Genomic DNA, 55,814 nt, shown 5'->3' on the forward strand with positions numbered 1-55,814 from the left:
GCGGTCAGCTCCAGCTCCAGGTACGACGGGTAGTCGTGGTCCGGCGCCGGGAACGCCTCGCCGGCCACGCCGTTCCACTCCTGCGCCACGTGCACGTGGCAGCTCTGTGGCGTGTAGCAGTGGTGCTGGAGCAGCCGCCAGCGCAGCGCGGACGCGGGCAGCGTGCCCTGCTGCGCGTCGGTGGCACGGCCGGTGAACGTGATCGTCTCGCCGACCGCGAAGGTGGGTGAGCCGGACGGGGTGTCGATCACCGGCTCCGGCGGCGTGTTGCCGCTGGAGATCGCCAGCGTGACGGTGTCGTGCGCGTCGAGCGAGTCGGAGACGGTCAGCCGCGCCGTGTACGGACCGCCGTCCGGGTACGTGTACGACGCGGTCGGCGTGGTCGCGTCCACCGTACCGTCGTCGGTGAAGTCCCAGGCGTAGCGGAGCAGCCCGGCGTCGGACGGGTCCGGGTCGGACGAGCCGGTCGCGTCGAAGGTCACGGTCAGCGGTGCGGCGCCGGAGGTGGGCGACGCGAACGCGACCGCGGACGGCGGCTGGTTGCCCTCGAAGTAGCGGATCCGGCGCACCGTGCCGGCCGCGTCCGCGTAGTACAGGTCGCCGCCCGGGCCGATCGCCAGGTCCACCGGGTTCGCCGCGGGCGCCACGAACGTGCGGCGGCTCGCCGGGTCGGGCGCCCCGCCCGGGGTGGCCGGCAGCATCGCCCAGACGCAGTCGCGGGTGTAGTCGGAGAAGAACAGCGCGCCCCGGTACGCGGCCGGGTAGTCACCGCCGGTGGCCGGGTAGAACGCGGCGCCGGAGACGGACGAGCCGCCGGTCGGGCAGGTCTCGCCGGAGACCACCGCGGCGTCGTGGTGGTAGGCGTAGAACGGCGCGGTCTGCCCGCCCGAGGTGTACAGGCTCTCGCACATGGTCAGGTTCGCGCCGTCGTAGCCGCCCTGCCGCGCCGCGCCCTCGAAGCAGGGCCAGCCGAAGTTGACCGGCCCGGTCCCGGGGTCGGTCACCCGGTTGATCTCCTCCCAGGCGTTCCAGCCGACGTCGCCGAGCCAGACCTCGTTGGTGCCCGGCCGGATCGCGAACCGGTACGGGTTGCGCAGGCCGTACGCGACGATCCGGCGCGCGTTCGGGTCCGGGCTGGCGGCCAGCGCGTTGCCGCCCGCGCCGGCGCCGGTCGCCGGGTCCAGGCGCACCAGCGTGCCGTCCAGGCCGGTCGGGTCCGCGAGCGTGCGCACGTCCTGGGAGCGCAGCGCGCCGCCCTCCGCGCCCGGCGGCGCCATCGTGCCGCCCGGCGCGTCCGCGCACGGGTTGGCCGGGCTGCCGAGCTGCCCGTAGTCGACCACGCCGTAGTTGGCGCCGTCGCCGGCGCTGGCGTAGAGCATGCCGTCCGCGCCGAAGTGCAGGTCGCCGGTGGAGTGGCTCGGGTACTGCTGACACCAGTCCTGGATCAGCACGGTCTCCGCGCCGGACGCGTCCAGCCGGGACAGGCGGCTGGTGACCACGCATCGCCCGCCGGCGTTGCCGCCCACGCCGGCGCAGCTGTCGTTCCAGTACGGCGCGGTCCGGCCGGGCGGCGCGTCGTAGGCGTAGAGCACGTAGACGTGCGGCACCGCCGGGAAGTCCGGGTGCAGCGCGAGACCGAGCAGCCCGCGGTCGTGCAGGTTGTGCACGTTGGCCCGGAGGTCGGCGAACACGGCCGGCGTCGGGTCGGCGAGGCTGTCGAACACCTTGATCCGCCCGGCCTTCTCCGCCACGAACACCCGGCCGTCCGGCGCGAACTCGATGTTCATCGGCTGGTCCAGCCCGGTGAACACGGTCTGCTCCCGGAACCCGGTGGGCACGGCCGCGGCGGCGGCGGGCAGCGCGCGCCCCTCGGCGGGCGGCGCGTGGTGGTCGTGCACCGCGATCGGGCCGGCCGCCGTGACCGCCGCCAGGACGACGGACAGGATTCGGCGCGCCGACCGCATGGTCCCTCCCCGGTTGCGTCTCAGGGCCGCCAATCTAACGGCCCGGCGTACCCTCCGGGACACCCGCGCGACTTCCGACTGTTGCCGGATAGTGGCGCCAAGTTCGTCGAATCCGAGCCAACCGACGAATTACCGAAGTCCGGGCGCAGCGCGTCGAAACAGGCCGACAATCGGTGAGATCGGGCCAAGGTCGCACACCGGTACGGATCGACGGGCCCCGCTGGTCATAGGCTGAACCCATGATCTCTCGGGCGGATGTGGACGCGGCGGCGGCGCGGATCGGCGGACGGGTGCGGCACACCCCGGTGCTGCCGGTGGCGGACTCCGGCGCGGCCGTCTTCAAGCTGGAGTACCTGCAGCACACCGGCACGTTCAAGGCGCGCGGAGCGCTGAACCGGATCCTGGCCGCGGCCGAGTCCGGCGAGCTGTCCGACGCCGGCGTGGTCGCCGCCTCGGGCGGGAACGCGGGCATCGCGGTGGCGTACGCGGCCGCGCAGCTCGGCGTGCCGGCCGAGATCTACGTGCCGGTGATCTCCTCGCCCGCGAAGGTGCGGCGGCTGCACGAGTTGGGCGCGGTGGTGGTGCAGACCGGCAACGAGTTCGCGGAGGCGTACGAGGCGGCGCAGAAGCGGGTCACCGACACCGGCGCCACGTTCTGCCACCCGTACGACCACCCGGAGATGGCCGCGGGCGCGGGCACGCTCGCGGTGGAGCTGTGGGAGCAGACCGGCGGCGTGGACACGGTGCTGGTCGCGGTCGGCGGCGGCGGGCTGCTGGCCGGCGTGGCGGCCGCGCTGGAGGGCCGGGCGCGGGTGATCGGGGTGGAGCCGACCGGCGCGCGGTCGCTGCACGACGCGCTCGCCGCCGGGCGGCCGGTGGACGTGCCGGTCTCCGGCGTGGCCGCGGACGCGCTCGGCGCCCGCCGGGTGGGTGACATCGCGTTCGAGGTGGCGCGGCGCACCGGCGTACGGTCGCTGATCGTCGAGGACGACGACCTGACCTCGGCCCGGCGGCACCTGTGGGACCACTACCGCATCACGGTCGAGCACAGCGCCGCGGCCGCGATGGCCGCGCTCACCGCCGGCGCCTACACGCCGTCCGACGGCGAGCGGGTGGCGGTGGTGCTCTGCGGCGCCAACACCGACCCGGCCACGCTGGCGTGATCGGCCGTGGACCTCGAGTTCAGCGGTGAGCTGTGGTTCTGGCGGGGTCCGGCGCCGTGGCACTTCGTGACCGTGCCGGAGGACGCCTGCGCCGTGCTGCGCGAGGTCGCTCCCGTGGTCTCGTACGGCTGGGGCATGATCCCCGCCACGGTCCACATCGGAGGAACATCCTGGGACACCGCGCTGTGGCCCAAGGACGGCCGCTACCTCGTGCCGATCCGCACGGCCACGCGGCGGGCCGAGGGCCTGGAGATCGGCGACCCGGTGGCGCTGCGCCTGGAGGTCGCTTGCGAGCCACCCTTACGCTGAGGCGATGGACGGGCTCTCCGTGTTCCTGCTCTGGCTGGCCGCGCTCACCCCGCCGGTGGCGCTCGCGATCGCGGGCAACCGGCTCACCCGCCGCACGCCGACGGAGCACGCCGTCGCCGGGTACTGGTCGGCCGGTCTCGCGCTGACCGTGCTGGCCGGCCCCGCCGTGCTGGCCGCGGCCGGCCCGATCGCCGCGGTCGGCAGCACCGTCCCGGCCGCGTTCGGCGAGGCGCTGTGGCTGGTCGTGGTGGCCGCGATCACCGGCGCCGCGCTCACCTTCATCAGCACGCTCACGCTCGGCGCCGAGCTGCTGTTCCTGCTGCACCGGCCGCCGGCGGACGTCCCGGCGCCCCCGCCCGCGCCCGAGCCGCCCGCCCCGGTCACCCGCCGCCCCGCGAACGCGGCCTGACCTCAGGCCGGGAGCGCCACCCCGTCCGGGATTCCCTCACCGCCCGGAGCCCCAGCGGCCCCCGCCCCGTCCGGAATGCCCACGACCACCGTCCACACCAGATTGTTCTCCATGACCGGAGATCCTGCCGGGCGCCGTGGCCGTGGTCCTGAGCGTGCCTACTCAGCTCGTCTAGGCTCGCGACCGTGGTCACCGAGACGTTTCGCCGCACCGTGATCGGCAACTGGGGCGACGAGGGCGCCCGCTGGCTGGACACGCTTCCGACCCGCGTCGAGGCGGTGGCGGCGCGGTGGGAGCTGGGCGTCGGCCCGCCGTACCCGCTGCGGTTCAACTGGGTCGCGCCGGTCCGCCGTGCCGGCGGCGAGGCCGCGGTGCTCAAGCTCGGCCTCCCCTCGGCCGGGCACATCAGCGCGGAGCGGGCCGCGCTGACCCGGTTCGCCGGCCGCGGCGCGGTGCGGCTGCTCGCTCACGACGACGCGGACGGTGCGCTGCTGCTGGAGCGCGTCGTGCCCGGCACGAGCCTGCGCACGCTGGTCCCGCACGACGACGAGGCCGCGACGGCGCGCTTCGTCGACGTGGCCCGCCGCCTGCACCGCCCGCTGGCGGTGCCGGATGCCGCGCTGGAGCCGGTCGAGGCGCACGCGGACGACCTCGCCGCGCACCTGGCCCGGCACCCGGACGACCGGCTGGTGGCCACCGCGCTCGGCGTGCACCGGGAGCTGTGCGCGAGCGCCACCGCGCGCGTGGTGCTGCACGGCGACCTGCACCACGACAACATCCTGACCGGTACGCGCGAGCCGTGGCTGGCGATCGACCCGCACGGCCGCACCGGCGATCCGGCGAGCGAGGCGGGCGCGTTCCTCTACAACCCCGATCCGTGGGTCCGCGACGACGCGCTGACCCGGCTCGCCCCGGCCCGGGTCGAGCAGATCGCGGATGGGCTGACGCTGCCGTACGATCGCGTCCTGGCCTGGGGTTTCGTGCTGTGCGTGCTGTCCTGGGTGTGGCACGTGGAGGAACGCCCCGACTATCGCGGCCGGGAACTGGACGTGGCCCGGCTGCTCCGGCCGAAGCTGCCCTGAGCGCACCACCCGGCGAGACCCGGGATTCTCCGTGGCATCGTTCGGCCCTGACGGCCGCGAGACTCGGCCGGCGCGGGCACGACCGCGAGTCGATCTCCCGGCACTACCGGCCTCGTCCAGGCGTACCGGTGGGTGTTGCGATTCCCGCGGTGGCCCATGCTTTTCGGATGCGATTCCCAACCATAATGCAATTGCAGGTAAGTGCTGCACCGCGGCTTTGATGCGTTACGATTCGCCGTAAGACGGATCGTCGGCTTCCGATCTGATACCCGACGATCAGTCACCTTACAAGATCCCTGTCGGGCGGTGAGCCGCACCATGACGAAGAGCGCACGTACCAACGATCAATCCGCGCAGGGAAACCTCGAGGCGACCACGGACATCTCGGTCCGGGACCTGCTCGCGGTCAAGGTGTCCGTCACGGGCACCGGACACCACGCCATGCGGCCGATCGGCCGGTTCATCACGATGCTCACCGCGCTGCTGCCGACCACGATGTTCCTGCTGGTCTGCACGGTCGCGGGCGTGGACGGCACGATCACGCTGCTGTGCTGCGCGGGCTCCGGCACGGCGACCGCGGCCGCCGGCTGGCTGATCTCCCGCCGCGCGCACCGGGACCGGCCGCGGCGCGCACGGCCACGATCCGGGTCCTAGCGGCCGGCCGCGACGCGGAGGAACGCACGCCAGCGCGCGTGGTCGAATGACAGCACCGGACCGTCCGGATTCTTCGAGTCGCGGACCAGAATCCGCGTGTCGTTTTTCGCGACCTCGACGCACTCACCCTGCGCGCTGCGCGTGCTCTTTCGCCATGTGAGATCGGCGGGAACCCGAATAGTCATGCGCCCTCCCGGGTGATTGCCGGAAGTCCCCGACCGGACCCACCCACAGGGCCACTTCCGAACGGCCGGAGCATACGCCCGGAACTCGCCGTCATTCCAGGTGACGGCGCACAACAATTCGTGTTGTAATCAGGCGAACACGGAGTGCGACTTCAGCCGTTTCAGTGCCGCGTCGATTACCACCGGGAGCATTTCCCGGGAGGTGGCCCGCTTCTCCAGGGAACGGAACCGGTCCGCGAAGCGCACGATGGACTCCACGTCCTCCCGGATGATCATCTCATCCTGCGGCGACTCGATGTAGACCAGGCCGTCGTCGAGCTCGTCGTCGAATTCGAGGATCACGAACGGCGAGCGGATCGCACCGTACAGCCCGGCCGCGAACGGCAGGACCTGGATCGAGACGTGCGGGCGCGCACCCAGCTCACGCAGGTGCTCCAGCTGCGCGGCGAGCACGCCGTCCGCGCCGGACTCGGCGCCGGCGCGACGATAGAGCGCCGACTCGTCCAGAATGAAGAACGCGTCCGGGGAATCGTCGCGGCGCAGCAGTTCCGCCCGTTCCAATCGCGCCTCCACCCGTCGCTCGACCACCTCCGCGGGAAGCTCGGTGTCCGGCAGGAAACGCAACGCCGAATACGCGTACTCACGGGTCTGGAGAAGACCGGGAATGAGCTGCGGCTGGAAATTCCGGATAACGCCGGCACTCTCCTCGTGCTCGACGAATTCGGCCATTCCGGGGGACAGCACGTCACGATATCGCGCACTCAGCTCGGAACCGCTGCGCGCCGCGGCCGACAGCTCGTTCAGCGTGTCGATGCGCGCCGGATCCGTGACGCCGTAGTGGTTCAGCAGCGCCTGCAGGTCGGTGAACGATACGCTGACCTTTCCGGCCTCGATGCGCATCAGTTTCGCACTCGACCAGCGTAATGCGTCGGCGACCTCTTTCTGCGTCATGTCGCGGGCGACGCGAAGTCTGCGGAGCGCGGTGCGGAGACGACGGCGGCTGACCGCGGCGCTCTGGTTCCGGGGCATCATTTTCCCCTTTCGGCACTTCCGCTACTCGGGTCACGGCATGCGTCCTCGAGCGCCACCGGCACCGGCCGGTCATCCAACGAACGAGCACACGACGAATTGTCACATCACAATACGTAAACCGGCTACCCGCGGATCGGCCGACGTGGACGGCCGGACGGCACGCCGAGGTCCGGCTCCGCGCGGCGCGGCACCTCGCACGCCACCGGCCCGATCTCGGCGACGCCGAAGATCAGGAAGCGGATCAGTGCGCCACCGGGTCGCCCTCGGTCCAGTTGACGTAGACGTGCGGCCCGGTGCCCGGTGTGATCGCGCACCGCCGGCGGCACGGCCGCGACCGTGTTCGCCACCACCGCCCCTTCCCGGTCGGCGCCCCGGTATCTCTCCCCACACCCGTCAGATCCTGCGAAAAATCGGCGGAGTCGCGGACCGCGACCTCCAGGATCGGCACGGGCTCGCCGGCCGGGAGGCCTTGATCAACCGCTGGCTGCGCGACCGCGGCGGCCGTCAAGAACGCGTCAAGAAACCGCGCCGGCGCGTATGCACCGCGTCAGGGATCGCCGGATCGGCCGCGACCAGGCGTTCCATCGGTTACGCGACCGGCGCGCCCGCCGGTCGGACGTACCCGATGGTGAAGGAGTCGCACGATGCCTGACGTGGCGTTCGTGCTCGCGACGGTGGCGCTGTTCGGCGCGCTGACCCTGCTGCTGCGGGCGGTGGAGCGGCTGTGACCGCCGTGAACCTCGCCGGCCTGGTGCTCGCGCTCGGGCTGGCCGGCTACCTGCTCGTCGCGCTGTTGTTCCCCGAGAAGTTCTGAGGAGAGCCGCCGTGACCCTCATCGTCTCGCTGGTGCTCGCGGTCGTCGCGGTCTACCGGCCGTTCGGCGACCACCTGTTCCGCGTCGTGTCCGGGCGCACCCACTCCCGGGTGGAGCGCGGCGTCTACCGGCTCGCCGGCGTCGACCCGGACGCGGAGCAGAGCTGGGGCGCCTACGCCCGCAGCGTGCTGGCGTTCTCCGCGGTGTCGATCGTCGTCCTCTACGGCCTGCTGCGCCTGCAACGGCACCTGCCGCTGAGCGTCGGCATGCCGCCGGTCGCGGACCACGTCGCCTGGAACACCGCGGTCAGCTTCGTGACGAACACCAACTGGCAGTCGTACTCCGGCGAGTCGGCCATGGGGCACCTGGCCCAGATGTCCGGCCTGGCCGTGCAGAACTTCGTCTCCGCCGCGGCCGGCATCGCGATCGCGGTCGCGCTGGTCCGCGGCTTCGCCCGGTCGAGGACGGACCGGCTCGGCAACTTCTGGGTCGACCTGGTCCGCATCGTGCTGCGCGTGCTGCTGCCGATCGCGGTGCTCGGCGCGATCGTGCTGATGCTCGGCGGCGTCGTGCAGAACCTCGGCTCCGGCACCGTCGCGCAGACGCTGGCCGGCGGGACACAGACCATCACCGGCGGGCCGGTGGCCTCGCAAGAGGTGATCAAGGAGTTGGGCACCAACGGCGGCGGGTTCTACAACGCCAACAGCGCGCACCCGTTCGAGAACCCGACGTCCTGGACGAACTGGGTCCAGCTGTTCCTGATCCTGCTCATCCCGTTCAGCCTGCCCCGGGTCTTCGGCCGGATGGTCGGCGACGACCGGCAGGGCTACGCGATCGTCTCCGTCATGGCGCTGCTCGCGATCGCGAGCGTCACCCTGACCACGGCCTTCGAGCTGCACGGGGCCGGCACGGTGCCGACCGCGGTGGGTGCGGCCACGGAGGGCAAGGAGATCCGGTTCGGCGTGGTGGGATCCGCCGTCTTCGCCGCGGTCACCACGCTCACCTCGACCGGGGCGGTCAACTCGTTCCACGACTCGTACACCGCGCTCGGCGGCATGATGCCGCTGGTCAACATGCTGCTCGGCGAGGTCGCGCCGGGCGGTGCCGGGACCGGCCTGTACGGCATGCTGATCCTGGCCGTGATCACGGTCTTCGTGGCCGGGCTGATGGTCGGCCGCACGCCGGAGTACCTCGGCAAGCGGATCGGCGCTCGTGAGATCAAGTTCGCGTCGCTGTACTTCCTGGTCACGCCGATCCTGGTGCTCACCGGCACGGCCGCCGCGTTCGCCACCGGGAACGCGTCCACCGCGCTGAACACGGGCCCGCACGGGCTCACCGAGGTGTTCTACGCGTTCGCCTCGGCCGCGAACAACAACGGCTCCGCGTTCGCCGGCCTCACCGTCAACACGCCCTGGTGGAACGCCGCCACCGGCCTGGCGATGCTGCTCGGCCGGTTCCTGCCGATCATCGCCGTGCTCGCGCTGGCCGGGTCGCTGGCCGGGCAACGGCCGGTCCCAGCGTCCGAGGGCACGCTCCCCACCCACCGGCCGCTGTTCGTCGGCATGGTCGCCGGCGTGACCGTCGTGCTGGTCGCGCTCACGTTCCTCCCGGCGCTCGCGCTCGGCCCCCTCGCGGAAGGCCTGTGAAAACCATGACCATCGGCACTCTGGAAGCGCCGCAGACCCCGGCGCCGCACGCGCCCCGGCCACGCCCGGCCGGCGGTGGGCTGTTCGACCCGAAGCAGTTGGCCCGCTCGCTGCCGGACGCGCTCCGGAAGCTCGACCCGCGCGTCATGTGGCGCAACCCGGTCATGCTGATCGTCGAGATCGGCGCGGCCTTCACCACCGTGCTGGCGGTGGCCGAGCCGTCCGGGTTCGCGGTCGCCATCACGGTCTGGCTCTGGCTCACCGTGCTCTTCGCGAACCTGGCGGAGGCGGTGGCCGAGGGCCGGGGCAAGGCGCAGGCCGCCACGCTGCGCGCCGCCAGGAAGGACACGGTCGCCACCCGGCTCACCGGATGGCCGGGGCAACACGCGGCGGAGAGCGTGCCCGCCGGCGAGTTGCGGCGGGGCGACGTGGTGGAGGTCGCAGCCGGGCAGGTCGTGCCGGGCGACGGCGACGTGATCGAGGGCATCGCCAGCGTGGACGAGTCCGCGATCACCGGTGAGTCCGCGCCGGTCATCCGCGAGTCCGGCGGCGACCGCAGCGCGGTCACCGGCGGCACCCGGGTGCTGTCCGACCGGATCGTCGTCCGGATCACCCAGCGGCCGGGCGAGAGTTTCATCGACCGGATGATCTCGCTGGTCGAGGGCTCGCACCGGCAGCGCACGCCGAACGAGATCGCGCTCAACATCCTGCTCGCGGCGCTCACCGTGATCTTCCTGCTCGCCGTGGTCACGCTTCAGCCGCTGGCGATCTACTCGAAGGCGTACCAGGGCGCGGCGCCGGACACGCTCGCGCTGGACGGCGGCGGCGTCACCGGCATCGTGCTGGTCTCGCTGCTGGTCTGCCTGATCCCGACCACGATCGGCGCGCTGCTCTCCGCGATCGGCATCGCCGGCATGGACCGCCTGGTGCGGCGCAACGTGCTCGCGATGAGCGGCCGCGCGGTGGAGGCGGCCGGCGACGTCGGCACGCTGCTGCTGGACAAGACCGGCACGATCACGCTGGGCAACCGGCAGGCGTCCGCGTTCCTGCCCGCGCCCGGCGTCACGGAGGCCGATCTGGCCGACGCGGCACGGCTCTCCAGCCTCGCGGACGGCACGCCGGAGGGCCGCTCGATCGTGGCGCTGGCCAAGGACTTCGGCTTCCTCGCGCGCGAGGCCGAGGGCGCCGTGTTCGTCGAGTTCACCGCCCAGACCCGGATGAGCGGCGTCGACCTCCCGGCGGGCACGGCCGGCACCGTGCGGCGCATCCGCAAGGGCGCGGCCGGTGCCGTGCTGGCCTGGGTGCGCCAGAACGGCGGCACGCCCGCGCCCGCCGTCGCGGACCTGGTCGAGCGGGTCAGCGCGTCCGGCGGCACGCCGCTGGTGGTGGCCGAGGACGACCGGGCGCTGGGCGTGATCCACCTCAAGGACGTGGTCAAACCCGGCATGCGCGCGCGCTTCGACGAGATGCGGCGGATGGGCATCCGCACCGTCATGATCACCGGTGACAACCCGGTGACCGCCAGGGCGATCGCCGAGGAGGCCGGCGTCGACGACTTCCTGGCCGAGGCGAGGCCGGAGGACAAGCTCGCGCTGATCCGCCGCGAGCAGGAGGGCGGGCGGCTGGTCGCGATGACCGGCGACGGCACCAACGACGCGCCCGCGCTCGCCCAGGCCGACGTGGGCGTGGCGATGAACACCGGCACGTCCGCCGCGAAGGAGGCCGGCAACATGGTCGACCTCGACTCCGACCCGACCAAGCTGATCGAGATCGTGGAGATCGGCAAGCAGCTGCTCATCACGCGCGGCGCGCTGACCACGTTCTCCATCGCGAACGACGTCGCCAAGTACTTCGCGATCATCCCGGCCATGTTCGCCGGCGTCTACCCGGGCCTGGACACGCTCAACCTCATGCGCCTGGACAGTCCGACCTCGGCGATCCTGTCCGCGGTCGTGTTCAACGCGCTGGTCATCGTCGCGCTGATCCCGCTCGCGCTGCGCGGCGTGCGGTACCGGCCGAGCGGCGCGTCCGCCCTGCTCGGCCGCAACCTGCTGATCTACGGCCTGGGCGGCCTCGTCGCGCCGTTCCTCGGCATCAAGCTCATCGACCTGCTCATCTCGGGGCTCTGATCATCATGCGTCTTCCCTCCTGGATCTCCCTGCACCTGGCGGCGCTGCGCGCGCTGCTCGTCCTCACGGTCGCGCTCGGAATCGCGTACCCCCTGGTCATGGTGGGAGTCGGCCGGCTGCCCGGGCTCAGCGGCAAGGCCGGGGGCTCGCTGATCACGCGCGACGGCACCGTGGTCGGCAGCGCGCTGATCGGCCAGCACTTCACGGACGCGAACGGCGACCCGATCCCGCGCTACTTCCAGTCCCGCCCCTCGGCCGGCGGCGACGGTTACGATCCGCTCACCACCGGCGCGTCCAATCTCGGCCCGGAGAGCGTGGTCGACACGCCGGGCTCCCCCAGCCTGCTCACCCGGGTCTGCGCGCGCAGCCTGGCCGTCGGGCGGCTGGAGGGCGTGGACGGCGGGCGGCCCTACTGCACCGCGGACGGGGTCGGCGCGGTGCTCAGCGTCTACCGCGCGGACGGCCTCACCGGCGCGGTCACCCGCGCGGTCAGCGTCAACCAGGCCTGCCCGGCGACACCCTTCACGACCACCTTCGAGGGTACGGCGGTGGAGTGCGCGAACCCGGGCCAGGACTACACCGGCGGGCTGGTGACGCCCGTCCGCGGCACGGCACCGGACAGGCCGGCGGTCCCGGCCGACGCGGTCACCGCCTCCGGCAGCGGCCTCGACCCGCAGATCAGCGTCGCCTACGCGGAGTTGCAGGCGCCGCGCGTCGCCCGCGAGCGCGGCATGCGGCCGGCCGACGTGCTCGCGCTGATCGAGGAGCACACCACCGGCCGCGCGCTCGGTTTCATGGGCGAGCCGGGCGTCGACGTCCTGGCGCTCAACCTCGCGCTGGACGACCGCGCCTGACCGGGGGCCGCGGGTAGCCTCACGAGTGAAAGGATCAAGGGCGTGGCACGCGGGCGACTCCGGATCTACCTGGGCGCGGCGCCGGGTGTGGGCAAGACCTACGCCATGCTGGAGGAGGCCGTGCGCCGGGCCGCGCGCGGCACCGACGTGGTGATCGGATTCGTGGAGACGCACGGGCGGCCGATGACCGAGGCGATGATCGGCGGCCTGGAGGTCGTGCCGCGCCGGGCCGTGACGTACCGCGGCGTCGAGTTCACCGAGCTGGACCTGGACGCGGTGCTGGCCCGCCGGCCCGAGGTGGCGCTGGTCGACGAGCTCGCGCACACCAACGTGCCGGGGTCCCGCCACGAGAAGCGCTGGCAGGACATCCAGGAGCTGCTGGACGCCGGCATCGACGTGCTGTCCACGGTCAACGTGCAGCACCTCGAGTCGCTCAACGACGTGGTCGAGGAGATCACCGGCGTACCGCAGCGGGAGACCGTGCCGGACGAGTTCGTGCGCGCGGCCGAGCAGGTCGAGCTGGCCGACCTGACGCCGGAGGCGCTGCGCCGCCGGATGGCGCACGGCAACGTCTACCGGCCGGAGAAGGTCGACGCGGCGCTCGGCAACTACTTCCGGGTCGGCAACCTCACGGCGCTGCGCGAGCTGGCGCTGCTCTGGCTGGCCGGCACGGTCGACGACCAGCTCGACCGGTACCGCTCCGAGCACGAGATCGCCACCACCTGGGAGACGCGGGAACGCGTGGTCGTGGCGCTGACCGGCGGGCCGGAGGGCGAGACGCTGATCCGGCGCGCGGCCCGGATCGCGGACCGGACCAAGGGCGCGGAGCTGCTCGCGGTGCACGTGGCGCGCAACGACGGGCTGGCCGGCGCGGACCCGGCGCTGCTGGCGAGGCAGCGCGTGCTGGTGGAGAGCGTCGGCGGCACCTACCACCAGGTCGTCGGCGGCGACGTGCCGGCCGCGCTGCTCACCTTCGCGCGCGGGGTCAACGCCACCCAGCTCGTGCTCGGCGCCAGCCGGCGCGGCCGGATCGCGCGACTGCTCTCCCCCGGCGTCGGCGTCACCACCACGGCCCGGTCCGGCGGCATCGATGTGCACCTGGTCACGCACGAGCAGGCGGGGCACGGGCGGCCGCGGTCGTTCGCCGGCACCACCGCGCTGTCCCGGCGCCGCCGGATCGCCGGGTGGGTGCTGGCGATCGCCGGGATGCCGCTGCTCACCGTGGGCGTGCACCTGCTGCCGGAGAGCCTCACGCTGGACATCCTGATCTTCCTTGCCGCGTCGGTCGGCGTGGCGCTGGTCGGCGGGCTGTGGCCGGCCCTGGTCGCGGCCGTCGGCGGATCGCTGCTGCTCAACTACTTCTTCACGCCGCCGACCGGCCGGTTCACCATCGCGCAGCCGGACAACCTGCTCGCGCTGACCATCTTCGTGGTGGTGGCCGCGTCCGTGAGCACGGTCGTCGACCTGGCCGCGCGCCGCTCCCGGGAGGCGGCCCGGGCCAGCGCGGAGGCGACCACGCTGGCGCTGGTCGCGGGCAGCGTGCTGCGCGGCGCCCGGCCGCTCACCGCGCTGCTCGAGCGGCTGCGGGAGACGTTCGGGCTCACCGCGGTCACGCTGCTGGAGCGGGTGCCGGGCGCGGGCGGGCGCCCGGACGCGCACCGCGATCCGCGGGCCTGGACCGTGGTCGCGGGCGTCGGCGGGCCGCCGTGCGGCGCGCCCGCGGAGGCCGAGGCGGACGTGCCGGTCGACGAGTCGCTCAGCCTTGCGCTGCGCGGCGCGCCGCTGGCCGCGGACGACCGGCGGATCGTGGAGGCGTTCGCGGCGCAGGCCGCGCTCGCGCTGCGCCAGGAGCGGCTGGCCGCAGAGGCCGCCACCGCGAAACCGCTGGCCGCGGCGGACCGGATGCGCACCGCGCTGCTGGCCGCGGTCAGCCACGACCTGCGTACGCCGCTCGCCTCCGCGAAGGCCGCGATCACGTCGCTGCGCGGCGCGTCCGGCGAACACGCGGAGGTCGCGTTCGACGACGAGGACCGCGACGAGCTGCTCGCCACGGCGGACGAGTCGCTGGACCAGCTCGGCCGGCTGGTGGCGAACCTGCTGGACATGAGCCGGTTGCAGGCGGGCGTCCTCGGGCTGTCGCCGATCGAGATCGGGCTGGAGGACGCGGTGCCGCGCGCGCTCGACGAGCTCGGGCCGGCCGCGCACGACGTGCGGGTGGACATCCCGCCGGACCTGCCCGCGGTCTCCGCCGACCCCGGCCTGCTGGAGCGCGTGCTGGTCAACCTGGTGGCGAACGCGCTGCGCTACAGCCCGCCGGGCGCGCCGCCGGTGGTGTCGGCCAGCACGCACGACGGCGAGGTGGAGCTGCGGGTGACCGACACCGGGCCGGGCATCCCGGAGGAGGACTGGGACACCGTGTTCCTGCCGTTCCAGCGGCTCGGCGACCGGGACAACCACACCGGCGTCGGGCTCGGGCTGGCGCTGTCCCGCGGCTTGGCGGAGGCGATGGGCGGCACGCTCACCCCGTCGGCCACACCCGGTGGCGGCCTCACCATGGTCCTGGCGCTCCCGGCCGTACCCCCGCAGGCCCTCGACCTCGATCTGGAGATCGAATGATCCGCATCCTCGTCGTCGACGACGAGCCCCAGATCCTCCGCGCGCTCAGGATCAACCTCAGGGCCCGGGGGTACGCCGTGGAGGTCGCCGCGGACGGCGGGTCCGCGCTGCGCGCGGTCGCGCGGCACCATCCCGACCTGATCGTGCTCGACCTGGGCCTACCCGACCTGGACGGCGTCGAGGTGATCCGCGGCGTGCGCGGCTGGACCGCGGTGCCGGTGATCGTGCTGTCCGGGCGCGCCAGCAGCGAGGAGAAGGTGGCCGCGCTGGACGCGGGCGCCGACGACTACGTCACCAAGCCGTTCGGCGTGGAGGAGTTGCTGGCCCGCATCCGCGCCGTCACCCGGCGGATCAACACGGCCGGGGACGCCGCGCCGGTGACCCGGATCGGGCGGTGGACCGTCGACCTCGCGGACCGGACGGTACGCGGGGACGACGGCGAAGAGCTGCGGCTGACGCCCACCCAGTGGCACATTCTGGAAATCATGCTGCGCAATCCCGGGAAGCTGATCAGCCAGCGACAGCTCCTCCAGGAGGTATGGGGACCGCAATTCCGGACGGAGACGAACTACCTCCGCCAGTATCTGGCGCAACTGCGCCGCAAGCTGGAGGACGACCCCGCCCGCCCCCGGCACCTGATCACCGAGCCGGGGATGGGCTATCGGTTCCGCCCTTAGTCAGCGCTTGTTGAAGGCCTCGACCACGTTGGCCGGGATGCGGCCGCGCTCGGAAACGTCGTAACCGTTCTCCGCGGCCCACTCGCGAATCGCCTTGTTCTGATCGCGATTGGACCGGACCGTGCCACCGGCGGCGCGACGGCCACCGCGCTGCACGGTCACGGCGCCGCTGCGGCCGACGCGAGTGCCCGCCGCGATGTACGGATCGAGCAGCTTGCGCAGCTTGCCGGCGTTCTTCTCGGAAAGGTCAATGGTGTAGGTCACGTCGTCCAGCGCAAACTCGACGGTGCGGTCAGCCTCGCTGCCGTCGAGGTCGTCGGTCAACAGCGTGATGACTTGCTTAGCCACGGCGGCTCACTCCCGGTCAGGAAGAACAATGCAAACGGATGGGTACCGAAATGCAGTCTGCCTGAAGCGCACAATATCCCGCAACCTGCCCGGAAATTGATGTGACGTGCCTATTGCCCGGCGATCCTTTCGCGAACATCGTAAGCCCAGCTCAATCGCGGTTCATAGGCGGTGGGGCCGGCCGACTCGTACCAGGCGATGGCCTCTTCGACATTCTTACGAGCTTCGATGAGATAACCGGCCTCGGCCAGGATCTGTGCGTGGTCCACCAGCAGATCCGCGAGGTCGGGCTCGGAAACCCCTCTCGCGCGGGCCACCCGGCGCGCGATGTCCACCGCCTGGCGCGAGTCCTCCACCGCGGCGCCGGACCGGCCGGCCAGGCTGTTCGCGGCCGCCAGGTTACGCAGTGCCGTCGCATAGGCCGGGCCGTCCACCAGCAACTCCCAACCTGCGGGAATCGGGCCGGCATTCGACGGCGAGAAGAGCACCTCGCCGCCCTCGTCCGCCGCTCGGAACAGGTCCGCGGCCTCCGCCATCGCCTCCGTGGCGCGCTCCAGCTCACCCGCTTCCGCCAGCATTTCCCCGAACCGGACGAGTGTGCGCGCCAGCCCCGCCCGATGACGCGGCGCGTCGAACACGGTTTCCCGATACTGGCGCACCGCCTCCGCGATCGGCTCGCGCGCCTCGTCCTTCCGTCCGGTCGCCTCAATGGCCGCACCCAGGCGTACCAGCGCATCCGCCAGATAGGGCCGGTAAAACGCGGGATCGGCCGGAACCAGCTCACGGAACAGCGCGGCCGACTCCGCCGCCGCGGTCACCGCCGCGTCATTTCGCCCGACCCGTTGCAGAAAATGCGAGCGGTTGTGCAGCAGTCCGGCCGCGGCCATGACGTGGCTCGCATTCTCCGGCGCGATCTCCCGCAACCGCCGGATCGTGCCGCTCGCACTCTCGCTCGCGGCCAGCGCATCCTCGTAACGTCCCTCCGCGGCGGCCGCCTCCATGGCCGCCACCTCTTCCCTCAGCCGCGCTTCACCCTCGTTCTCCCCGAGCCCCATACGTTTCTCTATGCCCCACCCTTTCCCGCCTCACACGGCCTTCGCCGCCGGCTTACGCACCCCGATCTCAGGCGGCGTCGCGACAGACTCGCGCGTGAGGCTTTCACTCACGCTCCATGCTCAGTCGATCGCGCCGGGTCCCGGCATCCTGGGACGGTGACGGCGAACACGGAGTCGGTGCTGCCCGAGTTGCGCACGATGTGGTGGGAGACCGGCATGCGCCGCCGGGCGGACGCGGGCCTGTTCGGCGTGTTCGCGGAGCTGCCCGCGCTGGTCCGGCGGGCACTCGCGGTGAGCTGGCGCGCCGACCGGCTGCGCACCTCGATCGTCGCGACCGCGACCGTCGGCGCCGGCGTGATGGCCACGTTCGGCCTGCTGGCCACGCAGCGGGTGCTGGTCGAGCTGTTCGCGGGCGGGCCCACGCCGGACCGGGTGACGGCCGCGCTGCCGGCGCTCGGCGCGCTGGCCTGCGCGACCGCGATCCGCGCCGGGCTCGGCATCGCCACCGGCTACGCGCAGAACGGCCTCACGCCGCGGGTCAGCCGGGAGATCGAGCGCGGGCTGTTCGAGGTGACCACGTCGGTACGGCTGGACGCGTTCGACGAGGACGCGTTCGCGGACGACATGGAGCGCGCGTCCCGCGGCACCGACTCCGCGATCGGCCTGGTGCAGGGCGTGATGAACCTGCTCTCCGGCGCGGTCGGCATGCTCTCCGTCGCGGTCGCGGTGGTGCTCATCCACCCGCTGCTGCTGGTGGCGCTGCTGGTCGCGACCGTGCCGAACGCGTGGGGCTCGCTGCACGCCGGGCATCAGCGCTATCAGACGTATCTCGCCGGCTCGGTCCGCCGCCGGCGGCTCTGGATTCTGCACCGCCTGATGGCCGAGCGCGTCTCCGCGCACGAGCTGCGCTCGTACGGCCTGCGGCGGTTCCTGCTCGACCAGTACGACCGCGTGATGGCCGTGGAGACCGCGATCCAGTTGGCGCTCGCCCGGCGGGTGACCACGTCCACCAGCGTCGGCGCCGCGGTCGGCGGCGTCGCCACCGGCGCGGTCTACGTGCTGCTCGGCGTGCTGCTGCTGCGCGGCCACATTCCGCTCGCCGCGGCCGCCACCTGCGTGATCGCGGTGCAGGCCGCGCAGCGCTCGCTGGCCACCGTGACGTTCCAGATCGACCGGGTCTACACCGAGGGGCAGCACTTCGGCGACTACACCGGGTTCATGAGCCGGGCCGCCCGCTACCTGCCGTCCGGCGGCGACCGCCCGGCGCCCGGCCCGCTGCGTGCTCTGGAGGTGCGCGGCGTGACGCTGCGCTACCCGGACCGCGACACCGCGGCGGTGGACGACGTGTCGCTGACCGTGCGCGCGGGGCAGACCGTGGCGTTCGTCGGTGAGAACGGTTCCGGCAAGTCCACGCTCGCCGCGATGATCGCCGGGCTGCGCGAGCCCACGTCCGGCCACATCCTGTGGAACGGCCGCCCGCTGCCCGGGTGGGACGTGGCCGCGCTGCGCGCCCGGATCGCGGTGGTCACCCAGGAGTACCACAAGTGGCCGTTCACCGCGGCCACGAACATCGCGGTCGGCGATCCGGAGGCCGAGCCGGACCCGGCGCGCATCGAGACCGCCGCGCGCCGCGCCGCCGCCCACCAGATGATCTCGGACCTGCCGCACGGGTACGAGACGCTGCTCGACCGCACCTTCGCCCGCGGCCAGGACCTCTCCGGTGGCCAGTGGCAGCGCGTCACGGCCGCCCGCGGCTTCCTCCGCGACGCCGAACTGCTGATCATGGACGAGCCGTCGTCGGCGCTCGATCCGCGCGCGGAGGACGCGTTGTTCCAGGCGATCCGCGACCGGCAGGGCACGGCCACCACGATCCTGATCACGCACCGGCTCGCGAACGTCCGGCACGCGGACCGCGTCTTCGTGCTCGACGAGGGCAGGCTGGTCGAGGCCGGCACGCACGACGAGCTGATCCGCGCCGGCGGCCGCTACGCGGACCTCTTCCGGCTCCAGGCGGCGGGGTACGCGAGCTGAGCGCGCCCCCACCGCACCGGAGACGACCGGTCAGCGGACGTCGATGAAGATCGGGTTGGTGTAGAGCCAGGTGTCGGCCCACGGGTCGCCGTCGCCGGGGGCATGCGCGACCGGACCGTGCGGGTCGATCGCCGCGCCGAGCAGGCCGGCGCCGTGCCGGTTGCCGTCGCTGCCGCGCAGCCGGAGGTAGCCGGACTCCCGCACCGCGCCGAGCGGGACGCGCAGCGTGTACGTACCCCGCTTGCGCCCGGTGTCCGTGGTGTGGACGACGCGCGTGTCCGGCGCCCGCCAGTCGTCGCGGCCGATCGAGGAGCGGGTCACGCCGCGGATCACGTCGAGGTGGGCCAGGCGCGGCAGGATGCCGTGGTAGTTCGGGCGGGACGACGACGTGACGGTCACGGTCAGCGTGAGGCGGGTGCCGCGGCGCACCCGGAGGCGGCCGCCGAGCGTGACGCGCCGGCCGTCGCCCTCGAGGCGCACGTCCAGGCCGTCGACGAGCTGGCCGTGGTCGACCCACACGCGGCCGGCGCGCAGCGCGTCCATCACCTGGCGGTGGCCGTACCCGGTGACGCCCACGTGGGTGCGGCTGAACTGGCCGGGCCACAGGTCGCTGCCGGGCTGCGCCACGCCCGTCTCCACCGGGTCGGGCAGCTGGCCGGCGTTGTCGAAGTTCTGGCCGGGGGCCCAGTCGCCGTTGCGCAGCGTGTCGTGGACGGTCCGGTGGTTGTCCGAGTTGCTGGTGATGGTGAACAGCTTGCCCTCGGAGAGCATCGAGTCCCAGAGGCCGCCGACCGTGGCGGTCATCCAGTCGAAGCCGCCGTACGTCACGTACGCCTCGGCGGGATAGCCGGCCCAGGACTGCGCGGACGGCTTGTTCTCGTACTCGCCGCGGATGCTCGACGCGCCGCGCAGGCCCGCGATGGCCGCACCCTGGGCGCCGGGCGCGCCCTCCATGCCGATCATGATCTCCGGGGCGGCGTCCCGCCAGGCCCGCAGCTCGTGCGGGGAGTCGATGCCGAGCCGGGACGGGTGGTTGGCCAGGACCAGCACGTCCGGGACCTCGCCGGCGCGCCGGCGCGCGGCCAGCCACCGGATCGCCTCGGCCGACAGCGCCTCGTTCGCCGCGGAGCCGTCGGTGCGGCCGAGCAGCTTGCCGTCGTACGTCTTCTCGAACGTGCGCAGGATCTCGGCCTCGTGGTCGCCGGGCGCGGTGAAGACCGTGCAGTGCTCGGCGCCGGGGATGTACCACTCCAGGCCCTGGAAGATCAGCAGGCGCGGGTTCTCCGCGCGGGCCAGCTTGATCTGCTCGCGCTCGCGCAGCGCGCCGCCGGCGTCCGCGTGCCCGACGTTGCTGTGCTCGGTGAACACCATCCAGTCCAGGCCGAACTGCGCCGCGCGCCGGGCCAGGTCGGCCAGCCGGTACTTCGCGTCGTGGCTGAAGACGGTGTGCACGTGGTGGTCGCCGACCAGCCACGCCAGGTCCGGGTCGTCGTCGCCGTCGCCGCCGTGCGCCGCGGCCGGAGCCGCGCCGAGCAGGGACACCCCCGCGAAGCCGGCGCCGAACAGGCCCGCCCGCCGCAGCAGCACCCGGCGGGACAGGCCCTGCGGGTCGAGATCGGACTCCGGCACGGCCGGGTCGGCCCACTCCGGCAACGTCATGGCGCACTCCTACACGGGTCTCCAAAAGATCAACAAAGAACCTAGAGGGGGTACGTGAAGCGCCGGTGCACGTCGATTGTCCGTCGTGTGCACCGACAGTTCATGTCCGGCTGGCAGAACTGCGGACATGAACCACAGAGCAACGCTCACCGCGGTGACCGCGCTCGCCGGCGCCGCGCTGGTGGCCACGCCCACGGCCGTCCAGGCGCACGGCACCGGCCTGCCCCGGCTGTCACTGGTCGAGACGATCTCGGTGCCGGCCGGCACGGTCCAGCTCGGCACCGCGTTCGGCGGTCTGTCCGGCATCGACTACGACCCGGCGACCGGTACGTACACGGCGATCAGCGACGACCGGTCCGCGCTGGCCCCGGCCCGCTGGTACACGCTGCGCCTGCCGCTCGACCGCACCGGCTTCCGGGACGCCGCGCCGCGGGTCACCGGCGTCACCACGATCCTGGACCGGACCGGCGCACCGTTCGCGAACGGCACGGTCGACCCGGAGTCGATCCGCCTCGCCGGCCGCGACCGGGTGCTCTGGACCAGCGAGGGCGCGGCCGCCACCGGCATCGCGCCCACCATCCGGGAGGCGTCGAAGGACGGCGCGTTCCGCCGCGACTACCGGCTGCCGGACGCGTACCCGCCCGCGGAGGGCCGGGGCGTGCGGAACAACCTGGCCTTCGAGTCGCTGACGCTCTCCGCGGACGGCCGGTCCATCGTGGCCGCGACCGAGAGCGCGCTGGCCCAGGACGGCCCGATCGCCACGCTGACCGAGGGCGCGGACGCGCGCGTGCTGGTGCTGGACCGGTCCTCCGGCCGGGCGCGCGCCGAGTACGTCTACCACACCGACCCGATCACGAACGCGCCCACCGACCCGGCCAACCCGTTCGCCGACCGGGGCCTGACCGAGCTGCTGGCGCTCAACGACACCGACTACCTGGCGATCGAGCGCAGCTTCGCCGGCGGCGTCGGCTTCACGGTCCAGGTCTTCTGGACCACCACGCGCGGCGCCACGAACGCGCTCGGCCGGGACGCGCTGACCGGCACCGAGCGCGCGATGCCGAAGCGGCTGCTGCTCGACCTGAACGCGACCGGCACGCCGGTCGACAACGTCGAGGGCATCACCTGGGGCCCGCGCCTGCCCACCGGCGACCGGTCCCTGGTGCTGGTCGCGGACGACAACTTCGCCACCGTCACCCAGTTCCACCTGCTGCGGGTCCGCACCCGCTGAGGTCCGGCGTGACGGCGCCGCGCACCGGCGGTGCCGTCACGCCGAGAACGGGCGCACCTTGCCCACGCCCTTGTCCGTCTCGGTGCAGGCCTGCTGCGGCGAGCTGACGAAGATCGCGGTGGTCTCCTGCGGCGGCAGAATCCGGAAGCCGGTCGCCTCGGCCCCCTTGCACTTGGCCGCGCCGGGGCTGGTCAGCACCAGATCGCTGCGGGCCGAGTCGCCGGGCTTCAGCGTCAGCTTCTCCGCCTTGTCGCCGTCGTGCGCGAACTCCGCGCCGACCTGCGCGCCCTCGTCCCCGGCCACGAACGTCACCCCCGGGAAGCCCTCCAGCGTGCACGGCTGCGCGGAGACGTTGGTGAACGTGAGCGTCTGGCCGCCCTGCCGGTCGGCGATCGTCACGGTCAGGTCCGCGGTGCGGCACCGGCCGGGCTCCGACGGGTTCGGCGCCGCGGTGGCGGCCGACTGCACCGGCGACGCGGCCGCCTCCGCCGTGTCCCGCTCCTCCGCACCGCACCCGGAGAGCAGCAGCGCCAGGGCTGCCGCGGAGACCACCGACGCGCGTACCCGCAAGCTCCTCATGGTCCTCTGTGATCCCCGCGAGCCGCGCTCACGAAACCCGGCGAATCCACCGGAACGCGACGCCGGACGTCGGCGCCGCGAGCGCGCGGTCGGAACGTAGCACCATCCGCCTGGTCGCGAGGGCGCGGCCGACGACGCGGCCACGCCCTCGAGAGAGTGGTCCGCGTTACGCCTTGTGGATCTCGCGGATCGCGAGCGCGGCGCCGAGCGCCGCGACCGTGGACGCCCAGCCCTTGTCCTCGATCGAGTCCTCCAGACCGGCCCGGTCGCGGGCCTGGCCGAGCGACTCGACCGTGAGCACGCCCTGGCCGACCGGCGTGTGCGCGTCCAGCGCCACCCGGGTGAGGCCGCTGGTCACGGAGTCACAGACGTACTCGTAATGGGAGGTCTCGCCGCGGATGACCACGCCGAGCGCGACGACGGCGTCGCAGACCTCGGCGAGCGCCTGCGCGACCACCGGGATCTCCACGGACCCGGCCACCCGCGAGACCATCACCTCGGTCACGCCGCACGCCCGCGCGGCGGCCTGGGCGCGGGCGACCATGTGGTCGACCAGCTCGTGGTGCCAGCGGGCCGCGACGATGCCGAGCGTGAGGCCGCCGGCCTCCACGGTGCTCAGGTGCGGGTCTCCGAATCCAGCCATGTGCGGTGCTCTCTCTCGTGAGATCAGGCGAGTCCGTTGAGGACCTGCTCGTCGGCCTCGTCGTAGGTGTGGCCCATCCGGTCGCGCTTGGTGCGCAGATAGCGGACGTTCTCCGGGTGCGGGCGGACCGGCAGGCCCTCGCGCCCGACGATCTGCAGCCCGTACCCCTCCAGCCCGGCCCGCTTCGCCGGGTTGTTGGTCAGCAGCGTCATGGTCCGCACGCCCAGGTCGTAGAGGATCTGCGCGCCGGTGCCGTAGTCCCGGGCGTCCGCGGGCAGGCCCAGCTCCAGGTTCGCGTCGACCGTGTCCAGCCCACGATCCTGCAACTGGTACGCCTGGAGCTTGTGCAGCAGCCCGATCCCGCGCCCCTCGTGGCCGCGCACGTAGAGCACCACGCCGCGCCCCTCGCGCGCGACGCGGGCGAACGACGCGTCCAGTTGCGGGCCGCAGTCGCAGCGCTGGGAGCCGAAGACGTCGCCGGTCAGGCACTCCGAGTGCACCCGGACCAGCACGTCCGTGCCGTCGCCGATCTCGCCGTAGACCATCGCCACGTGCTCGGCGCTGTCGAACGCGACCCGGTAGCCGAACGCGCGGAACACGCCGTGCGGCGTCGGGATGCGCGCCTCGGCGACCCGCTCGACCTGCTTCTCGTGCCGCCGCCGGTAGGCGATCAGCTCCGCGATGCTGATCAGCACCAGCCCGTGCTCGGTGGCGAACGCCTCCAGCTCCGGCATGCGCATCATGGTGCCGTCGTCGTTGACCATCTCGCAGAGCACGCCGGCCGGGTGCAGGCCGGCCAGCTCGGCGAGGTCGATCGCGGCCTCGGTGTGGCCGGGCCGGCGCAGCACGCCGCCGGGCCGGGCGCGCAGCGGGACCACGTGGCCGGGCCGGGACAGGTCGGTGGGGCCGGTGGCCGGGTCGGCGAGCAGCCGCAGCGTGTGCGCGCGGTCCGCGGCCGAGATGCCGGTGTCGATACCCTCCCGGGCGTCGACCGTGACCGTGTACGCGGTCCCGCGGCGATCCTGGTTCGTGTGGTACATCGGCGGCAGCTCGAGCCGGTCCGCGTCCGCCTCGGTGAGCGGCGCGCAGATGTAGCCGGACGTCCACCGGCGCATGAACGCGACCAGCTCCGGCGTCGCCTTCTCGGCCGCGAAGATCAGGTCGCCCTCGTTCTCCCGGTCCTCGTCGTCCACCACGATGACGGGGCGGCCCTCGGCGATCGCCGCGACCGCCGCCTCGACCGTGCCAAAGCCAGTGGTCATCGCGGGTCCCTCAGCATCTTCTCGACATATTTTGCGATCACGTCGACCTCCAGGTTCACGGGATCGCCGATCCGCTTGTGCCCGAGGGTGGTTAGCTTGAGCGTGGTGGGGATCAGGCCGACCGAGAACTCGTCCTCGGTCACCGCGGTCACGGTCAGCGAGACGCCGTCGATCGTGATCGAGCCCTTCTCCACCACGTACCGGCCGAGCTCCGGCGGCAGGCTGACCGTGACGGTCTCCCACTGGGCCGCGGGCTCGCGCCGGAGGATCCGGCCGACGCCGTCCACGTGGCCCTGCACCAGGTGGCCGCCGAGCCGGCTGCCCAGCGTGGCCGCGCGCTCCAGGTTGACCGGCGAGCCGGTCCGCAGGCTGCCCAGGCTGGACCGGCGCAGCGTCTCACCCATCACGTCCGCGGTGAAGACGCCGTCCCCGACGTCGACCACGGTCAGGCACACGCCGTTGACCGAGATCGAGTCGCCGTGTCTCGCGTCCTCGCTGACCAGCGACCCGCGCACGGTCAGCAGGGCGGAGTCGTCGCTGGTCCCGGCCAGATCCGCGACCTCGCCGAGTTCCTCCACGATGCCGGTGAACATCGCTACTCTTCCCCCTTCTCCTTGGTGGTCCCGGTCCGGATCGGCACGCCGCGCATGATCTCCGAGCTGGCGCGTTCCTCCGCCGAGATGTCGGCTTCCCTCGGCACCTGAGGCGTCATCCGCTCCAGGTGCGCGGTCAAGCTCGTCCGGGCGGCGGGCGAGCGGCGGATCGGCACGGCCGTGTACCGGATGTCCGGTCCGACCAGCGTGATCTCGGTGAACTCCAGGTCGATCGGCTCGCGCAGGATGCCGACGCCGACGCCGTTGCTCAGTTCCTTGCCGGACAGCGCGGCCCGGCCGGCGCCCAGCAGCTTCGGCGCCATGTAGCCGATCACGCGGTCGACCAGGCCGGCGGAGAGGAAGCCGGCCGCCAGCGTGGGGCCGCCCTCCAGCAGCGCCGCGCGCACGCCGCGCTGGTACAACCCGCGCAGCAGCGCGCGCAGGTCGACCAGGCCGTCCGGGCCGGTGCCGACCTCCTTCGCGGTCGCGATCCAGGTCTCGGCCAGCCCGTCGCGCACGCGCGCGTCCGGCGGCGTCTCGCCGTCGCCGTCCACCACCACGCGCAGCGACTGGCGGATGGCCAGGCTCCCGTCGCGGACGTTGCGCACGGTCAGGCGCGGGTTGTCGGCCAGCACGGTGCCGACGCCGATGATGATCGCGTCGGCCTCGCCGCGCAGTTGGTGCACGTCTATCCGGGCGGCCTCCGACGTGATCCACTCGGAGGAGTTGTCCACCGCGGCGGTACGCCCGTCCAGCGTGGAGGCGACGCGCCAGGTCACGTACGGCCAGCCCCGGCGGACCGCGGTCAGCCAGGCCACGTTGCCGGTGGCGGCCTCCTCCTCGCGTACCCCCAACTCGACCTCGATCCCCGCGGCGCGCAGCGTCGCGGCGCCGTGACCGGCGGCCGGGTTCGGATCGGAGACCGCGATCACCACGCGGCGGATGCCGGCCTGGATGAGCGCGCGCGTGCACGGCCCGGTCCGGCCCATGCTGTCGCAGGACTCGAGCGTCACCACGGCGGTGCCGCCCTTGGCCCGCTCCCCCGCGTGCGCCAGCGCCACGATCTCCGCGTGCGGCCCGCCGGCGTAGGCGTGGAAGCCCTCGCCGACCACGCGCTCCTGCGAGTCCAGGATGACGCAGCCCATCACCGGGTTCGGGCTGGTGGTCCCGAGACCGAACCCGGCGAGCGCGATCGCGTGCCGCATCGCCTCGTCCTCGGCCCGGCTAGCCATGGCGGCCATCTCCCCTCGCTCGCGGTGTGGTCACGCGCAGCGGAGGGGAGGAGCATCGGGACACGGGTACGGCAAGCCGTACCCCCGGGGCCGCCCATGGTCAGGGCAGCCTCGATCGTCCGCGCGCTGTCTCCCATCCGGACTGTCTGACCGCGGCCGTGGCCGGCCGGGTCAACCGTCGGCCCCGGATTCTCACCAGGTCCACCGGCCGTACAGGTCGCACGTCCGGGTCGCGGGCTGACCGCTCCTGCTCGGAACGGATCACCGCCGGTTCGGAATTACACCGAGTCCCGCCAGCGCGTGGTGGGCTACCCCTGAGTCTTACACGTTCCCGCGCGATCGTCTGCCATCGGGGGACCGACGTCACAGCCCGGTGCGCTCCGCCACCGGGTACCGCCGCTACGCCGTGCCGCGGCGGTCGATCGCGACGTACGAGCCGGGCTGGTTCTTCGCGGTCTTCTTCATGTCGGAGGCGATCGCCATCACCATCCGCGGGTCGTCGAAGCGGCGGCCCTCGCCGGAGGTGGCCACCCCGATGGAGAGCGTGACCAGCGCGGCCCGCTGCTTGCCGCCGCGCCGGTCCGGCACCTCGATGTAGCCGCGCCGCGCGTGCTCGGGATCGTAGAGCGCGTCCGCCGCGGCCTCGAAGTCGACGACCATGGCCTGGGTCAGCGGCCGGATCTGCTCCGGCGTGCAGATGAAGATGAAGTCGTCGCCGCCGATGTGGCCGAGGAAGACCGGCGGCAGGCCGACCTTGACCACCGCGCGGTGCAGGCTGCGGGCCAGCGCCTGGATGAACGCGTCGCCGCGGTCGAAGCCGTACACGTCGTTGACCGCCTTGAAGCGGTCGATGTCGATGTAGCCGACCGCGTAGTCGACGCCGCTGCGGATCCGGTCGCTGATCTCCCGCTTCATCCGGCTGTTGCCGGGCAGCCCGGTGAGCGGCGACACCTCGCGCGACTCCTGGTTGCGGCTCAGCGTGTTGCGCACGCGCGCGACCAGCTCGGACGTGTCGAACGGCTTGACCATGTAGTCGTCCGCGCCGGCCTTGAGGCCGTTGACCTTGTCGATGGTCATGCTCTTCGCGGTCAGCATGATGATCGGCAGCGTGGACGTGATCGGGTTGGCCCGCAGCCGCCGGGTCAGCTCCAGGCCGTCGATCTCCGGCATCATCAGGTCGATCACGGCCAGCGACGGGCGCTGCTTGTCGATCTCGTCGAGCGCCTGTTTGCCGTCGTTCGCCACGACCACGTCGAAGCCGTCGAGCTTGAGGTTGAGCGCCACGAAGTGCGCGATGTCCCGGTCGTCGTCCACCACGAGTATCAGGTCGCGGCCCGGCTCCGCCCCGAACTCGTCCCGCTCATTACTGCTCATGCCGTCGTCCACGGTACGCCGCGGTGACGCCGTGCGCGGCGCTGAGCCGATGATTGGCTCGCAAGCTCGCTCAAAGCCATCATCCACGGCACGCCGCGGTAACGCCGTGCGCGGCGCCGAGCCGATGATTGGCTCGCAAGCTCGCTCAAAGCCGTCACCCACGGCACGCCGCGGTGACACGCCCCGCCCGCAGGATCGGTCATGAGCGCACGGATCCGAGTGCGCGGAGCCGGCGGATCGCCTCGGCCGGGTCGTCGGCGCCGTAGACCGCGGTGCCGGCCACGAACGCGTCCGCGCCGGCCTCGGCCGCGGCCTCGATGGTGTCCGCCGCGATGCCGCCGTCCACCTCCAGGCGCACCTCCAGGTGACCGGCGTCGATGTGGCGGCGGGCGGCGCGAACCTTGTCCAGCGTCCCGGGTAAGAACTTCTGCCCGCCGAAGCCCGCCTTGATCGTCATGATCAGCAGCGTGTCGAAGTGCGGGAGCAGCTCGAGGTACGGCGTGACGTCGGTGTCCCGGTCGATCGCCAGCCCGGCCTTGGACCCGGCCGCGCGCAGCGTCTTGGCCAGCGCGGCGGGATCGTCCGTGGCCTCCGCGTGGAACGTCACGTTGTACGCGCCGGCCTCCGCGTACCCGGGCGCCCACCGCTCCGGGTCCTCGATCATCAGGTGCACGTCGAACGGGATCGGCGTGGCCGCGCGCAGGCTCCGCACCACCGGCAGGCCGATCGTCAGGTTCGGCACGAAGTGGTTGTCCATCACGTCGACGTGCAGCCAGTCGGCCTCGCCCTCGACCGCGCGCGCCGCATCGGCGAGGCGGGCGAAGTCGGCGGCCAGAATGCTCGGGGCGATGATCATCGACGGCGCGTCCACGAACGCCAGTCTACCGAGCGCCCGCCTTTTGGATCACCAGTGGCGCATAGGGTTGCGGCGAAACCACGGATCGAGGGGAAAACACTCAGATGCCACGCACGATCGCCACGAACACCCGGGTCGGCCGCGACGAGCTGATCGGCTTCCTCCGCCCGCGCCACCACGCGATCCTGATGACCACGCGCGCGGACGGCCGCCCGCAGGCCTCGCCGGTGGCCTGCGGCGTCGACACCGAGGGCCGCATCGTGATCTCCACGTACCCGGAGCGCGCCAAGTCCGCTAACGTCCGGCGGAACCCGGCCGTGTCCGTGTGTGTGCTGTCGGACGAGTTCAACGGCGCGTGGGTGCAGGTGGACGGCACCGCCGAGGTGCTGGACCTGCCGGAGGCGCTGGAGCCGCTCGTCGAGTACTTTCGCTGCATCTCCGGCGAGCACCCGGACTGGGACGAGTACCGCGCCGCCATGGTCACGCAGGGCAAGTCGCTGATCCGCGTGACGATCGAGTCCTGGGGCCCGATCGCCACCGGCGGCTTCCCCGCCCGCCTGGCCGAGGACTAACCGGCGAACCAGGCTCCGGCGTCGGCGGGCAGGCGGCCGTCGGCGCCGAGCGGCGCGCTGGTCAGCAGCGGCGTCGCGCCGGCCACGCGCGGGTGGAGCGCCGCCGGCGTCTCGCCCAGGTTGATCGCGCAGATCAGGTCCCCGGGGGTACGGCGGAAGCACAGCATCGCCTCGCCCGGCGCGGACAGCCACTCCAGCTCGCCCTCGCCCAGCCGCTGCTTCCGGATCTCCAGCGCGGCGCGGTAGAGGGTCAGCATCGAGTCCGGGTCCGACTGCTCGGCCTCCACGGTGTACGCGGCCCAGGACTCCGGCTGCGGCAGCCACGGTGCGCGCGGCGTGCCCGCGGCGGGGTCGGAGAAACCGAACGGCGGCGTGGTGCCGGACCACGGGATCGGTACCCGGCAGCCGTCCCGGCCGCGCTCCGCGCCGTTCGTGCGGATGAAGTTCGGGTCCTGGCGCAGCTCGTCCGGAATGTCCAGCACCTCCTCCAGCCCCAGTTCCTCGCCCTGGTAGAGGTAGGCGCCGCCGGGCAGCGCCAGCATCAGCAGCGCCGCCGCCCGGGCCCGGGCCCGGCCGCGCGCGCCGCCGCCGTACCGGGTGGCGTGCCGGACCACGTCGTGGTTGGAGAGCACCCAGGTGGCGGGCGCGCCGACCGGTGCGAGCCCGGCGAGCGTGTCGTCGATCGCGGCCCGGAACGCGCCGGCGTCCCACGGCGCCACCAGGAACGCGAAGTTGAACGCTGTGTGCAGCTCGTCCGGGCCCAGGTAGCGGCCGAGCCGCGCGAAGTCCAGCACCCACGCCTCGGCGACCATGGTGCGGTCCCCCGGGTACGCGTCCACCACGCGCCGCCAGCCGCGCCAGACCTCGTGCACGTCGTCGCGATCCCAGAACGGGTGCCCCGGCTGCGCGACGTGCACCGGCAGGCCCGGGTCGAGCGTCTCCGGCAGCTCCGGGAACGCCGGGTCCTTGTGCAGCCCGTGCGCGACGTCGATGCGGAACCCGTCCACGCCGCGGTCCAGCCAGAACCGCAGCACGTCCTGGAACTCCGCGACCACCTCCGGGTTGGTCCAGTCCAGGTCCGGCTGCGCCGCGTCGAACAGGTGCAGGTACCAGCCGCCGTCCGCCACGCGCGTCCAGGCCGGCCCGCCGAACACCGACCGCCACCCGTTCGGCGGCGCGTCCCCGTGCCCCTCACGGAAGATGTAGCGGGCCCGGGCGGACGCGTCACCCGCCAGCGCGGCCCGGAACCAGGCGTGCTCGGACGAGGTGTGGTTCGGCACGATGTCCACGATGATCCGCAGGCCTGCCTCGTGGGCGGCGGCGATCAGCGCGTCCGCATCGGCCAGGGTGCCGAACAGCGGTTCGACGTCGCGGTAGTCGGCCACGTCGTAGCCGGCGTCGGCCTGCGGCGACGGGTAGAAGGGGTTGAGCCAGATCGCGTCCACGCCGAGGCCGGCGAGGTAGGGCAGGCGGGAGATCACGCCGGGGAGATCGCCGATGCCGTCCCCGTCGGAGTCCGCGAAGCTGCGCGGATAGACCTGGTAGATCACCGCGTCACGCCACCACGGGGAGTTCTCCGTCATGTCCCGATGATCCCATCCCGGCGCCGGAGAAGTGGCCCGGTGCGCCCCGCATCCTAGTGTTCGAGCAGCTCGCGGACCTCGCGTTCGCTGCCGGTACGGATCTCGCCGCCCTCCTCGTAGTGCTCGACGATCCGCGGGTCGACGTACGAGGCGCGGGCGACCGCGGGCGTGTTGCCCAGCGCCTCCGCGACCTGCTTCATCGCGCGCGAGACCACCCGGCGGCGCTTGGCCCTGGTGGGCTGCTGGCCGCTCGCGGCCAGGGCCGAGGCGGCCTCCACGGTGCCGTGCCAGGTGCGGAAGTCCTTGGCGGTCATCCGCCGGTGGCTGACCTCGCGCAGGTACGCGTTGATCGTCTCGGCGGAGACCTCGGCCCAGCGGCCGGTGTCCGCGTCGCGGTAGACCAGCAGCCGCTCGCCGCCGTGCCGGCGCTTCTTCAGGCGGGACAGCACGGAGTTGACCAGCTCGTCCTCGATCGTGACGCAGTGTTCGACGCCGGACTTGCCGGGGAAGCAGAGCGTGGCGGCGCCGCGCGAGATCGTCAGGTGGTCCGCGCGCAGCGTGGACAGGCCGAACGACGGGTCCTCGTCGCGTGCGGCGTACTCCTCGCCGCCGACCCGGAACAGGCCGAGGTCCAGCATGCGCACGCTGGCGGCCAGCACCCGCTCGCGGCTGAGGTCGTCGCCGCCGGTGAGGTCGCGGCGCACCCGCGCACGCACGCCGGGCAGGTGGCGCGCCGCCTCCAGGACCCGGTCGAACTTCTTCGCGTCGCGCGCGGCCCGCCAGTCGTCGTGGTAGCGGTACTGCTTGCGGCCGGCGTCGTCGACGCCGGTGGCCTGGATGTGGCCGCGCGGGTCCGGGGAGATCCACACGTCCTTCCACGCCGGCGGGATGACCAGCGCCCGGATCCGGCGCAGCGTGTCCGCGTCCCGGATCGGCCGGCCGTCGGCGTCCCGGTAGCTGAACCCGGTCCCCTGCCGCCTGCGGCTGAGTCCCGGCTTGGTGAGTGTGCTTCGCCGCAGGCGCCCCGGGTTGGTCATGGCGCGTGGATACCCCGCCTCGGGACGATCTCACCTGCGTGACGGCCGGCCGGTTAACCTTGATCGATGACCGACGATTACACCAGGACGTTGCCGCGCAAGCGGATGAGCGCCGGGCTGCTCCTCACCGATGAGCGGGGCCGGGTGCTGCTGGTGGAACCGGCCTACAAGCCGTACTGGGAGATTCCGGGCGGCACGGTCGAGGCCGACGAGTCGCCGTACGCGGCCGCGGTGCGGGAGATCGCGGAGGAGCTGGGCCTGGCGCTCACGCCGGGGCGGCTGCTGGTCACCGACTGGGTGCCGCCGCGCCCGGGGCGTACCGAGGGGCTGCACCTGGTCTTCGACGGCGGCGTGCTCCCGCCGGAGCGGGAGGCGCTGATCCGCGTGCCCGCCGACGAACTGCGCGGCTGGGCGTGGTGCACGGAACGGGAGGCGGCCGCCCGCCTGCCCGCCGTGCTCGCCCGGCGGGTCGCGGCGGCGGCTCGGGCGCGCGCCGAGGGCACCGCGCTCTACCTGGAGAACGGCACGCCGGTCGGATAGCGGCCCCCGCCGCCGGTGCGACGGCGGGGGCCGGAGGCGGTCAGCGGCAGTCGAGCACGGCCCGCGGGTACGGTCCGCGGCCGAGCGTGTGGTCGATCCAGTCGAGCGCGGTCTCGCTCGCCCGCACCGCGGAGCGGTGGAGCTGGATGGAGTGGCCGGCGTCGCGCACCACCGTGGCGGAGAGCGCGGCCTGCGGGTAGAGCGCTTTCTCACGCGCGCAGAGGTCGGCCGGCTCCGCGCAGCTCAGGCCGTTCGCCGCGTTGCAGAAGAGCAGGTCGCTCGCGCCCAGCTGGAGCAGCACCGGGCGCCGGACCCGGCTGGTGTACGTCGGGTCCGCGAGCTTCTTCAGCGACATCAGCTCGCCGGTCGTGCCCGTGGTGCGCAGTCGCTCGTCGGCGTCCGCCATACCGTCCACGAGCCCGGGCGGGTGCAGGTAGGCGCGGCGGCGGAAGTTCGCCGCCTGGGTCAGGTAGCCCTCCGGCGCGCCGGGCGCCGGGCGCAGGTGGTCCCGGATCATGAGCTGGGTGGGCACGTCGGTCGCGTGCAGGTATCCGGTGAGCACCAGCGCGTCCACGTCGTCGTAGTGGTACGCCGCCGCGGCCCAGATCAGCGAGCCGTAGGAGTGCCCGACGGCCACGACCGTGCGGTACCGGTCCGCGCGCAGCCGGCTCACGAGCTGGTGCGCCACGTACGCCTCGGTGTCCGCGGTGACGAGCTGCGCGGGCGGCCGGTCACTTCCGCCGACTCCAATTCGATCGACATACAAAACCGCATAACCGGCCGCGATCGCGGATTGCACGTACGATCTCCGGCCCGGACTCGCCACCGTCCAGTAATGGTGATCGTACGTGAATCCCGACATCAGAACTTGCACCGCCGAGGTGGGTCGTTCCGGCGTGCACAGCCACGTCGCCAGCCGGTAGCGAGGCGCGGCGCGGTCGGCGGTCAAGGCGACCATGACCTGTTGGTTCTCGCACTGCCCGCCGTGCGCGGGCGCCGGGGTGGTCGCTGCGAGACCACCCGCCACCGCGATCGAGATCACGGCGACAAAGCGCGGAAAAGATCGATAGAACAGTGCCATCATGCGCACATAATCGCCGCAAATTAGAGGTGAGAAAGTCTCATTCCGGCCTCATTCATCCTTGAGGATCTCCGAGTCACTTTATCGACACCCGTCATCGGCGCGTACGAGTGATCGGGTTTACCCGAATGAGGTCCGCGCGGCCACCACGCGGTCGCGGCCCGCGTGTTTCGCGGCGTAGAGGTGGCGGTCCGCGGCGGCCAGCAGCGCGGCCATCGTGGCGTGCCCGTCCGCCGTGGTGGCGACGCCGACGCTGGTGGTCACCGGCAGCACGCCGGTCAGCGGCGCCCACGCGTGCGCGCGCACCCGCCGCCGCAGCCGCTCCGCCCGGGTGACCGCGGCCGCGGCCGGCGTACCGGGCATGACCAGCACGAACTCCTCGCCGCCCAGCCGGGCCGCGAAGCCGCCGGCCTCGGCCGCCTCCTCCAGCAGCCGGGCCACCTGCTGGAGGACGGTGTCGCCGGTGGCGTGCGAGAGCGTGTCGTTGATGCGCTTGAAGTGGTCGAGGTCCACGATGGCGACGGAGAGCGGGCCGCCGCCGTCCGCGACCTCGGCCAGCAGCGCGGGCAGGCGCTCGTCCACGTACCGCCGGTTGTACAGGCCGGTCAGCGCGTCGCGGTGGGCCATCTCGCGGAAGTGCTCGGTGGCGCGCCGCGCCTCGTCCGCCTCGAACAGCGCCTGCAACGCGAACGCGCGGGCCTGCTGGCGCTCCCGGTAGAGCGCGGTGGACTCGGCGTGGAAGATCCGGTGCTCCTCGTACGCCTCCCGGTAGCGGCCGGCGGCGGCGTGCAGCGCGGCCTGTTCCTGCCGGGCCTGCGCGCGCACGCCGGCGTGGCCGTTGGCGTCGCAGCGCGCGACCGCGTGGTCCAGGGCCGCCTGCGCGTCCTCGAAGCGGCCGTCCCGGCGGCGCGCCTCGGCCAGGGTGAGCAGGCACTCCGCGATGCCGTCGCCGTCGTGGTCGGGCAGCGCGCCCGCCAGCGCGCCGGCCAGCGTCTCCTCCACGGCCGCGTACCGCCCGCCCATCATCTCCACCCGCGCGATCGTGTCCCGCTCCTTCGCCGCGAGCGGCTGGCCGAAGCGCGCGCCGGCCTGGCGCATCAGCTCGGCGAGCGCGATCGCGCCGGACTCGTCCCCGGTCTCGTACGCGTTGTAGGCCATGTTGTTGAGCACGCGCAGCGTGAGCGAGCGGTCGCGCACGTCCGAGGCGATCTCCAGCACGGTCCGGTAGTAGCGGTCGCTGTCCGCGAAGCGGCCGTTGTCGTCCAGCGAGACGGCCAGCATCATCAGGTGCTGCGCGCGGGTGCCCGGCGTGGCGTCCTCCAGGCCGGCGACGCACTGCACCGCGTGCGCGAGCGCGTCGGAGAACTCGCCGACCAGGCGATGAAAGAGCGCCAGCTCGCGGTGGGCACGGGCGCGCAGGAACGGCCGGTCGTGCTGCTCGGCCCAGGCGAGCACCTGCTGCGCCATCCGGCCCCCCTCGGCCAGCCGGCCGTCGCGGAGCAGCACGTCCGCGTGGAGCAGGATGGCGCGCCGGGCAGACTCCTCGTCGCCCAGTTCCTCGGCGAGCCGGCGGGCCTCGATCGCCGGTCCGAGGATGGCGTGCGGGTCGCCGACGGAGCGGCTCTCGTGCGCGTCCAGCACGGCGGCGAGCGTGTCGCGCGGATCGCCCGTTCGACGCGCCTCCGCCCCGATCGTCACCTGTGCCCGCTTCCCACGCCGAACAACGCTCAGTTGTCGCAAGATTACAACAGGTGTTCACACTCCAGGCCGAACGACCGCGAACCCGACACCGCGCACCTTGACACGCCCGCAACATGCGGGTAGCCATTGAGAAACCTCAATGCTATTCCGACCGGCACGTCCGTACCGGCGCGAATGGATCGTTTCAAGGGGAAGGACTCTCCTCGTGGCTCCACACGACACCACCGCGCGTACGCCCACGCGCGCGGCCTCCCGTCCCGTCCGCCGCCGACGACGCGCGGCCCTCGCCGGCACGGCCGCCGCGCTGCTCGCCGCCGCGCTCGCCGTCACCCCGCAGGTCGACGCGGCCACGGCCGGAGCGCCCGCGGCCGGCGCCGAGCTCGCGGCCTGCGGGGACGGCACGTTCCAGTCCCAGGTCACGGTCAGCGGCAACACTTGGACCGCGCGCAACGCGGCCGGCGCCGCCGTCTACACCGGCACCGACTTCCGGGCCGCGGTGCAGGCCGGCATCGGCAGCCTCACGGCCGGGCGCACCTCGATGCAGCGCGTGCTGGTGCGCGGCAACGGCACCATGTCCGCCGGCAGCCGGATCTCGCTGGCCAGCTGGACCTCGCTGTCGGTCTGCGGCACGATCTCGGTGACCGGCTCCGGCAGCGGCGACCAGGCACCGATCTACGCGCGCGGCGTCAGCAACATCGAGGTGCCGTACCTGAACGTGACCGGCAGCCCGCTGTACGGCGTCTTCATGCGCAACGTCACGAACGTGTGGCTCGGCCAGATCGACATGCGGCTGTCCGGCGGGCTCGGCGTGCGCATCGACAACCGCGGCGACACCGCGCAGTGGACCCGCAACGTGCGGATCGACAACGTGTACGTCTCCGGCGCGTCCTCGCACGCGGTGGAGACCTACGGCGTGGACGGCCTGACCATCGGCACGGTCACCGCACGCGGCGTCGGCGAGTCCGGCCTGCTGCTCAACCAGACCATCAACGCCACCGTGGGTACGGTCGACGCGGAGAACGCCGGCAGCGGCACCGGATACGCCGCGTTCCGGATGGCCAACCGCAACGGCCGGGTCGGCAGCTCGTACCCGAACAACATCCGGGTCGGCACGGTCAAGGCGCGCGGCGGCGGACGCGGCGTGTTCTGCGTGTCGGAGAGCGGCGGCGCGACCATCGACCGCGTCGACATCGCCAACACCGGCAACAACTCGATCCTGATCGAGAACTGCTACAACGTGACCATCGCCGGCGCGTCCGGCACGGTCAGCGGCGGCGGCGAGATCCGCATCGCGGCCCGCACCGAGTTCCCGCCGTCGTCCGGCATCCGGTTCCAGAACCTGACGGTGTCGAACACCAACATCACCTGGAGCCCGTGCACGGGCAGCAACAACACCATCGCCAACGTGACCCGGTCCAACTCCACGCTGACCTGGTGCTGACGTCCTGACGTCCGGCGGGTCCGCCGCGGACCCGCCGGACCGTCAGGAGCGGTCCTCGTAGAGCGCCAGGTAGAGCCGGTACACCTCGTCCCGGGCGGTGCCGACGTCGTTCGGGTCGACCGGGTCGTGGCCGAGCCCGGACTCGGCCGGGAACTCGTGGACGGTCAGCGGCACCCCGCGCGCGTCCGCGATCGCGCGCGGCACGGAGATCGCCCGCTCCATGTCGATCAGGTCGTCGTTGACGGCGGTGACCACCGCTATCGAGGCCAGGTTGCCGCCGGACCGGCCGGTGTCGGTGGTCTCGGCCAGGCGCACGTACTGGGCGAGGGCGGCGTACGACATGTTCTTGTCGTCGACGTGGTCGGGCAGCAGCCGGAAGCCGTAGAGCACGATCAGCGGCCGGATCGTGACCGGCGCGGCCTGGGCCGGGGCCGGGCGGTAGAACGGCGAGATGGACAGCAGCCGGCGTACGTCGTCCGGGCGCTCGGCGGTGAGCCGGGTGGCCAGCATCGCGCCGCCGGACAGCCCGATCACGCCGGCCTCCGCGCCCAGCGCCACGGTCACGTCGAGCGCGGCGGACGCGTACTCGGCCAGGTCCCGCGCGCGCAGGTCGCCGAGCGCCTCCCGATCCGGGTAGCCGTGCCGCGGCGCCAGCGGCACGTAGACGTTGTACCCCTGGTCGTAGAAGGTGGCGGCGAGCTGCGCGAACTGCACCGGGCAGTCGGTGAACCCGTGCAGCATCAGCACCGACCGGGCCGCCGGCCGGTCCTCGTGCACCAGCGCCATCGACCGGCACTCGGGCAGGATGCCGGGGTCGGCCTCCTCGGCCGCGACCTTCTCGGCGACCCGGGCGCGGGCCTCGGCGAAGCTCAGCCGCTGCCCGGCCGGGTGCAGCCCGTCCGCGTCCAGCGGCCAGGTGAACACCGCGGCCACGGCCACCAGCAGGACGGCGAGAAGGGCGGCGACCGCGATACCGGCGGTACGCAGCACGCGCGCGACGGTGGGATTCATCGGTGGGACGGCTCCGGGGACGAGGGATCGGCCTGCCGATCATCCACCGTGGGAGCCGCCCGCACCACCGTCAGCCGTGCACCAGCGCGGCCGGCTCCTCGGACAGCAGCCGCTCGACGCTGATCGGCAGCGTGCGCACGCGGCGGCCGGTGGCGTGGAACACCGCGTTCGCCACCGCCGCGGCCACGCCGGTCAGCCCGACCTCGCCGATGCCCTTCGCGCCGCCCGGGTTGAGCGGGTCCGGCTCGCCCACGAACGTGATGTCGTGGTCCGGCACGTCCGCGTTGACCGGGATCAGGTAGTCGCCGAACGTGGCGTTCGGCGGGCGGCCGGTGCCGTCCTCCCAAGCGATCTCCTCCAGCAGCGCCATGCCCAGCCCCATCACCGCGCCGCCGAGGATCTGCGACCGCGCGGTCTTCTCGTTCAGCACGCGTCCCGCGTCCACGGCCGTGACCAGCCGGGCGACCCGCAGCCGGCCCAGTTCCTCGTCCACCCGCACCTCCACGAAGTGGGCCGCGAACGCGCCGGACCGGGCCAGGCCGTCGCTGTCCGCCGGATCGAACTGGCCGTCCGCGCTCAGCTCCGGCAGCCCGTGCCGGGCCAGGACCTCGGTGAACGACACGCCGGTCGACGGGTCCGCGCGCAGGTGCACGCGGCCGTCCGTGGCGGCCAGTTCGTCCGCGGCGCGGCTGGCCAGCGCGCCACCGGCCAGGCCGGCGACCGCGCGCAGCAGTTCGCCGGACGCGGCCAGCACCGCGCCGGTCACGGCCGTGGCCAGGCCGGAGCCGCCGGACTGCGGCGCCGGCGGCAGGTCGGTGTCGCCGATCTCCGCGCGCACCCGGGTAAGCGGCAGGCCGAGCCGGTCCGCCGCGACCTGGGTGACGATCGTGGCGGTGCCGGTGCCGATGTCGGTCGCGGCGGTCCGCACCACCGCGCACCCGTCGGCGCCGAGGTCGATCCGGGCCCGGCAGCCGCCCACGTACCAGCTGTACGAGGTGCCGGCCATGCCGTACCCGATCAGCTCGTCCCCGTCGCGGGTGGACCGGGGCCGCGGGTCGCGCGCGGACCAGCCGAAGCGCGCCGCGCCCACCCGGTAGCAGTCGCGCAGCGCGTTGCTGGACCACGGCAGCCCGCTGTGCGGGTGGGTGGCCCGGAAGTTGCGCAGCCGCAGCTCGACCGGGTCGATGCCGAGCCGGTGGGCGAGTTCGTCCATGGCGGACTCGACCGCGAAGTTCATCTCGCCGTGGCCGGGCGCGCGCAGGAACCCCGGGTTCGGGATGTGCAGCCGGACCTGGCGGTCGTGCGTGGCGATGTTCGGGCAGTCGTACGCCTCGGCCGTACCGGTGACGATGCCGGAGAACAGCGTCTCGTCGATACCGACCGTGGACGTGGCGTGGTGGTCGATCGCGGTGAGCCGCCCGTCCGGCCCGGCCGCGATGCGCAGCCGCTGCACGGACCGCGACCGGTGGCCGGTCCCGGCGAACATCTGCGGCCGGTCCAGCACCAGGCGCACCGGGCGGCCGGTCATCCGCGCCGCGACCGCGGCCAGCACGGTGTGCGGCCAGACCTTCAGGCCCGCGCCGAACCCGCCGCCGACGAACCGGCACAGCACGCGCACGTCCGGCTCCGGGACGCCGAAGACACCGGCCAGCACGGACCGGACCGACACCGGCCACTGGGTGGAGTCGTGCACGGTGAGCCGGTCGCCGTCCCACCGGGCGACCGTGGCGAACAGGCCCATCGGGCTGTTCGACTCCGCCGGGATCGTGAACGTCTCGTCGTATCCGAACTCCGCGCCGGACGCGTCACCGATCGCGACCTCCAGGCCGAACGGGTTCTCCACGACCTCCGCGCGCGGGTCGTCCATCCGCACGACCGGCGGCTCCGCGGCGTAGGTGACGTCCAGCAGCCGGGCGGCGGCGGCCGCCTCCCGGCGGGTGCGCGCGACCACCACGGCCAGGTACTGCCCGTAGTGCCGGATCACGTCGTCGGCCAGCGGGAACCGGGGCGGCGGCCCGAGCGCGGTGGCGGGCGCCGGGCGCAGCGGCAGCACGTTCTCGTGGGTGATCACGGCGAGCACGCCGGGCGCCGCCCGCGCGGCCGTCGCGTCGATCGCGGTGATCCGCCCGGCCGCCACGGTCGCGCCGGCCAGCACCGCGTGCGCCAGGTCCGGCCACGTCTCGTCCGCCGGGTAGCGCGCGGCGCCGTGCACCTTGAGCGGGCCGTCCACCCGGTCGACCGGCCTCCCGACCAGCGTCATCGTCGCTCCCCCACGGTACGCAGGACGCGCGTCAGCGTCCGCTTGGCCAGCTCCACCTTGAACTCCGTGCCCGGCACGGTGAACGGGTCGGCCACCGCCGCCTCGGCCGCGGCCCGGAACGTCTCCGCCGTGGCGGGCGCGCCGACCAGCACGTCCTCCGCCTCGCGCGACCACCAGGGCACGGTGCCGACGCCGCCGAGCCCGATGCCGGCCGCCTCGATCACGCCGTCCCGCACCCGGAGCACGGCCGCGGCCGAGGTGAGCGCGAACTCGTAGGACGCCCGGTCCCGCACCTTGAGGTAGGCCGATGCCGCGTCCGGGACCGGCACCTCCACCGCCGTGATCAGATCGCCGTGCCCGAGCACGGTCTCCACGTCCGGCCGCGATCCCGGGCGGACGTGCAGATCCCGCAGCGGTACGGAGTAGGACCCGCCCGGCCCGGTCACGTGCACCACCGCGTGCAGCGCCACCAGCGCCACGCACAGGTCGGACGCGTGCAGCGCGATGCACTCCGGCCCGGCGCCGAGGATCGCGTGCATGCGCGGCGTGCCGTCGATCGCGGCGCAGCCCGTACCCGGGACGCGCTTGTTGCACCGGGACACCGCCGCGTCGCGGAAGTAGCGGCACCGGGTGCGCTGCAACAGGTTGCCGCCGATCGTGGCGAGGTTGCGCAACTGCACCGACGCGCCGGCCAGCAGCGCCTCCCGCACCACCGGCAGCCGCGCGGCCACCACCGGGTGGGCGGCCAACTCCTCCATGGTGGTCAGCGCGCCGACGGTCAGCCGGTCGCCGCCGTCCTCGACGCCGCGCAGCGGCAGCCGCCCGATGTCGACCAGCAGCGAGCGCGTCACCACCCGGTCCTTGAGCTGGAGGTCCAGCTGTGTGGTGCCGCCGGCCAGGTAGGCCGCGCCGGGCTCGTCGCGGACCAGCGCGACCGCGGTGGCCAGGTCCGTGGGACGTTCGTACCTCATCGCCCGGCCACCTCCCGGATCGCGGCCACGATGTTCGCGTACGCGCCGCAGCGGCACAGGTTGCCGCTCATGAACTCGCGGATCTCCGCGTCCGAGCCGGTGCGTCCCTCGCCGAGCAGCGCGACCGCGGACATGATCTGCCCGGGCGTGCAGGCGCCGCACTGGAACGCGTCGTGCCGCACGAACGCGTCCGTGACCGGGTGGTCCGTCACGCCCTCGACCGTGGTGACGTCGCGGTCCTCGCACTGGACGGCCAGCACCAGGCAGGAGACCACCCGGCGGCCGTCCAGCAGCACCGTGCAGGCACCGCAGGCGCCCTGGTCGCACCCCTTCTTCGTGCCGGTCAGGCCGAAGTCGTCGCGCAGCGCGTCGAGCAGCGTGGTCTCCGTGTCCATGGTGGACTTCATCGGCTCGCCGTTGACCCGCACCGTCACGTCCCTCTCCATGCGCTCCCCTGTCGTCGCGTCCGCCGGACCCGTCCACCCTCCACCGCGCCGCGGGTGATCACATAGGCCGATCCGCTCCGCGCGTTGCACGATCCGATCAATCTGCGCGCGGTGGCAGAATCGTCACCATGGATCGGCTGGCGGAGCTGCGGGAGCTGATCCCCCACCTGGACCCGGCGCGCGGCGCGTGGCTGCCGCACGCGGGCGTCATGCGCGAGGAGCGGGTGACGGAGCCGACCGGCTCGGTCACCCGGCCGCTGGTCGCGCTGACCGTGAGCGGCCGGAAGCGCACCACGCTCCCCGGTCACGAGTTCGACTACGCCGCCGGGCAGTACCTGGTGACGTCCGTGGGACTGCCGCTGACCGCGCAGCTCACCGAGGTGCCGTACCTGGCGTTCGGCATGGAGCTGCGGCCCGAGGTGATCGCGGAGCTGCTGCTGCGCGCGCCGTCCCCGGCACCGGCCGCGCGCGCCGGGCTGGGCATCGCGATCGCGGACGCGGCGCCGGAGCTGCTCGACGCGGTGCTGCGGCTGCTGCGGCTGGTGGACCGCCCGGACGACTTCGCGGTCCTCGCGCCGGCCGTGGAGCGGGAGATCCACTGGTGGCTGCTGCGCGGCCCGCTCGGCGGCCTGGTCCGCCAGGTCGGCCGGGCGGACGCGCGCGCCGCCGTCGCGCGGGACGCCGCGGCCTGGATCAACGAGCACTTCACGGAGACGATCCGGATCGCGGACCTGGCCCGGCACGTGGGTGTGAGCGCGCCCACGCTGAACCGCTACTTCCGCGAGCTGACCGGCATGAGCCCGGTGCGGTACCAGAAACAGCTGCGCCTGCAGCTGGCCCGGGTCCGGCTCGCCGCCGCGCCGGACGACGTGGCCGCGGCCGGGTTCGCGGTCGGCTACGACAGCCCGTCCCAGTTCAGCCGCGAGTACCGTCGCCTGTTCGGCCGGCCGCCCGGCGAGGACGCCCGCCGCCTCCAGGACGCCGCGCCCGGCTCCTGATCACTCCAGTTCGGACCCCGGGGAGGCGTGGCCCTCCCCGGGTCCGCCGTGCTACCTTCCGGGCGACCCATAATGGGAATGGTTTTCAAATCAGAAAACCCCGGGAAGGGTGATCCATGAATGCTCTGCGACGGCGGGCGACAGCCGGCGCGGTCGTGGCGGGACTGCTGGCCGGTCTGGTCGCGGCCGGGCCGGCACGCGCCGCCGGCCCCGTGGTGCTCGCTCAGGGCCATACCGACGCGATCGACGTCCACTACGCGGACGGGCGGCTGGAGCTGCGCGTCAACGACGACACCGTCAGCCCGCCGGTCCCGCGCGCGGTCGGCGACGTGACATTCCAGGTGCTGCCGGGCGCCCGCACCGAGGTGCCGGACCTTCCGGCCTTCGCGTTCCTCGGCGCGCCGGGCACGCCGATCTGGATGCTGCCCCAGGTCCAGGACCCGGCGCTGCTCTGGCCGGGCTGGAACACCACCGCGCTCGCGCCCGGCACGTTCCGCGGCGACGGCGTGCGGCTCAGCCTGGTCGGCGTGGACGGCCCGGGCGCGGTCACGGTCTTCGACACCAGTTCGCTCGGCGAGCCGAACATCCGCTTCCGCAGCACGGACGGGCTGCCGGACTCCATCGACGTGCCGGTGCACACGCACGCGCACGCGAGCTGGGTGTTCGGCGCGACCGGCCGCTACACGCTCACGTTCCAGGTGGACGCCACGCTCGCGGACGGCACCGCGCTGTCCACCGGGCCGGTGCCGTACCGGTTCGTGGTCGGCGACGCGGCCGAGGAACCGGTGTCGCTGTCCATCTCCGGCCTGGCCGCCTCCTACCGGCCGGGCGAGACCGTCACGCTGCAGGCGGTGCAGACGCCGCGCGGGCCGTCCACCGGCTATCGGTGGTCCAGCCGCCCGGCCGGCGCGGACGCGTTCACCGAGATCGCCGGCGAGACCGGCGCGGCCTACCGCTTCACCGCGACCGAGGCGCTGGACCGGACCGAATACCGGGTCGGACTCGCGGACGGCACGTCGAGCCCGCCGGTCACGCTGCGCGTGACCTCGGCACCGGCACCGGAGGGTACGTCCAAGAGCGTCACCGCGTCGATCGATCCGTCGGCCGGCGCACTCGTGATCAGCGTGCTGCCCGAGGACCGGACCGTCACGCTCCCGCCCGCCGCCCTCTCCCCCGGCGGCGACGCCTGGGAGACCGGCGGCGCGCTGCGCCCGGTCACGGTCACCGACACCCGCACCGGCACGCCCGGCTGGACCGTCTCCGGCCAGGTCTCCGGCGGCTTCCGCGCCACCACCGGCGCCTCGTTCGGCGCCGAGCACCTGGGCTGGACGCCCGCGGTCGTGTCCCAGGGCGCCGGGCAGGGCGTGGTGGCCGGGCCGGTCGCGACGCCGGGCGGCTCCGGGCTCGGCACCGGCGCGCCGCTGGCCACCGCGCCGGCCGGTCGGGGCCGCGGCACCGCGCGGCTCGACGCCCAACTGCGGCTGCGCGTCCCGACCGAGACCGCGGCCGGCACCTACACCGGCACGCTCACGCTCACCGTCATCTGATCCCCCTCCCCGCGCGAGGCGGCGGCCGTCCCCCACCCTCGGCCGCCGCCTCGCCACCCCCGCGGAACGGACACCCGATGCACAGGCTCGTCGGCCTGCTGATCACGCCGCTGCTGGCCACGGCTCCCGTGCCGGCGCCCCCGGCGCCCTCGCCCTCCCCGATCACCTGGTCCGTGGCGCCGTCCGGGCCGGCCGGACCGGACGGGCGGACCGCGCTGGACTACAAGCTGGACCCGGGCGCCACGCTCACCGACCACGTGGTGGTCACCAACCACTCGCGGCGGACGCTCACGCTGCGCGTCTACGCCACCGACGCGTTCACCACGCCGGAGGGCGGCTTCGACCTGCTGCCCGCTGACCGCGCGCCGGCCGGCGCCGGCGCCTGGCTGACCCCGGAGCGGGAGACGGTCGTGCTGCCGTCGGCCTCGCGCGTGGTGGTGCCGGTGACGGTCGCGGTGCCGGCGAACGCGACGCCCGGTGACCACGTCGGCGGCGTCGTGGCGTCGCTGACCGGGTCCGCCACCGGGCCGGACGGGTCCGCGGTCGCCGTGGACCACCGGGTCGGCACGCGCGTGCACCTGCGGGTGACCGGCGCGCTGCGGCCCGAGTTGAGTCTGCGCGACGCGCGGGTCGAGCGGCACGTGCCGTGGAACCCGCTGCGCCTGCCCACGCTGACCGCCACGGTCACGGTCGCGAACACCGGCAACGTGCGGCTGGCGGGCGCGGCCTCGGTGCGTACCCCCGGATCGGTCTTCGCCGGCCCGGGCCTGCCGCAGGTGCTGCCGGGCGGCGAGGTCCGCGCGACCGTGCGCACCGGCGGCGTGTGGCCGCTGTTCCGGGTGCCGGTGGAGATCGCGGTGGCGCCCGTGGCGGTGGACGGGCAGCCGCTCGATCCACGGCCGGCACCGGCGGTCGTGCGTACCGCGGTCTGGCTGGTGCCCTGGTCCCAACTGGCCGTGCTCGGCGCGCTGCTGCTGCTGACCACCGCCGCGCTGCTGGCCCGGCGCCGGCGGCGACGGCGGCTGGCCGCCGCGCTCGCGGCGGCCGAACGGCGCGGCCGTGACCTCGCCCTCTCATCCCCGAAGGAGTCGAATCCGTGAGAGCTCTCCGGGTGGCCGCCGCGACGGCCGCCGCCCTGACCACGCTGGTGACGACCGCCGCGCCCGGACTGGCCGCGCCGCCCGCCGTCCCGGCGGACGGCGCCGATCTGATCGCCGTCACCGACGACGGCGGTGGCGGGCTGTCCCTGCGGTTCCGCGACGCGGCCGGGACGGTGCGCGATCCCGCGGGCCTGCGGCTCGGGCCGGACGGCGGGCTGGCCACGACCGTGCCGGACGATCCGGCGTACGCGTTCCTCGGCGCGCCCGGCCGCGCGGTCTGGTCGCTGTCCGCGGGCGGCTCGCGGTTCCCCGCGATCGACACCACGGGGGCACCGGGCCCGCTCTCGCTCCGACTGGACAGTGTGGACGGTCCGGGCGGTTTCGCGGCCTACACGGTGTCGGGGTGGGGGCGGCCGGCCGTGCTGGTGGACAGCGACGGCCCGGCGACCGCCGCGCTGCCCGCGGGCGCGCGGCTGACGAACGTGGCGTGGACGTTCGACACGCCCGGCGTCTACCGGCTCGGCTTCACGGTCTCCGGCGAGCCCGCGGCGGGTTCGGCCTCGGCGGTCTACACGGTGGAGGTTCCGGAGATCGTCCCGGCGGAGCCCGGCACCGCGACTGCGGCGCCGGGTGGGCAGGTCCGGGCACAGGTGCTGCCACCGGTCCAGCCGCAGGTGCGGGTGCAGCCGCGGGCCGCACCGCAGGCGCCGGCACAGGCGCCGGCCGCGCAGGCCCGGACCGCCGCCACGCCCGCCGTCACGACCGCCGCGCCCACCGCCGGCCGGGTGATCAGCGACGGGCACGTGGACATGGGGCCCACGCTGGAGAACGGCGCCTGGCGGATCAGGCTCAAGGACGACGCCGCGAACCCGCCCGCCTGGCTGGAGCTCTCCGACGTGGTGCTCAGGGTGACCGACAAAGCGAAAATCCCGGTGCCGGCCGGCACCGGCTACGCGTTCCTCGGCCGCGAGGGCGCGCAGGTCCACCTGCTGCCGCAGACCCAGCAGGCCGGCATCGTCTGGCCCGGATGGAACACCCAGCACTCCACCGTCACGTCCGGCGTGACCGGCGACGTGACGTGGACGCTGAAGGGCGTCGAGGGTCCCGGCACGTTCGCACTGTTCCTGACCGGCTCGTTCGGCACGCCGCAGGTGCTGTTCGACTCCGCGAAGCCGATGCCGCAGAAGCTCGCCGTCCCGCTCAACACGCACGCGCACGGCAACTGGGCGTTCACCGCGCCCGGGCTCTACCGGCTCGCCGTGGAGATGTCCGCGACCACGAAGGCCGGCGCCGCGGTCTCGGACACCCGCACGCTGACCATCGCGGTCGGCGACGCCACCGACCCGGGCGCCGGGAACACCGGCGGCGGCGGCACGAGCGCACCCGCGCCGAGCGGCGGCGGCCTGCCGCTCACCGGCGCGAACGTGCTGCTCATCGCGGCCGTCGGCGCGATCCTGGTGGTGGCCGGCGCCGGTGCGGTCCTGATCGGACGCCGCCGGACCGTGACCCAGGACACGCTTCCCCGCAGTTAATGAAAACGATTATCGTTTGGCCCGAGCCCGTCCATCGGGGACGGGCCACCATCCGAAGGAGACAGTCCGTGCGACACTCCCTCCGCCTGCTGGCCGGGACCGGCGCGGTCGTGGCCGCGCTGGCCGCGACCGCGGGCCCGGCGCAGGCGTCCCCCGCGCCGGCCGTGCTGAGCACCGGCCACGTCGACGCGATCGACGTGGCGTTCGAGGACGGCGCGCTCGAGCTCGCGATCCACGACGGGACCACCGACACCGAGTTCGCGCCCGCCGACGCCGTGCTGCTGGTCAAGCCCGCGGCGAAGACCGCGGTGCCGGACGACCCGGCCTACGCGTTCCTCGGCCCGGCCGGCGCGCCGGTCTGGGTGCTCCCCCAGGTGCAGAACCCCGACCTGCTGTACGCGGGCCTCTCCGCCGCGGAGGTGGAGCCGGGCGTCCTCGCGGCCGACACCGTGCGGATCAACCTGCTCGCCGTCCGCGGCCCGGGCGACATCGCCGTCTTCACGCAGGACGCGGTCGGCACCCCGGCCGTGCTCGCGGACGACACCGACGGCCTGCCGGACACGCTGACCCTCCAGGCCGGGCAGCACGAGCACGCCAACTGGGCGTTCGACCGCGCGGGCACGTACCGGCTGACCGTCACCGCCTCCGCCGAACTGGCCGCGACCGGCGAGACCGTCACGTCCGACCCGGCCGTCTTCACGTTCACGGTGCGGCGATGAGCGGCCGGCTGCTCGCCGCCGCGCTGACCGCGGCCGTCGCCGGCACGCTGCTGGCCTCGCCGGCCCAGGCCGCGCCGGTCACGCTCACCGCCGGGCACGTCGACGTGCTCGACGTCGACTACGCCGGCGGCGCGCTCACGCTGGATCTGCGGGACGGCACCGGAAGCACGCCGGTCGACCGGGCACCGGCCGAGGTGACGCTCGCGGTGCCGGCCGCCGCGAAGACCACGGTCCCGAGCGGGTCCGCGTGGTCGTTCCTCGGCACGCCGGGCAGCACGGTCTGGGTGCTGCCGCAGTCGCAGAACCCGAGCCTGCTCTTCGCGGGCTGGGACACCACCGGCGCCACCGGCGTCTCGTCGCTGACGTTCCGGCTCACCGGCGTCAGCGGGCCGGGCCGGTTCAGCGTCTACACGACCGGCTCGTTCGGCACCCCGGCGAAGCTGTTCGACTCCGGTGACGGGCTGCCGGACAGCCTGGCCGTGGCGGCCGGCACGCACGCGCACGCGAACTGGGCGTTCGGCGCGGCCGGCACCTACGCCGTGACGTTCGAGGTGACCGGCGCCGGCGTGCCCGGCACCGCGACCGCCACCTACACGTTCGCGGTCTCGCACTGACCGGGTCGCGGCCCGCTCCACCGGAACTGGAGCGGGCCGCGACGACCACCAGCGTACGGAGAGCGGATGAGAACGACGATCGCGGCCGTCGCGGCGCTCGCGGCGGGCGCGCTGAGCGCGTGCGCGGCGCCGCCCGCGTTCACCGGCGACGAGGACCGGGTGCAGGTGGTCACCACCACCGGCATCCTCGCGGACCTGGTCCGCAACGTCGGCGGCGACCGCGTGCTGGTCGACTCGCTGGTGCCGGACGACGCGGACCCGCACGGCTACGAGCCGACGCTGCGCGACGTGCGCAACACCGTCTACGCGGACGTGGCGTTCAGCAACTACCTGATGCTCGAACCGGCCGCCGTGATCAAGGCGCTGGACGCGAACCTGCGCGACGGCGTCCCGAACATCTCGCTGGCCGAGGGCGCCACGAAGTACGCCGCCGAGATCATCCCGCTGGTGGAGAACGTCTCGCTCGACACGATCTGGCTGGGCCTGCGCGCCCGCGGCACGGGCGCGGAGTACGGCGTCACCCGCTCCTCGGACGTGCGGCTCACCGCCACCCGCGCGGACGGGCCCGGCCGCCTCCTCGCCTACCTGACCGGTTCGTTCGGCGCCCCCGAGATCGTCTTCGACTCCGCGGAACGGCAGGGCACGGTCGTGTTGCCCGCCGACGCGCACACGCACATGAGCTGGGCGTTCACCGAGCCGGGCGTGTACCGGCTGACGGTGCGCGCGGACCTGGCGATCGCGGCCGACTCCGGCACCGTGCCGCTGGGCGAGAACACGTTCACGTTCGCGGTCGGCGTCGACCCGCACAGCGTGCCCGGCATGGCCGGCGCGGACGTGCTCGGCCACGGGCACGCGGACCTCACCGCGGACATCGACACCGGCGAGCTGTACCTCTACGCGGACCCGCACGAGGGCGGCGCGGCGCACCAGCACCGGTACGACCCGGCGCGCACCGTGATCGAGGTGCCGGCCAAGGCGTACCAGGAGATCCCGGGCGGCACCGCGTTCCGCTTCCTCGGCCGCGCCGGCGAGCGCGTCTACCAGCTGCCGCAGGCGGTGCTCGGCCGGCACGTGCACGGCGAGATCGACCCGCACCTGTGGCAGGACGTGGGCAACGCGATGGCGTACACCGAGCTGATCCGGGACACCCTGATCGGCGCGGACCCGGCCGGGACCGGCACCTACCGCCAGAACGCGGACCGCTACCTGCGCGAGCTGACCGCGCTCGACGCCTACCTCGCCGGGACGATCGCGTCGATCCCGGCGTCCCGGCGGTACCTGGTCACCACGCACGACGCGTTCGCCTACCTGGCCGCGGCGTACGGCATCCCGGTCGCCGGATTCGTCACGCCCAACCCGGCGACCGAACCGAGCCTCGCGGACCGCCGCAAGCTCACCGAGACGCTGCGGACGCTGCGCATCCCGGCCGTGTTCCTGGAGCCGAACCTGCGCGCCCGCTCGTCCACGCTGACCGAGGTCGCGCGCGAACAGGGCGTGGCGGTCTGCGACATCTACGGCGACGCGTTCGACGACCGGATCACCACGTACCTGGCGATGATGCGCTTCAACGCGGACTCGCTCCACCGCTGTCTCTCCTAGAAGGAACCGCCGTGTTGACACTCGTGAGCCGCGTCCTGCTGGCCGCCGCGCTGGCCGTACCGTCGCCGGACGGCCTCTCCCAGAGCCTCGACCCACGCCAGGAGCAGGCCACCGGGCCCGCCGTGCTGGAGGCCGGGCACGTCGACGTGGGACCGCGCTACCGCGACGGCGCGTGGACGGTCCAGATCCACGACGACGAGCGGGTCCCGCCGGTGTGGCGCAGCCCGGACGACGCGGTCATCCGGGTGCGCGACGCCGCGCGGCAGGCGATCCCGGACGACCCGGCGTACCGGTTCCTGGGCGAGGCGCCGGGCACGTCCGTGCACGTGCTGCCGCAGACGCAGCAGGAGGGCGTGGTGTGGCTCGGCTGGAACACCCAGGACCCGGGCGTGCTGGAGCACGCCGGGCGCGGCGTCACGATGAACCTGCGCGGCGTGCACGGGCCCGGCCGGCTGACCGTGTTCCTCCAGTCGGGCACGCTCGGCGCGCCGCAGGTGCTGTGGAGCACGGACACCGCGTACCCGCAGGCGCTCTGGGTCGACCGGAATACGCACACGCACGCGAACTGGGTGTTCGGCCGGCCCGGCGTCTACCTGGTCGCGCTGGACGTGACCGCGGAGCTGGCCGGCGGCGGCACCGCGACCGCCAGTGCCACGCTGCGCTTCGCGGTCGGCGACGCGACCGACCCCGACCAGGCCCGCGCCGCCGCGCTCACGCTGCCGCCGGCCTCGCCGTCACCGGCCGCCGCCGCGGTCGCCGGGGGCGACGCCGTGCCCGGATGGCTCGCCGTCCTGCTCGGGCTCGCCGCGGTGCTGCTGGTCGCGCTGCTGATCGGCGTGGCCGTGCGCGGCGCCGCCGTCCGCCGCCGCGCCGAACGCGAGCGGGGTGCAGCGTGAGCCCGGTGCTGGAGCTGTCCGGGGTGACGGTGCGGCTGGGCGGCCGCGTCGCGCTGGAGGACGTCACCATGAGCGTCGCCGGCGGCGAGTTCGCCGCGCTGCTCGGCCCGAACGGCGCCGGCAAGACCACGCTGCTGCGCGCCGCGCTCGGCCTGCTGCCGCTGGCCGGTGGCCGGACCACGATCACCAATCCGGGGTACGTACCGCAGCGGCACGAGTTCGCCTGGGACTTCCCCGCCTCCGTGCAGGACGTGGTGCTCAGCGGCCTGGTCCGGCGGATCGGCCTGTTCCGCCGCCCGCGCGTGGCGCACTGGACCGCGGTCTGGGACGCGCTCGACCGGGTGCGGCTCGCCGACCTGCGCACCCGGCCGGTCGGCGAGCTCTCCGGCGGGCAGCGGCAGCGCGTGCTGGTCGCCCGCGCGCTGGCGCTGGACCCGGCCGTGCTGCTGCTGGACGAGCCGTTCACCGGCCTGGACATGCCCTCCCAGGAGGTGCTGACCGAGCTGTTCACCACGATCGCGCGGGAACGGGCGGTGCTGATGGCCACGCACGACCTGGCCGCCGCGGCGTACACCTGCGATCGGCTCATTCTCATCAACCGCACCGTGGTGGCCGCGGCTCCCCCGGGGGACTTGCGCGACCGCGAGGTGTGGATGCGCGCGTTCCAGGTCGGCGCGGAGAGTCACCTGCTCAAGGCGCTGGGGGTCTGAATGTCGCCGCTGGACTTCCTCGCCGACCTGGTCAACCCCGACCTGGCGTTCCTGCCGAAGGCGCTGGCGATCGCGGTCATGTCGGCGATCATGTGCGGCGTGGTCGGCTGCTACGTGGTGCTGCGCGGCATGGCGTTCATCGGCGACGCGGTGGCGCACGCGGTGTTCCCCGGCCTGGCCGTGGCATTCCTGTTCTCCGGCAGCCTGGTGCTCGGCGGCATCACGGCCGGCGTGCTCACCGCGCTGCTCGTCGCGCTCTTCTCGCAGAACCGGCGGGTCCGCGAGGACTCGGTCATCGGCGTCTTCTTCGTGGCCGCGTTCGCGCTCGGCATCGTGATCATCTCGCGCGCGCCCGGGTACGCCGGTTCGCTGCAACAGTTCCTGTTCGGCTCGATCACCGGCATCCCGGACCGGGACCTGCTCGTGGTCGGCGGCACCGGCCTGTTCCTGCTGCTCGCGGTCGCGCTGCTGCACAAGGAGTTCGTCGCGGTGACGCTGGACCGGGAGATGGCCCGCGCGCTCGGCCTGCGCGTGCTCCCGCTCGACCTGACGCTCTACGTGCTGGTCACGCTGGCGGTGGTGATGGCGGTGCAGACCATCGGCAACATCCTGGTGCTCGCGCTGCTGGTCACGCCCGCGGCCACGGCCCGCCTGCTCACCGACCGGCTGGCCGCGATGATGGTGCTGGCGCCGGCGATCGGCGCCGGATCCGCGGTGGTGGGCCTCTACCTGTCCTGGTCCTGGGATCTGCCGGTGGGCGGCACCGTCGTGCTGGTGCTGACCGCGGCCTTCCTGCTCGCCTTCCTGCTGGCGCCGCGCCACGGCGCGCTCACCCGGCTGGCCCGGGCCCGCCTCTAGGACGGGCCCGGATGCCGGCGACGGCTCAGCGGAACAGGCCGACCAGCGCCTTCTTCAGCGTGCCGTCGTGCCGGTCGCCGGCCCAGAGCGCGGTGTCCAGCGATCGGCCCTCGCGGCGCGCCTGCGCGCAGTACGCCCGCACGTCGTCCGCGGCCGGCACGTCCGTGATGGCCAGCGCCGCGTGCGCCCGGTGGTGGTAGGCGGCCTCCTCCGCGTCCCGGACCGCGACCCGGCCGTCGTCGCCGTGCCGCGGCGCGATCGCCACCCGGCGGCCGAACAGCGGCACCAGCAGCACGCCGGCCGGCCCTGAGTGCGGGATCAGGACCTCGGTGTTCGCCCGGGCCAGCGCGTCGGCCACCGCGCGCTCGTAGTGCGGCGCGACCGCGGCCTGCGCCTGCCGGGGGTCCATCTTCGAGAGCACGTCCGGCTGCACCTCGGTCGGCAGCGAGCCGTAGAGCGCGCTGGACACCGGACCGGGCAGCCGGTCGACGATCGCGACCAGCTTCTCCTCCGGCAGCACGCGCAGCACCCCGACCGCCACCTCCTGGGGGAGCTTCCCGGCCACGCCGATCAGCTGCGCGTCGGACAGCATCCCGATGACCCGGTCGCGGTAGTCACCGCTCATCGCGGGCAACAGCCGCGCCAGATCCGCCGGGGTCAGCTCCGCCACGACCACCGGCAGGCGGTCGGGCGGCATCCCTTTCATCAACGTCACGCCGTTCGCCGGCGGCGAGTTTCGGATCATGACTATCAGCTGGGTAACGGGCATCATCCCGCCCATCAGCATGGTGGTCTCCCTGGTGGTCGCCCGGCCTGAGACAGGCCGTGGATGACCTGCTTACCGACTGCTCAGGACTGGATAGCACGACCGGGAACCGAACGCCATCGCCGAACGGTGCGGTTCGGCACACTGTTCGCCTCGGCGGTGGCGGCCCGGCGCACCCGGGCCGCCACGCTGTGTCACCTCTTGACGGTCCAGGACTGCTTGGCGTGGTGGACGCACCACCAGATGACGACCGGCAGCCCGGCCTCGCTCTCGTTCAGGTCCAGGCAGTAGTTGCTGTCCAGTCCGGTGTAGAGGGTGTTGTCGGCGATCGTCCACTGCTGTGCGGCCGTGCCGTTGCAGACCGCGGTCTGCACCTTCACGTTGTTGTCCACCTTGGCCCACGCCACGTCCAGGCAGAGGCCGGTCTTGAACGAGCGGACCGTGCCGTCGGAGCGGACGTCCCAGCGCTGTCCCGCGTTGGACGTCGGGTTGCACTCCGTAACCGTCATGATCACGCCGTCCGTGGCCGCGCCGGCGTCGACGCACTTCTTCGTCTTCGAGTTCTGGATCTGCTGCCCGGGCAGTGGCGGCGGCGCCGGCGCCGGCGCGTTCGTCGCGCCCTGCGTCGCGGCCGGCGGGGCCGCCTTGGCCGGCGTGCCCGGCGTCGGGCTGGGCGTCGCGGACGGCGTCGCGGACGGGCCGGCACTGCCGCTCGCGGACGGGGAGCCGGTGCCCGGCGTCGGCGCCACCGGCGTGCCCAGCCGCGAGTCCAGCCGGTAGTACTCGGTGTAGTCGGTGACCCTGCCCAGAAACGCGCGGGTCATCGCGTCCGGCAGGCCACCGGCCCGGCGCACCGTGTCCGGGCCGGCGTGGAACGCGGCCAGCGCCGTCGCGTACGGGTCGCCGCCGAGCCCGTCCAACTCCTCGGTCAGCGCGCACAGCACGGTGCCGAACGTCGGGATCGCGGAGCCGGGCTCCCATACGGAGGCGCCGGGCGGCGCGTACTCCGACCACACGTCCATCCGGAACTGCGCGACGCCCTGCCGCCCCGCCTCACCGATCTTGCGCGCGTCGAACCCGGACGCGGCCATCAGCTCCGCCGCCACCGCGGCCGGCGTCACCTCGGGGCAGACCCGGCCGGCCTCGGCGACGAACGGCACGTACTCGTCCGGCAGCGGCTGCGCGTCCGGCGTGTCGCCCGCCACGGCTGCCACCACCTCGGTCGCCCCGGCGGCGCCGAACTGCGGCAGGTCCTCGTAGTAGGCCGCGTAACCGGCGGACTCGTCGACGTACTGCCGCGCCTCCTCCGGGACGCCACCGGCCGCCGTCACCGCGGGCACGCCCGACCGGTACGCGGCCAGCGCCAGCCGCCACGGGTCGCCGGTCACCCCGGCCAGCCGCAGCTCACCGCTGAGGCCGCACATCTGGTGGGCGAGCGCGAGCGTGCTGGCGGTGGTGTCGGTGCGCGGCGCGCCGGCCCACGGCGCCCACTTCTTCCAGTCCTCGTCGTCCTGGCCGGCGATGCCGGAGCCGCCCGAGACCGTACCGCTGGCGGAGGTGTTCAGCCCCGACTCGGCCATCATCTGGCCGGCCAGCCGGGCCGAGCTGAGCATCGGGCAGGAGTGTGCCGCGCTCAGGACCGCGGCCAGTTGGACGTCCGACACCGGCTTGCCGGTGATCTTCTGATCGTCCGCCCGGGCCATGTCCCAGCCGAGGACCGCCGCCGTGAGAACGACGATCGCGAGAGCGGTACTCAGGGCCGCGGTGCCCCGCCCGGTACCGGTCCTCGGCAATCGGAGGCTGATGTTCGGCACTACTCACACCCTTCTACGCGCCGGAAGTCGGCTCTGAAACGAGATCCGGCGCGCGAAGGTTCACCACCAGACACGCCCTTAGACGCGGGTACTCGCCGGGAGGCGGGTCATCGCGTGCTTGACCAGCGCGATCAGCGCCTGCTTGCTGGACTGGCGATCGCGGGCGTCGCACCAGACCAGCGGCACGCCCTGGGTCAGCTTGAGCGCCTCGCGGATCTCGTCCTCGGTGTACGGGCACTCACCGAAGAACATGTTCACCGCGGCCACGAACGGGATGCGCCGCCGCTCGAAGTAGTCGATCGCGGGGAAGCTGGCGTCCAGCCGCCGCGTGTCGACCAGCACGATCGCGCCGATCGCCCCGACCGCCAGCTCGTCCCAGATGAACCAGAAGCGGTCCTGGCCCGGCGTGCCGAACAGGTAGAGCACCACGTCGGAGTTGACGGTGATCCGGCCGAAGTCGAGCGCGACCGTGGTCTTGTTCTTGCTCTCGATGCCGGTCAGGTCGTCCACGCCCTCACTCGGCGCGGTCAGCACCTCCTCCGTGGTCAGCGGCGCGATCTCGCTGACCGAGCCGACGAGCGTGGTCTTGCCGGTGCCGAACCCGCCCGCGACCACCACCTTGGCTGATGTGCGATTCACGAAGTGGAGTCCTTTGAACTAGAGGCGCTGAAGCCGGTCGAGGATGGTTTCCAGGAGCCGGTAGTCGGTCACGGTGCGCTCCGCCGGATCGCCGAGCGCCAGGAAGCCGCGCTCGAGCAGCACGTCCACCAGCAGCTTCACCACGGTGAGCTGCTTGTTGAGGTACGCGGCGAGCTCGGCGACGGAGATCCAGCCGGTGCAGCAGGCGATGATCTCCCGGTACTCCGGCTCCAGCGCGGACGTGTCCACCGGCAGCGCGGTCACCTGGGTGGCCAGGTTCAGACTGGTGTTGCGCGGCGTGGTCCGCCCGTTGACCAGCATGTAGAGCGGGACCAGCCGGCCACCGGGCTCGCCGTCGTCTCCGTACCAGGTCTCGTCCGGCATTAGGCGGCGCCCTGGGGTACGCGGAGGGTCGTGCCGAGGTACTGACCGATGCGGGTGACCAGGCGGCCCATCTCGTAGGCGACCGTGCCCATGTCCACGTCCTGGCCGCACAGCACCGCGAGGCGCGCGTGCGGACCGGCCGCCGCCACGAACAGGGTGTGGCCCTGGTACTCCACGATCACCTGACCGACCGGCCCGCTCTCGAACCGCCGCCCGGTCCCGGCCGCCACGCTGTGCAGCGAGGACGCGCCGGCCGCGAGCAGCTCCGCGGCGTCCTGCTGGAGCGCGGTGGACTTCTGGATGATCAGGCCGTCCGCGCTCAGAACCACCGCGTGGAGCACGTCGGGGACCGCCACCAGCTCGTCGAGCATCCAGGTGAGATCGTTCTGCGATGTCGGGTCCATCAGGCTTTCCTGTCTCCGTCGGTACGAGGTCCGTCCCCCTCGGCGGAGCGACCGGCCTTCCAGCCTCGCTGGTACTGCGAGAGGCGGGAACGGGCCTGCTCCGGCGAGCGGGTGGTATCCGGTGCCTGCGGCTCGGCCACCGGGCCCGGAGGCTCCTCGCGCAGCTGCTGCGCGAGGTGCTCCTGCGGGCGGCGGAC

Annotated in this window: 53 protein-coding genes, 1 pseudogene and 1 riboswitch (2 of these 55 running past the window's edge); of the genes and pseudogenes, 26 read left to right on the top strand and 28 right to left on the bottom strand. The window is 73.5% G+C overall.

Features of this window, described 5'->3' with window-relative positions; genetic code table 11:
- Positions 1 to 1,964, bottom strand: partial view of a PQQ-dependent sugar dehydrogenase gene (locus J2S41_RS21355; protein WP_310369844.1) — the 5' portion only. The gene continues 724 nt to the left of window position 1, outside the view; 1,964 of the gene's 2,688 nt are visible here — the first part of the coding sequence; its start codon is at positions 1,962 to 1,964; its stop codon lies beyond the left edge, outside the window.
- A gap of 239 nt (positions 1,965 to 2,203) precedes the next feature.
- Between J2S41_RS21355 and J2S41_RS21360 the strand changes: the two genes are divergently transcribed.
- The 5 genes from J2S41_RS21360 (at position 2,204) to J2S41_RS21380 (ending at position 5,581) form a co-directional block, all read left to right on the top strand.
- The gene (locus J2S41_RS21360) at positions 2,204 to 3,127 is read left to right on the top strand and encodes a serine/threonine dehydratase (RefSeq protein ID WP_310369845.1); all 924 of its coding nucleotides are present in this window, start codon (positions 2,204 to 2,206) and stop codon (positions 3,125 to 3,127) included.
- A gap of 6 nt (positions 3,128 to 3,133) precedes the next feature.
- The gene (locus J2S41_RS21365; protein WP_310369848.1) at positions 3,134 to 3,436 is read left to right on the top strand and encodes a DUF1905 domain-containing protein; all 303 of its coding nucleotides are present in this window, start codon (positions 3,134 to 3,136) and stop codon (positions 3,434 to 3,436) included.
- Between the two features lie 4 nt (positions 3,437 to 3,440).
- A complete protein-coding gene (locus J2S41_RS21370; protein ID WP_310369850.1) occupies positions 3,441 to 3,845 on the top strand; it encodes a hypothetical protein in 405 nt (134 codons plus the stop codon).
- A gap of 185 nt (positions 3,846 to 4,030) precedes the next feature.
- Positions 4,031 to 4,927 carry an aminoglycoside phosphotransferase family protein gene (locus J2S41_RS21375; protein WP_310369853.1) on the top strand — a complete coding sequence of 299 codons (897 nt, stop codon included), beginning with the start codon at positions 4,031 to 4,033 and terminating at the stop codon, positions 4,925 to 4,927.
- A gap of 318 nt (positions 4,928 to 5,245) precedes the next feature.
- Entirely contained in the window at positions 5,246 to 5,581 is a 336-nt protein-coding gene (locus J2S41_RS21380; protein ID WP_310369855.1) for a hypothetical protein, read from the top strand.
- Here J2S41_RS21380 and J2S41_RS21385 read toward each other — a convergent pair.
- From J2S41_RS21385 to J2S41_RS21395, 3 genes are all read right to left on the bottom strand, one after another.
- Entirely contained in the window at positions 5,578 to 5,766 is a 189-nt protein-coding gene (locus tag J2S41_RS21385; RefSeq protein ID WP_310369856.1) for a DUF397 domain-containing protein, read from the bottom strand. The genes J2S41_RS21380 and J2S41_RS21385 overlap by 4 nt on opposite strands.
- Before the next feature lie 129 nt (positions 5,767 to 5,895).
- Entirely contained in the window at positions 5,896 to 6,795 is a 900-nt protein-coding gene (locus tag J2S41_RS21390; protein WP_310369857.1) for a helix-turn-helix domain-containing protein, read from the bottom strand.
- 125 nt (positions 6,796 to 6,920) lie between these two features.
- Positions 6,921 to 7,145 (bottom strand): hypothetical protein, encoded by a 225-nt coding sequence (locus J2S41_RS21395; RefSeq protein ID WP_310369859.1) that lies wholly within the window; start codon positions 7,143 to 7,145, stop codon positions 6,921 to 6,923.
- A gap of 377 nt (positions 7,146 to 7,522) precedes the next feature.
- Here J2S41_RS21395 and kdpF point away from each other — a divergent pair, with 377 nt between their 5' ends.
- From kdpF to J2S41_RS21425, 6 genes are read left to right on the top strand one after another with little or no spacing between them, the layout of a single operon-like run.
- Complete coding sequence (gene kdpF, locus J2S41_RS21400) at positions 7,523 to 7,612, top strand: K(+)-transporting ATPase subunit F (protein ID WP_310369862.1); 90 nt, start codon at positions 7,523 to 7,525, stop codon at positions 7,610 to 7,612.
- A gap of 11 nt (positions 7,613 to 7,623) precedes the next feature.
- Positions 7,624 to 9,258 carry a potassium-transporting ATPase subunit KdpA gene (gene kdpA / locus J2S41_RS21405; protein WP_310369864.1) on the top strand — a complete coding sequence of 545 codons (1,635 nt, stop codon included), beginning with the start codon at positions 7,624 to 7,626 and terminating at the stop codon, positions 9,256 to 9,258.
- Between the two features lie 5 nt (positions 9,259 to 9,263).
- The gene (gene kdpB, locus J2S41_RS21410) at positions 9,264 to 11,387 is read left to right on the top strand and encodes a potassium-transporting ATPase subunit KdpB (protein ID WP_310369865.1); all 2,124 of its coding nucleotides are present in this window, start codon (positions 9,264 to 9,266) and stop codon (positions 11,385 to 11,387) included.
- A gap of 5 nt (positions 11,388 to 11,392) precedes the next feature.
- Entirely contained in the window at positions 11,393 to 12,241 is an 849-nt protein-coding gene (locus tag J2S41_RS21415; RefSeq protein ID WP_310369867.1) for a potassium-transporting ATPase subunit C, read from the top strand.
- Positions 12,242 to 12,283: 42 nt separating this feature from the next.
- Positions 12,284 to 14,857, top strand: coding sequence for a DUF4118 domain-containing protein (locus tag J2S41_RS21420; protein WP_310369869.1), 2,574 nt, complete (start codon positions 12,284 to 12,286; stop codon positions 14,855 to 14,857).
- Positions 14,854 to 15,534, top strand: coding sequence for a response regulator (locus tag J2S41_RS21425; protein ID WP_310369871.1), 681 nt, complete (start codon positions 14,854 to 14,856; stop codon positions 15,532 to 15,534). The genes J2S41_RS21420 and J2S41_RS21425 overlap by 4 nt, the downstream gene beginning before the upstream one ends.
- Here J2S41_RS21425 and J2S41_RS21430 read toward each other — a convergent pair whose 3' ends face one another.
- A complete protein-coding gene (locus J2S41_RS21430; protein ID WP_310369873.1) occupies positions 15,535 to 15,882 on the bottom strand; it encodes a histone-like nucleoid-structuring protein Lsr2 in 348 nt (115 codons plus the stop codon).
- 110 nt (positions 15,883 to 15,992) lie between these two features.
- Complete coding sequence (locus J2S41_RS21435) at positions 15,993 to 16,937, bottom strand: tetratricopeptide repeat protein (protein WP_310369876.1); 945 nt, start codon at positions 16,935 to 16,937, stop codon at positions 15,993 to 15,995.
- A gap of 198 nt (positions 16,938 to 17,135) precedes the next feature.
- Here J2S41_RS21435 and J2S41_RS21440 point away from each other — a divergent pair, with 198 nt between their 5' ends.
- Positions 17,136 to 18,968 (top strand): ABC transporter ATP-binding protein, encoded by a 1,833-nt coding sequence (locus J2S41_RS21440; protein WP_310376441.1) that lies wholly within the window; start codon positions 17,136 to 17,138, stop codon positions 18,966 to 18,968.
- Between the two features lie 30 nt (positions 18,969 to 18,998).
- Here J2S41_RS21440 and J2S41_RS21445 read toward each other — a convergent pair whose 3' ends face one another.
- Positions 18,999 to 20,627 carry a PHP domain-containing protein gene (locus J2S41_RS21445; RefSeq protein ID WP_310369877.1) on the bottom strand — a complete coding sequence of 543 codons (1,629 nt, stop codon included), beginning with the start codon at positions 20,625 to 20,627 and terminating at the stop codon, positions 18,999 to 19,001.
- Between the two features lie 127 nt (positions 20,628 to 20,754).
- On the opposite strand from J2S41_RS21445, the gene J2S41_RS21450 reads away from it, so the two are divergent.
- The gene (locus tag J2S41_RS21450) at positions 20,755 to 21,855 is read left to right on the top strand and encodes an esterase-like activity of phytase family protein (protein WP_310369878.1); all 1,101 of its coding nucleotides are present in this window, start codon (positions 20,755 to 20,757) and stop codon (positions 21,853 to 21,855) included.
- A gap of 36 nt (positions 21,856 to 21,891) precedes the next feature.
- On the opposite strand, the gene J2S41_RS21455 is transcribed toward J2S41_RS21450, so the two are convergent.
- The 7 genes and pseudogenes from J2S41_RS21455 to rpe all read right to left on the bottom strand — a co-directional run bounded on the left by J2S41_RS21455 (position 21,892) and on the right by rpe (position 28,394).
- Positions 21,892 to 22,434, bottom strand: a complete 543-nt coding sequence (locus J2S41_RS21455; protein WP_310369879.1) for a DUF4232 domain-containing protein — start codon at positions 22,432 to 22,434, stop codon at positions 21,892 to 21,894.
- A gap of 166 nt (positions 22,435 to 22,600) precedes the next feature.
- Positions 22,601 to 23,077 (bottom strand): 6,7-dimethyl-8-ribityllumazine synthase, encoded by a 477-nt coding sequence (gene ribH, locus J2S41_RS21460; protein WP_310369880.1) that lies wholly within the window; start codon positions 23,075 to 23,077, stop codon positions 22,601 to 22,603.
- A 23-nt stretch (positions 23,078 to 23,100) separates the two neighbouring features.
- A complete protein-coding gene (locus J2S41_RS21465) occupies positions 23,101 to 24,339 on the bottom strand; it encodes a bifunctional 3,4-dihydroxy-2-butanone-4-phosphate synthase/GTP cyclohydrolase II (protein WP_310369881.1) in 1,239 nt (412 codons plus the stop codon).
- A complete protein-coding gene (locus J2S41_RS21470; protein WP_310369882.1) occupies positions 24,336 to 24,932 on the bottom strand; it encodes a riboflavin synthase in 597 nt (198 codons plus the stop codon). Before J2S41_RS21470 ends, J2S41_RS21465 begins: the two co-directional genes overlap by 4 nt.
- A gap of 176 nt (positions 24,933 to 25,108) precedes the next feature.
- A pseudogene (gene ribD, locus J2S41_RS21475) lies at positions 25,109 to 26,164 on the bottom strand (bifunctional diaminohydroxyphosphoribosylaminopyrimidine deaminase/5-amino-6-(5-phosphoribosylamino)uracil reductase RibD); the annotation flags it as partial.
- 121 nt (positions 26,165 to 26,285) lie between these two features.
- A riboswitch (FMN riboswitch) is annotated at positions 26,286 to 26,466 on the bottom strand.
- Between the two features lie 97 nt (positions 26,467 to 26,563).
- Complete coding sequence (locus J2S41_RS21480) at positions 26,564 to 27,538, bottom strand: response regulator (RefSeq protein ID WP_310369883.1); 975 nt, start codon at positions 27,536 to 27,538, stop codon at positions 26,564 to 26,566.
- Between the two features lie 199 nt (positions 27,539 to 27,737).
- Positions 27,738 to 28,394 carry a ribulose-phosphate 3-epimerase gene (gene rpe / locus J2S41_RS21485; protein WP_310376443.1) on the bottom strand — a complete coding sequence of 219 codons (657 nt, stop codon included), beginning with the start codon at positions 28,392 to 28,394 and terminating at the stop codon, positions 27,738 to 27,740.
- A 104-nt stretch (positions 28,395 to 28,498) separates the two neighbouring features.
- Here rpe and J2S41_RS21490 point away from each other — a divergent pair, with 104 nt between their 5' ends.
- Positions 28,499 to 28,966 carry a PPOX class F420-dependent oxidoreductase gene (locus tag J2S41_RS21490; RefSeq protein ID WP_310369884.1) on the top strand — a complete coding sequence of 156 codons (468 nt, stop codon included), beginning with the start codon at positions 28,499 to 28,501 and terminating at the stop codon, positions 28,964 to 28,966.
- Here the strand turns inward: J2S41_RS21490 and J2S41_RS21495 are convergent.
- Positions 28,963 to 30,549: a glycoside hydrolase family 13 protein gene (locus J2S41_RS21495; RefSeq protein WP_310369885.1), complete on the bottom strand. Its 1,587-nt coding sequence runs from the start codon at positions 30,547 to 30,549 to the stop codon at positions 28,963 to 28,965. The two genes, J2S41_RS21490 and J2S41_RS21495, sit on opposite strands and share 4 nt — an antisense overlap.
- A 53-nt stretch (positions 30,550 to 30,602) precedes the next feature.
- The gene (locus J2S41_RS21500; RefSeq protein ID WP_310369886.1) at positions 30,603 to 31,586 is read right to left on the bottom strand and encodes a DNA topoisomerase IB; all 984 of its coding nucleotides are present in this window, start codon (positions 31,584 to 31,586) and stop codon (positions 30,603 to 30,605) included.
- A gap of 66 nt (positions 31,587 to 31,652) precedes the next feature.
- Here J2S41_RS21500 and J2S41_RS21505 point away from each other — a divergent pair, with 66 nt between their 5' ends.
- Positions 31,653 to 32,126, top strand: coding sequence for an NUDIX domain-containing protein (locus J2S41_RS21505; RefSeq protein WP_310369887.1), 474 nt, complete (start codon positions 31,653 to 31,655; stop codon positions 32,124 to 32,126).
- Positions 32,127 to 32,166: 40 nt separating this feature from the next.
- Here J2S41_RS21505 and J2S41_RS21510 read toward each other — a convergent pair whose 3' ends face one another.
- Positions 32,167 to 33,210: an alpha/beta hydrolase gene (locus J2S41_RS21510; RefSeq protein ID WP_310369889.1), complete on the bottom strand. Its 1,044-nt coding sequence runs from the start codon at positions 33,208 to 33,210 to the stop codon at positions 32,167 to 32,169.
- Between the two features lie 117 nt (positions 33,211 to 33,327).
- A complete protein-coding gene (locus J2S41_RS21515; RefSeq protein ID WP_310369890.1) occupies positions 33,328 to 34,905 on the bottom strand; it encodes a tetratricopeptide repeat-containing diguanylate cyclase in 1,578 nt (525 codons plus the stop codon).
- 208 nt (positions 34,906 to 35,113) lie between these two features.
- Between J2S41_RS21515 and J2S41_RS21520 the strand changes: the two genes are divergently transcribed.
- Complete coding sequence (locus J2S41_RS21520) at positions 35,114 to 36,349, top strand: hypothetical protein (protein WP_310369892.1); 1,236 nt, start codon at positions 35,114 to 35,116, stop codon at positions 36,347 to 36,349.
- 42 nt (positions 36,350 to 36,391) lie between these two features.
- Here the strand turns inward: J2S41_RS21520 and J2S41_RS21525 are convergent, their stop codons facing one another.
- From J2S41_RS21525 to J2S41_RS21540, 4 genes are all read right to left on the bottom strand, one after another.
- Complete coding sequence (locus tag J2S41_RS21525; protein WP_310369894.1) at positions 36,392 to 37,360, bottom strand: alpha/beta fold hydrolase; 969 nt, start codon at positions 37,358 to 37,360, stop codon at positions 36,392 to 36,394.
- 70 nt (positions 37,361 to 37,430) lie between these two features.
- Entirely contained in the window at positions 37,431 to 39,620 is a 2,190-nt protein-coding gene (locus tag J2S41_RS21530) for a xanthine dehydrogenase family protein molybdopterin-binding subunit (protein ID WP_310369896.1), read from the bottom strand.
- The gene (locus J2S41_RS21535) at positions 39,617 to 40,591 is read right to left on the bottom strand and encodes an FAD binding domain-containing protein (RefSeq protein ID WP_310369897.1); all 975 of its coding nucleotides are present in this window, start codon (positions 40,589 to 40,591) and stop codon (positions 39,617 to 39,619) included. The genes J2S41_RS21530 and J2S41_RS21535 overlap by 4 nt, the downstream gene beginning before the upstream one ends.
- The gene (locus tag J2S41_RS21540) at positions 40,588 to 41,037 is read right to left on the bottom strand and encodes a (2Fe-2S)-binding protein (RefSeq protein WP_310369898.1); all 450 of its coding nucleotides are present in this window, start codon (positions 41,035 to 41,037) and stop codon (positions 40,588 to 40,590) included. Before J2S41_RS21540 ends, J2S41_RS21535 begins: the two co-directional genes overlap by 4 nt.
- Positions 41,038 to 41,165: 128 nt before the next feature.
- Here J2S41_RS21540 and J2S41_RS21545 point away from each other — a divergent pair, with 128 nt between their 5' ends.
- The 10 genes from J2S41_RS21545 to J2S41_RS21590 all read left to right on the top strand — a co-directional run bounded on the left by J2S41_RS21545 (position 41,166) and on the right by J2S41_RS21590 (position 51,610).
- Positions 41,166 to 42,035 carry an AraC family transcriptional regulator gene (locus J2S41_RS21545; RefSeq protein WP_310369899.1) on the top strand — a complete coding sequence of 290 codons (870 nt, stop codon included), beginning with the start codon at positions 41,166 to 41,168 and terminating at the stop codon, positions 42,033 to 42,035.
- 116 nt (positions 42,036 to 42,151) lie between these two features.
- Complete coding sequence (locus J2S41_RS21550; RefSeq protein ID WP_310369901.1) at positions 42,152 to 43,582, top strand: choice-of-anchor M domain-containing protein; 1,431 nt, start codon at positions 42,152 to 42,154, stop codon at positions 43,580 to 43,582.
- A 77-nt stretch (positions 43,583 to 43,659) separates the two neighbouring features.
- Positions 43,660 to 44,682 (top strand): WxL protein peptidoglycan domain-containing protein, encoded by a 1,023-nt coding sequence (locus tag J2S41_RS21555; protein WP_310369903.1) that lies wholly within the window; start codon positions 43,660 to 43,662, stop codon positions 44,680 to 44,682.
- Positions 44,679 to 46,214, top strand: a complete 1,536-nt coding sequence (locus J2S41_RS21560) for a TIGR03773 family transporter-associated surface protein (RefSeq protein ID WP_310369905.1) — start codon at positions 44,679 to 44,681, stop codon at positions 46,212 to 46,214. The genes J2S41_RS21555 and J2S41_RS21560 overlap by 4 nt, the downstream gene beginning before the upstream one ends.
- A gap of 68 nt (positions 46,215 to 46,282) precedes the next feature.
- Positions 46,283 to 46,933, top strand: coding sequence for a choice-of-anchor M domain-containing protein (locus J2S41_RS21565; RefSeq protein ID WP_310369907.1), 651 nt, complete (start codon positions 46,283 to 46,285; stop codon positions 46,931 to 46,933).
- Positions 46,930 to 47,547, top strand: coding sequence for a choice-of-anchor M domain-containing protein (locus J2S41_RS21570; RefSeq protein ID WP_310369909.1), 618 nt, complete (start codon positions 46,930 to 46,932; stop codon positions 47,545 to 47,547). The genes J2S41_RS21565 and J2S41_RS21570 overlap by 4 nt, the downstream gene beginning before the upstream one ends.
- Before the next feature lie 66 nt (positions 47,548 to 47,613).
- Positions 47,614 to 49,146, top strand: a complete 1,533-nt coding sequence (locus tag J2S41_RS21575; protein WP_310369910.1) for an anchored repeat ABC transporter, substrate-binding protein — start codon at positions 47,614 to 47,616, stop codon at positions 49,144 to 49,146.
- A gap of 11 nt (positions 49,147 to 49,157) precedes the next feature.
- Positions 49,158 to 50,042, top strand: a complete 885-nt coding sequence (locus tag J2S41_RS21580) for a choice-of-anchor M domain-containing protein (RefSeq protein ID WP_310369911.1) — start codon at positions 49,158 to 49,160, stop codon at positions 50,040 to 50,042.
- A 29-nt stretch (positions 50,043 to 50,071) separates the two neighbouring features.
- A complete protein-coding gene (locus J2S41_RS21585) occupies positions 50,072 to 50,752 on the top strand; it encodes an anchored repeat-type ABC transporter ATP-binding subunit (protein ID WP_310376445.1) in 681 nt (226 codons plus the stop codon).
- On the top strand, positions 50,753 to 51,610 hold the full coding sequence (locus tag J2S41_RS21590) for an anchored repeat-type ABC transporter permease subunit (RefSeq protein WP_310369912.1): 858 nt from the start codon (positions 50,753 to 50,755) through the stop codon (positions 51,608 to 51,610).
- Positions 51,611 to 51,635: 25 nt separating this feature from the next.
- Here the strand turns inward: J2S41_RS21590 and J2S41_RS21595 are convergent, their stop codons facing one another.
- The 6 genes from J2S41_RS21595 to J2S41_RS21620 all read right to left on the bottom strand — a co-directional run.
- Positions 51,636 to 52,307: a magnesium transporter MgtE N-terminal domain-containing protein gene (locus tag J2S41_RS21595; RefSeq protein ID WP_310369913.1), complete on the bottom strand. Its 672-nt coding sequence runs from the start codon at positions 52,305 to 52,307 to the stop codon at positions 51,636 to 51,638.
- Positions 52,308 to 52,570: 263 nt separating this feature from the next.
- Positions 52,571 to 54,190 carry a ricin-type beta-trefoil lectin domain protein gene (locus J2S41_RS21600; protein WP_310369914.1) on the bottom strand — a complete coding sequence of 540 codons (1,620 nt, stop codon included), beginning with the start codon at positions 54,188 to 54,190 and terminating at the stop codon, positions 52,571 to 52,573.
- A gap of 78 nt (positions 54,191 to 54,268) precedes the next feature.
- On the bottom strand, positions 54,269 to 54,829 hold the full coding sequence (locus J2S41_RS21605; protein ID WP_310369916.1) for a GTP-binding protein: 561 nt from the start codon (positions 54,827 to 54,829) through the stop codon (positions 54,269 to 54,271).
- 18 nt (positions 54,830 to 54,847) lie between these two features.
- Positions 54,848 to 55,213 (bottom strand): DUF742 domain-containing protein, encoded by a 366-nt coding sequence (locus J2S41_RS21610; protein WP_310369918.1) that lies wholly within the window; start codon positions 55,211 to 55,213, stop codon positions 54,848 to 54,850.
- On the bottom strand, positions 55,213 to 55,617 hold the full coding sequence (locus J2S41_RS21615; RefSeq protein ID WP_310369920.1) for a roadblock/LC7 domain-containing protein: 405 nt from the start codon (positions 55,615 to 55,617) through the stop codon (positions 55,213 to 55,215). The genes J2S41_RS21610 and J2S41_RS21615 overlap by 1 nt, the downstream gene beginning before the upstream one ends.
- A protein-coding gene (locus tag J2S41_RS21620) for a sensor histidine kinase (protein ID WP_310369922.1) crosses the window boundary here: on the bottom strand, positions 55,617 to 55,814 show its 3' end. The gene runs 2,247 nt beyond the window's last position; 198 of the gene's 2,445 nt are visible here — the last part of the coding sequence; its start codon lies off the right edge, out of view; it ends in the stop codon at positions 55,617 to 55,619. Before J2S41_RS21620 ends, J2S41_RS21615 begins: the two co-directional genes overlap by 1 nt.

The organism is Catenuloplanes atrovinosus (assembly GCF_031458235.1).
Taxonomy (GTDB): Bacteria; Actinomycetota; Actinomycetes; order Mycobacteriales; family Micromonosporaceae; genus Catenuloplanes; species Catenuloplanes atrovinosus.

What these genes read in the sequence shown, in the direction of transcription:
- J2S41_RS21360 (WP_310369845.1), top strand. Translation starts at nt 2,204, where the DNA reads ATGATCTCTCGGGCGGATGTGGACGCGGCGGCGGCGCGGATCGGCGGA.
- J2S41_RS21370 (WP_310369850.1), top strand. Translation starts at nt 3,441, where the DNA reads ATGGACGGGCTCTCCGTGTTCCTGCTCTGGCTGGCCGCGCTCACCCCG.
- J2S41_RS21380 (WP_310369855.1), top strand. Translation starts at nt 5,246, where the DNA reads ATGACGAAGAGCGCACGTACCAACGATCAATCCGCGCAGGGAAACCTC.
- J2S41_RS21385 (WP_310369856.1), bottom strand. Translation starts at nt 5,766, where the DNA reads ATGACTATTCGGGTTCCCGCCGATCTCACATGGCGAAAGAGCACGCGC.
- J2S41_RS21390 (WP_310369857.1), bottom strand. Translation starts at nt 6,795, where the DNA reads ATGCCCCGGAACCAGAGCGCCGCGGTCAGCCGCCGTCGTCTCCGCACC.
- kdpB (WP_310369865.1), top strand. Translation starts at nt 9,264, where the DNA reads ATGACCATCGGCACTCTGGAAGCGCCGCAGACCCCGGCGCCGCACGCG.
- J2S41_RS21415 (WP_310369867.1), top strand. Translation starts at nt 11,393, where the DNA reads ATGCGTCTTCCCTCCTGGATCTCCCTGCACCTGGCGGCGCTGCGCGCG.
- J2S41_RS21425 (WP_310369871.1), top strand. Translation starts at nt 14,854, where the DNA reads ATGATCCGCATCCTCGTCGTCGACGACGAGCCCCAGATCCTCCGCGCG.
- J2S41_RS21435 (WP_310369876.1), bottom strand. Translation starts at nt 16,937, where the DNA reads ATGGGGCTCGGGGAGAACGAGGGTGAAGCGCGGCTGAGGGAAGAGGTG.
- J2S41_RS21440 (WP_310376441.1), top strand. Translation starts at nt 17,136, where the DNA reads ATGTGGTGGGAGACCGGCATGCGCCGCCGGGCGGACGCGGGCCTGTTC.
- J2S41_RS21445 (WP_310369877.1), bottom strand. Translation starts at nt 20,627, where the DNA reads ATGACGTTGCCGGAGTGGGCCGACCCGGCCGTGCCGGAGTCCGATCTC.
- J2S41_RS21450 (WP_310369878.1), top strand. Translation starts at nt 20,755, where the DNA reads ATGAACCACAGAGCAACGCTCACCGCGGTGACCGCGCTCGCCGGCGCC.
- J2S41_RS21455 (WP_310369879.1), bottom strand. Translation starts at nt 22,434, where the DNA reads ATGAGGAGCTTGCGGGTACGCGCGTCGGTGGTCTCCGCGGCAGCCCTG.
- ribH (WP_310369880.1), bottom strand. Translation starts at nt 23,077, where the DNA reads ATGGCTGGATTCGGAGACCCGCACCTGAGCACCGTGGAGGCCGGCGGC.
- J2S41_RS21465 (WP_310369881.1), bottom strand. Translation starts at nt 24,339, where the DNA reads ATGACCACTGGCTTTGGCACGGTCGAGGCGGCGGTCGCGGCGATCGCC.
- J2S41_RS21470 (WP_310369882.1), bottom strand. Translation starts at nt 24,932, where the DNA reads ATGTTCACCGGCATCGTGGAGGAACTCGGCGAGGTCGCGGATCTGGCC.
- J2S41_RS21480 (WP_310369883.1), bottom strand. Translation starts at nt 27,538, where the DNA reads ATGAGCAGTAATGAGCGGGACGAGTTCGGGGCGGAGCCGGGCCGCGAC.
- rpe (WP_310376443.1), bottom strand. Translation starts at nt 28,394, where the DNA reads ATGATCATCGCCCCGAGCATTCTGGCCGCCGACTTCGCCCGCCTCGCC.
- J2S41_RS21490 (WP_310369884.1), top strand. Translation starts at nt 28,499, where the DNA reads ATGCCACGCACGATCGCCACGAACACCCGGGTCGGCCGCGACGAGCTG.
- J2S41_RS21495 (WP_310369885.1), bottom strand. Translation starts at nt 30,549, where the DNA reads ATGACGGAGAACTCCCCGTGGTGGCGTGACGCGGTGATCTACCAGGTC.
- J2S41_RS21500 (WP_310369886.1), bottom strand. Translation starts at nt 31,586, where the DNA reads ATGACCAACCCGGGGCGCCTGCGGCGAAGCACACTCACCAAGCCGGGA.
- J2S41_RS21505 (WP_310369887.1), top strand. Translation starts at nt 31,653, where the DNA reads ATGACCGACGATTACACCAGGACGTTGCCGCGCAAGCGGATGAGCGCC.
- J2S41_RS21510 (WP_310369889.1), bottom strand. Translation starts at nt 33,210, where the DNA reads ATGATGGCACTGTTCTATCGATCTTTTCCGCGCTTTGTCGCCGTGATC.
- J2S41_RS21525 (WP_310369894.1), bottom strand. Translation starts at nt 37,360, where the DNA reads ATGAATCCCACCGTCGCGCGCGTGCTGCGTACCGCCGGTATCGCGGTC.
- J2S41_RS21530 (WP_310369896.1), bottom strand. Translation starts at nt 39,620, where the DNA reads ATGACGCTGGTCGGGAGGCCGGTCGACCGGGTGGACGGCCCGCTCAAG.
- J2S41_RS21535 (WP_310369897.1), bottom strand. Translation starts at nt 40,591, where the DNA reads ATGAGGTACGAACGTCCCACGGACCTGGCCACCGCGGTCGCGCTGGTC.
- J2S41_RS21540 (WP_310369898.1), bottom strand. Translation starts at nt 41,037, where the DNA reads ATGGAGAGGGACGTGACGGTGCGGGTCAACGGCGAGCCGATGAAGTCC.
- J2S41_RS21545 (WP_310369899.1), top strand. Translation starts at nt 41,166, where the DNA reads ATGGATCGGCTGGCGGAGCTGCGGGAGCTGATCCCCCACCTGGACCCG.
- J2S41_RS21550 (WP_310369901.1), top strand. Translation starts at nt 42,152, where the DNA reads ATGAATGCTCTGCGACGGCGGGCGACAGCCGGCGCGGTCGTGGCGGGA.
- J2S41_RS21555 (WP_310369903.1), top strand. Translation starts at nt 43,660, where the DNA reads ATGCACAGGCTCGTCGGCCTGCTGATCACGCCGCTGCTGGCCACGGCT.
- J2S41_RS21570 (WP_310369909.1), top strand. Translation starts at nt 46,930, where the DNA reads ATGAGCGGCCGGCTGCTCGCCGCCGCGCTGACCGCGGCCGTCGCCGGC.
- J2S41_RS21575 (WP_310369910.1), top strand. Translation starts at nt 47,614, where the DNA reads ATGAGAACGACGATCGCGGCCGTCGCGGCGCTCGCGGCGGGCGCGCTG.
- J2S41_RS21590 (WP_310369912.1), top strand. Translation starts at nt 50,753, where the DNA reads ATGTCGCCGCTGGACTTCCTCGCCGACCTGGTCAACCCCGACCTGGCG.
- J2S41_RS21595 (WP_310369913.1), bottom strand. Translation starts at nt 52,307, where the DNA reads ATGCCGCCCGACCGCCTGCCGGTGGTCGTGGCGGAGCTGACCCCGGCG.
- J2S41_RS21610 (WP_310369918.1), bottom strand. Translation starts at nt 55,213, where the DNA reads ATGCCGGACGAGACCTGGTACGGAGACGACGGCGAGCCCGGTGGCCGG.
- J2S41_RS21615 (WP_310369920.1), bottom strand. Translation starts at nt 55,617, where the DNA reads ATGGACCCGACATCGCAGAACGATCTCACCTGGATGCTCGACGAGCTG.